Origin of the sequence: Anaeromassilibacillus sp. 1001302B_160321_C8, assembly GCF_015554745.1 — a bacterium.
GTDB classification, from domain to species: domain Bacteria; phylum Bacillota; class Clostridia; order Oscillospirales; family Acutalibacteraceae; genus Anaeromassilibacillus; species Anaeromassilibacillus stercoravium.
Genome location: NZ_JADNJD010000012.1, coordinates 1 through 57,671 on the forward strand (window position 1 = coordinate 1; position 57,671 = coordinate 57,671).

At 55.3% G+C, this 57,671-nt stretch carries 51 protein-coding genes (1 of these 51 running past the window's edge); 35 read left to right on the forward strand and 16 right to left on the reverse strand.

The window, feature by feature from the left end; all coding sequences use genetic code 11:
• Positions 1 to 325 precede the first annotated feature (325 nt).
• From I2E77_RS09130 to ispE, 4 genes are read left to right on the forward strand one after another with little or no spacing between them, the layout of a single operon-like run.
• Entirely contained in the window at positions 326 to 811 is a 486-nt protein-coding gene (locus I2E77_RS09130) for an Lrp/AsnC family transcriptional regulator (protein ID WP_087232807.1), read from the forward strand.
• Complete coding sequence (locus I2E77_RS09135; RefSeq protein WP_275532227.1) at positions 807 to 1,979, forward strand: aminotransferase class I/II-fold pyridoxal phosphate-dependent enzyme; 1,173 nt, start codon at positions 807 to 809, stop codon at positions 1,977 to 1,979. Before I2E77_RS09130 ends, I2E77_RS09135 begins: the two co-directional genes overlap by 5 nt.
• Entirely contained in the window at positions 1,976 to 3,139 is a 1,164-nt protein-coding gene (locus tag I2E77_RS09140; protein ID WP_195451080.1) for a DUF362 domain-containing protein, read from the forward strand. Before I2E77_RS09135 ends, I2E77_RS09140 begins: the two co-directional genes overlap by 4 nt.
• 23 nt (positions 3,140 to 3,162) lie before the next feature.
• Entirely contained in the window at positions 3,163 to 4,080 is a 918-nt protein-coding gene (gene ispE / locus I2E77_RS09145; RefSeq protein WP_195451081.1) for a 4-(cytidine 5'-diphospho)-2-C-methyl-D-erythritol kinase, read from the forward strand.
• 115 nt (positions 4,081 to 4,195) lie between these two features.
• Here the strand turns inward: ispE and I2E77_RS09150 are convergent, their stop codons facing one another.
• Complete coding sequence (locus tag I2E77_RS09150; RefSeq protein ID WP_195451082.1) at positions 4,196 to 4,849, reverse strand: DUF4190 domain-containing protein; 654 nt, start codon at positions 4,847 to 4,849, stop codon at positions 4,196 to 4,198.
• Between the two features lie 156 nt (positions 4,850 to 5,005).
• Between I2E77_RS09150 and spoIIR the strand changes: the two genes are divergently transcribed.
• From spoIIR to leuS, 22 genes are all read left to right on the forward strand, one after another.
• Positions 5,006 to 5,608 (forward strand): stage II sporulation protein R, encoded by a 603-nt coding sequence (spoIIR, locus tag I2E77_RS09155; RefSeq protein WP_195451083.1) that lies wholly within the window; start codon positions 5,006 to 5,008, stop codon positions 5,606 to 5,608.
• A gap of 114 nt (positions 5,609 to 5,722) precedes the next feature.
• A complete protein-coding gene (locus tag I2E77_RS09160; RefSeq protein ID WP_195451084.1) occupies positions 5,723 to 9,112 on the forward strand; it encodes a PD-(D/E)XK nuclease family protein in 3,390 nt (1,129 codons plus the stop codon).
• Positions 9,072 to 12,605 (forward strand): helicase-exonuclease AddAB subunit AddA, encoded by a 3,534-nt coding sequence (addA, locus tag I2E77_RS09165; RefSeq protein ID WP_195451085.1) that lies wholly within the window; start codon positions 9,072 to 9,074, stop codon positions 12,603 to 12,605. The genes I2E77_RS09160 and addA overlap by 41 nt, the downstream gene beginning before the upstream one ends.
• 206 nt (positions 12,606 to 12,811) lie before the next feature.
• A complete protein-coding gene (infC, locus tag I2E77_RS09170; protein WP_191362230.1) occupies positions 12,812 to 13,351 on the forward strand; it encodes a translation initiation factor IF-3 in 540 nt (179 codons plus the stop codon).
• A 23-nt stretch (positions 13,352 to 13,374) separates the two neighbouring features.
• Positions 13,375 to 13,572: a 50S ribosomal protein L35 gene (rpmI, locus tag I2E77_RS09175; protein WP_085531901.1), complete on the forward strand. Its 198-nt coding sequence runs from the start codon at positions 13,375 to 13,377 to the stop codon at positions 13,570 to 13,572.
• Between the two features lie 56 nt (positions 13,573 to 13,628).
• Positions 13,629 to 13,982, forward strand: coding sequence for a 50S ribosomal protein L20 (rplT, locus tag I2E77_RS09180; RefSeq protein WP_054323670.1), 354 nt, complete (start codon positions 13,629 to 13,631; stop codon positions 13,980 to 13,982).
• Positions 13,983 to 14,043: 61 nt separating this feature from the next.
• Entirely contained in the window at positions 14,044 to 14,838 is a 795-nt protein-coding gene (locus tag I2E77_RS09185) for a TrmH family RNA methyltransferase (RefSeq protein ID WP_237966602.1), read from the forward strand.
• Between the two features lie 15 nt (positions 14,839 to 14,853).
• Positions 14,854 to 16,017 carry a DNA-processing protein DprA gene (dprA, locus tag I2E77_RS09190; RefSeq protein WP_195451086.1) on the forward strand — a complete coding sequence of 388 codons (1,164 nt, stop codon included), beginning with the start codon at positions 14,854 to 14,856 and terminating at the stop codon, positions 16,015 to 16,017.
• Positions 16,018 to 16,205: 188 nt separating this feature from the next.
• Positions 16,206 to 18,311, forward strand: coding sequence for a type I DNA topoisomerase (topA, locus tag I2E77_RS09195; RefSeq protein WP_087232834.1), 2,106 nt, complete (start codon positions 16,206 to 16,208; stop codon positions 18,309 to 18,311).
• A 12-nt stretch (positions 18,312 to 18,323) separates the two neighbouring features.
• Positions 18,324 to 19,631, forward strand: coding sequence for a methylenetetrahydrofolate--tRNA-(uracil(54)-C(5))-methyltransferase (FADH(2)-oxidizing) TrmFO (gene trmFO, locus I2E77_RS09200; protein WP_195451087.1), 1,308 nt, complete (start codon positions 18,324 to 18,326; stop codon positions 19,629 to 19,631).
• A 47-nt stretch (positions 19,632 to 19,678) separates the two neighbouring features.
• Positions 19,679 to 20,701 carry a phosphate acyltransferase PlsX gene (gene plsX, locus I2E77_RS09205; RefSeq protein WP_191395263.1) on the forward strand — a complete coding sequence of 341 codons (1,023 nt, stop codon included), beginning with the start codon at positions 19,679 to 19,681 and terminating at the stop codon, positions 20,699 to 20,701.
• Positions 20,702 to 20,718: 17 nt separating this feature from the next.
• Positions 20,719 to 21,399, forward strand: a complete 681-nt coding sequence (gene rnc, locus I2E77_RS09210) for a ribonuclease III (RefSeq protein ID WP_191521039.1) — start codon at positions 20,719 to 20,721, stop codon at positions 21,397 to 21,399.
• Positions 21,396 to 22,421 carry an elongator complex protein 3 gene (locus I2E77_RS09215; RefSeq protein ID WP_195451088.1) on the forward strand — a complete coding sequence of 342 codons (1,026 nt, stop codon included), beginning with the start codon at positions 21,396 to 21,398 and terminating at the stop codon, positions 22,419 to 22,421. Before rnc ends, I2E77_RS09215 begins: the two co-directional genes overlap by 4 nt.
• Positions 22,412 to 25,990 carry a chromosome segregation protein SMC gene (gene smc, locus I2E77_RS09220; RefSeq protein ID WP_195451089.1) on the forward strand — a complete coding sequence of 1,193 codons (3,579 nt, stop codon included), beginning with the start codon at positions 22,412 to 22,414 and terminating at the stop codon, positions 25,988 to 25,990. The genes I2E77_RS09215 and smc overlap by 10 nt, the downstream gene beginning before the upstream one ends.
• Positions 25,991 to 26,036: 46 nt before the next feature.
• The gene (gene ftsY / locus I2E77_RS09225) at positions 26,037 to 26,945 is read left to right on the forward strand and encodes a signal recognition particle-docking protein FtsY (RefSeq protein WP_191362226.1); all 909 of its coding nucleotides are present in this window, start codon (positions 26,037 to 26,039) and stop codon (positions 26,943 to 26,945) included.
• 11 nt (positions 26,946 to 26,956) lie between these two features.
• On the forward strand, positions 26,957 to 27,535 hold the full coding sequence (locus I2E77_RS09230) for an XTP/dITP diphosphatase (RefSeq protein WP_195451090.1): 579 nt from the start codon (positions 26,957 to 26,959) through the stop codon (positions 27,533 to 27,535).
• Positions 27,525 to 28,079 carry a GNAT family N-acetyltransferase gene (locus I2E77_RS09235; RefSeq protein ID WP_195451091.1) on the forward strand — a complete coding sequence of 185 codons (555 nt, stop codon included), beginning with the start codon at positions 27,525 to 27,527 and terminating at the stop codon, positions 28,077 to 28,079. Before I2E77_RS09230 ends, I2E77_RS09235 begins: the two co-directional genes overlap by 11 nt.
• Positions 28,073 to 28,378: a YhbY family RNA-binding protein gene (locus I2E77_RS09240; RefSeq protein WP_087232860.1), complete on the forward strand. Its 306-nt coding sequence runs from the start codon at positions 28,073 to 28,075 to the stop codon at positions 28,376 to 28,378. Before I2E77_RS09235 ends, I2E77_RS09240 begins: the two co-directional genes overlap by 7 nt.
• Before the next feature lie 24 nt (positions 28,379 to 28,402).
• On the forward strand, positions 28,403 to 28,999 hold the full coding sequence (gene nadD / locus I2E77_RS09245) for a nicotinate (nicotinamide) nucleotide adenylyltransferase (RefSeq protein WP_191362225.1): 597 nt from the start codon (positions 28,403 to 28,405) through the stop codon (positions 28,997 to 28,999).
• A gap of 27 nt (positions 29,000 to 29,026) precedes the next feature.
• On the forward strand, positions 29,027 to 29,599 hold the full coding sequence (yqeK, locus tag I2E77_RS09250; RefSeq protein ID WP_087232866.1) for a bis(5'-nucleosyl)-tetraphosphatase (symmetrical) YqeK: 573 nt from the start codon (positions 29,027 to 29,029) through the stop codon (positions 29,597 to 29,599).
• A 24-nt stretch (positions 29,600 to 29,623) separates the two neighbouring features.
• Positions 29,624 to 29,992: a ribosome silencing factor gene (gene rsfS / locus I2E77_RS09255; protein WP_087232869.1), complete on the forward strand. Its 369-nt coding sequence runs from the start codon at positions 29,624 to 29,626 to the stop codon at positions 29,990 to 29,992.
• 21 nt (positions 29,993 to 30,013) lie between these two features.
• Positions 30,014 to 32,428 (forward strand): leucine--tRNA ligase, encoded by a 2,415-nt coding sequence (leuS, locus tag I2E77_RS09260; RefSeq protein ID WP_191362224.1) that lies wholly within the window; start codon positions 30,014 to 30,016, stop codon positions 32,426 to 32,428.
• Between the two features lie 613 nt (positions 32,429 to 33,041).
• On the opposite strand, the gene I2E77_RS09265 is transcribed toward leuS, so the two are convergent.
• Positions 33,042 to 33,338, reverse strand: coding sequence for a DUF1294 domain-containing protein (locus I2E77_RS09265; RefSeq protein ID WP_087232876.1), 297 nt, complete (start codon positions 33,336 to 33,338; stop codon positions 33,042 to 33,044).
• A complete protein-coding gene (locus I2E77_RS09270; RefSeq protein WP_087232879.1) occupies positions 33,335 to 33,703 on the reverse strand; it encodes a zinc ribbon domain-containing protein in 369 nt (122 codons plus the stop codon). Before I2E77_RS09270 ends, I2E77_RS09265 begins: the two co-directional genes overlap by 4 nt.
• A gap of 208 nt (positions 33,704 to 33,911) precedes the next feature.
• Between I2E77_RS09270 and I2E77_RS09275 the strand changes: the two genes are divergently transcribed.
• A complete protein-coding gene (locus I2E77_RS09275; protein WP_195451092.1) occupies positions 33,912 to 35,204 on the forward strand; it encodes a glycoside hydrolase family 10 protein in 1,293 nt (430 codons plus the stop codon).
• Here I2E77_RS09275 and mtaB read toward each other — a convergent pair.
• A complete protein-coding gene (gene mtaB, locus I2E77_RS09280; RefSeq protein ID WP_195451093.1) occupies positions 35,201 to 36,499 on the reverse strand; it encodes a tRNA (N(6)-L-threonylcarbamoyladenosine(37)-C(2))-methylthiotransferase MtaB in 1,299 nt (432 codons plus the stop codon). The genes I2E77_RS09275 and mtaB overlap by 4 nt on opposite strands.
• A 100-nt stretch (positions 36,500 to 36,599) precedes the next feature.
• On the opposite strand from mtaB, the gene I2E77_RS09285 reads away from it, so the two are divergent.
• A complete protein-coding gene (locus tag I2E77_RS09285; RefSeq protein WP_087232888.1) occupies positions 36,600 to 36,836 on the forward strand; it encodes an HPr family phosphocarrier protein in 237 nt (78 codons plus the stop codon).
• A 69-nt stretch (positions 36,837 to 36,905) separates the two neighbouring features.
• On the opposite strand, the gene abc-f is transcribed toward I2E77_RS09285, so the two are convergent.
• Both abc-f and I2E77_RS09295 read right to left on the reverse strand, forming a co-directional pair.
• Positions 36,906 to 38,798: a ribosomal protection-like ABC-F family protein gene (gene abc-f, locus I2E77_RS09290; protein ID WP_195451094.1), complete on the reverse strand. Its 1,893-nt coding sequence runs from the start codon at positions 38,796 to 38,798 to the stop codon at positions 36,906 to 36,908.
• 95 nt (positions 38,799 to 38,893) lie between these two features.
• The gene (locus tag I2E77_RS09295) at positions 38,894 to 39,331 is read right to left on the reverse strand and encodes a hypothetical protein (RefSeq protein WP_191362219.1); all 438 of its coding nucleotides are present in this window, start codon (positions 39,329 to 39,331) and stop codon (positions 38,894 to 38,896) included.
• Between the two features lie 302 nt (positions 39,332 to 39,633).
• Here I2E77_RS09295 and I2E77_RS09300 point away from each other — a divergent pair, with 302 nt between their 5' ends.
• From I2E77_RS09300 to I2E77_RS09310, 3 genes are all read left to right on the forward strand, one after another.
• Positions 39,634 to 40,419, forward strand: coding sequence for a sugar phosphate isomerase/epimerase family protein (locus I2E77_RS09300; protein WP_243252579.1), 786 nt, complete (start codon positions 39,634 to 39,636; stop codon positions 40,417 to 40,419).
• Between the two features lie 102 nt (positions 40,420 to 40,521).
• Positions 40,522 to 40,983 carry a transcriptional regulator NrdR gene (gene nrdR / locus I2E77_RS09305; RefSeq protein WP_087232897.1) on the forward strand — a complete coding sequence of 154 codons (462 nt, stop codon included), beginning with the start codon at positions 40,522 to 40,524 and terminating at the stop codon, positions 40,981 to 40,983.
• Between the two features lie 57 nt (positions 40,984 to 41,040).
• Complete coding sequence (locus tag I2E77_RS09310; RefSeq protein ID WP_195451095.1) at positions 41,041 to 41,835, forward strand: class I SAM-dependent methyltransferase; 795 nt, start codon at positions 41,041 to 41,043, stop codon at positions 41,833 to 41,835.
• Between the two features lie 191 nt (positions 41,836 to 42,026).
• On the opposite strand, the gene I2E77_RS09315 is transcribed toward I2E77_RS09310, so the two are convergent.
• From I2E77_RS09315 to pyrB, 3 genes are all read right to left on the reverse strand, one after another.
• Positions 42,027 to 43,766: a PASTA domain-containing protein gene (locus I2E77_RS09315; RefSeq protein WP_195451096.1), complete on the reverse strand. Its 1,740-nt coding sequence runs from the start codon at positions 43,764 to 43,766 to the stop codon at positions 42,027 to 42,029.
• Between the two features lie 176 nt (positions 43,767 to 43,942).
• Positions 43,943 to 44,689: a YebC/PmpR family DNA-binding transcriptional regulator gene (locus I2E77_RS09320; RefSeq protein WP_087232906.1), complete on the reverse strand. Its 747-nt coding sequence runs from the start codon at positions 44,687 to 44,689 to the stop codon at positions 43,943 to 43,945.
• 190 nt (positions 44,690 to 44,879) lie between these two features.
• A complete protein-coding gene (gene pyrB / locus I2E77_RS09325; protein WP_191362272.1) occupies positions 44,880 to 45,938 on the reverse strand; it encodes an aspartate carbamoyltransferase in 1,059 nt (352 codons plus the stop codon).
• Between the two features lie 318 nt (positions 45,939 to 46,256).
• Here pyrB and I2E77_RS09330 point away from each other — a divergent pair, with 318 nt between their 5' ends.
• Together I2E77_RS09330 and I2E77_RS09335 are read left to right on the forward strand one after the other, a co-directional pair.
• Entirely contained in the window at positions 46,257 to 49,151 is a 2,895-nt protein-coding gene (locus I2E77_RS09330) for an acyl-CoA dehydratase activase-related protein (RefSeq protein WP_195451097.1), read from the forward strand.
• 23 nt (positions 49,152 to 49,174) lie between these two features.
• Positions 49,175 to 50,464, forward strand: coding sequence for a 2-hydroxyacyl-CoA dehydratase (locus I2E77_RS09335; protein ID WP_191405540.1), 1,290 nt, complete (start codon positions 49,175 to 49,177; stop codon positions 50,462 to 50,464).
• Positions 50,465 to 50,610: 146 nt separating this feature from the next.
• On the opposite strand, the gene I2E77_RS09340 is transcribed toward I2E77_RS09335, so the two are convergent.
• The 3 genes from I2E77_RS09340 to I2E77_RS09350 are packed head-to-tail and all read right to left on the reverse strand — an operon-like array spanning position 50,611 to position 54,334.
• Positions 50,611 to 51,747 (reverse strand): Ger(x)C family spore germination protein, encoded by a 1,137-nt coding sequence (locus tag I2E77_RS09340; RefSeq protein ID WP_195451098.1) that lies wholly within the window; start codon positions 51,745 to 51,747, stop codon positions 50,611 to 50,613.
• Positions 51,744 to 52,859, reverse strand: a complete 1,116-nt coding sequence (locus tag I2E77_RS09345) for a GerAB/ArcD/ProY family transporter (protein ID WP_195451099.1) — start codon at positions 52,857 to 52,859, stop codon at positions 51,744 to 51,746. Before I2E77_RS09345 ends, I2E77_RS09340 begins: the two co-directional genes overlap by 4 nt.
• The gene (locus I2E77_RS09350; protein ID WP_195451100.1) at positions 52,859 to 54,334 is read right to left on the reverse strand and encodes a spore germination protein; all 1,476 of its coding nucleotides are present in this window, start codon (positions 54,332 to 54,334) and stop codon (positions 52,859 to 52,861) included. Before I2E77_RS09350 ends, I2E77_RS09345 begins: the two co-directional genes overlap by 1 nt.
• A gap of 144 nt (positions 54,335 to 54,478) precedes the next feature.
• On the opposite strand from I2E77_RS09350, the gene I2E77_RS09355 reads away from it, so the two are divergent.
• Positions 54,479 to 55,162 carry a DUF421 domain-containing protein gene (locus tag I2E77_RS09355; protein ID WP_087233080.1) on the forward strand — a complete coding sequence of 228 codons (684 nt, stop codon included), beginning with the start codon at positions 54,479 to 54,481 and terminating at the stop codon, positions 55,160 to 55,162.
• Positions 55,159 to 55,539: a DUF4363 family protein gene (locus I2E77_RS09360; protein WP_191362213.1), complete on the forward strand. Its 381-nt coding sequence runs from the start codon at positions 55,159 to 55,161 to the stop codon at positions 55,537 to 55,539. The genes I2E77_RS09355 and I2E77_RS09360 overlap by 4 nt, the downstream gene beginning before the upstream one ends.
• Before the next feature lie 132 nt (positions 55,540 to 55,671).
• Here the strand turns inward: I2E77_RS09360 and I2E77_RS09365 are convergent, their stop codons facing one another.
• The 4 genes from I2E77_RS09365 to rpsF form a co-directional block, all read right to left on the reverse strand.
• Positions 55,672 to 56,466 (reverse strand): amidohydrolase family protein, encoded by a 795-nt coding sequence (locus tag I2E77_RS09365; protein ID WP_243252581.1) that lies wholly within the window; start codon positions 56,464 to 56,466, stop codon positions 55,672 to 55,674.
• 160 nt (positions 56,467 to 56,626) lie between these two features.
• Entirely contained in the window at positions 56,627 to 56,887 is a 261-nt protein-coding gene (gene rpsR, locus I2E77_RS09370; protein WP_087232927.1) for a 30S ribosomal protein S18, read from the reverse strand.
• 41 nt (positions 56,888 to 56,928) lie between these two features.
• Entirely contained in the window at positions 56,929 to 57,420 is a 492-nt protein-coding gene (locus tag I2E77_RS09375; protein ID WP_191362212.1) for a single-stranded DNA-binding protein, read from the reverse strand.
• 5 nt (positions 57,421 to 57,425) lie between these two features.
• A protein-coding gene (gene rpsF / locus I2E77_RS09380) for a 30S ribosomal protein S6 (protein WP_087232933.1) crosses the window boundary here: on the reverse strand, positions 57,426 to 57,671 show its 3' portion. 69 nt of this gene lie beyond the right edge of the window; only the last 246 of its 315 coding nucleotides appear in the window; its start codon lies beyond the right edge, outside the window; the stop codon is at positions 57,426 to 57,428.

Sequence of the window (57,671 nt, forward strand, 5' to 3'; positions counted from 1 at the left end):
CTGGTGTATAGCGTTTGTTTGGTATTCCTTTCGGCATAATAATGCACCCCACTTGTTATTCAGTATATCATACTGTCTAACAAATGGGGTGCAGTTCAATTTTGGGGAGGGCCCCTTGTTGATAAATATGGTTTCGATCCCGTTCGTCGGTTTCATCACGATGAAAACGATATACAACGCAATTCCCATTTATGGCTTATTTTTGGATTGGATATTTTCATTGGTTGGCAATTGTTGTATACTATAATTTAATATCCAACTTTTGAAACACAGGAAGGTCTTATTCCTTAGCCCTTCCCAATAAATAACCGGAGGAGTGAATCTTATGGATCGTCTATTGGAATTGTTAAGCCAGAACGCCCGCTTGACCACCCGCCAGCTGGCCACGATGCTGGACCGCCCGGAGTCGGAAATCTGTAATCAGATCGACGCCTATGAGAAGGCGGGAATCATCCGCGGCTATCAGACGTTGATTAACTGGGAACGCGCAGATGCCAACAAGGCATTTGCCTTGATCGAGCTGCGCGTTACACCGAAGCGCGACCGCGGGTTCGATGAGATTGCGCAGAAAATTATGCAGTTTGAAGAGGTGGACAGCGTCTATCTGATGTCCGGCGGATTTGACCTGGCTGTGATGGTGCATGGGGACACGATGCAGCAGATCGCCATGTTTGTGGCCCGCCGCCTGTCCCTGCTTGATTCTGTGCTTTCCACTGCCACCCATTTTATCCTGACGCGTTATAAGGATGGTGGGGTCGTTCTCAAGACCGAGGACGAAAACGATGAGAGAAGGAGTGTGCTCTGTGATTGACTATAGCACCGTGCTCAACCAAAAGGTGCAGGCGATCAAGCCATCCGGTATCCGCCGTTTCTTCGATATTGCCAATGAAATGGACAATGTGATTTCCCTCTCGATTGGAGAACCGGATTTCACAACGCCGTGGCATGTCCGCGAAGAGGGAATCCGCTCTTTGGAGGACGGGAAAACGTGGTATTCTCCAAACCGTGGCTTTATCGAACTGCGCCAGGAAATTTCGCGCTGGCTGAAGCGCCACTATCATGTGAATTATAATGACAAAGAGGAAATTTTAGTGACAGTGGGTGGCTCGGAGGCGATTGACCTCTGCCTGCGCTCCCTCATCAGCCCGGGAGACGAGGTCTTGATTCCGGAGCCGTCCTTTGTGTGTTATGTGCCGCTGACAGAAATGGCGGGCGGCGTACCGGTTGTTTTGGAGACAAAGGCTGAGGATCGTTTCCGCATCACGCCGGAAGCCCTGCGTGCCAAGATCACCCCGAAGACAAAGCTGCTGATTCTGCCCTATCCGAATAACCCCACGGGCGCAGTCATGCGCCGTGAACATTTGGAGGCGATTGCGGAGGTTGTCCGGGAAAATGATCTGATGGTGCTTTCCGATGAGATCTACAGTGCATTGACCTACGGAGATACCAACCATGTCACCTTCAGCGCGATTGACGGTATGTGGGAGCGGACCATTGTGGTGAATGGGTTCTCCAAAGCGTTTGCCATGACGGGCTGGCGTTTGGGTTATGCGGTTGGCCCGGCGCAGATCATCAAGGCGATGACGAAACTGCATCAGTACGGCATCATGAGCGCGCCGACAACGGCACAGTATGCCGCCATTGAAGCGTTGAAAAATGGCGATGAGGACATCGTCTATATGCGCGAACAATACGACATGCGCCGCCGCCTGGTCGTGGACGGCTTCAACTCCATGGGCTTAACATGCTTCGAACCGGAAGGGGCATTCTATGTATTCCCATGCATCAAAAAGACAGGGCTTACTTCAGAGGAATTCTGCGAAAGATTGCTGTATGAGGAGCGCGTCGCGGTGGTCCCGGGGTCGGCGTTTGGAGACTGCGGCGAAGGCTTTGTGCGCGTCTCCTATTCCTATTCCATCAAACATATCACCGAAGCGCTTTCACGTATTGAGCACTTCATCAAACAGTTTGAGTCTTGAGTAGCGCTGTGGTTCCATTGAAGCAAAAGGGACAGGTTTGCCTTTCCGCTTGTAAGACCTATGCGTTTGAAGAGGTCCACGCAGCCCTGCGGGAGCAATTGGACGCGCTGCATGTGGAGGAGCTTTTGTTTCCCGGATGCCGCGTGGTCATAAAGCCCAACCTGGTGATCCGTTCCAAACCGGAAGAGGGTGTGATCACCCATCCGGCCGTGGTGGCAGCTGTGGCGGTGGAGCTTTTGGAGCGCGGCGCAGGGCATGTGACCGTGGCAGAAAGCCCCGGAGGGCCTTATACGCCGCCGCTTCTGCGAGCGATCTACGAGGCAGGCGGATATACGGAGCTGGCCCAAACATATGGATTTTCCTTGAATTTTGATTGTTCCTATGGATCGCTCGAGGCGCCGCAGGGCCAGCGCTGTAAGCGGTTTGACGTCATCCAGCCGGTTTTGGAGGCGGATCTCCTGGTGGACATCGCTAAGCTAAAAACACATGGAATGATGGGGTTGAGCGCGGCGGTCAAGAATTTGTTCGGCTGCGTCCCCGGTTTGATGAAACCGGAGCTGCACTGCCGTTTCCCGGAGCGTGAGGCGTTCGGGGAGATGGTAGCAGACCTGTGTTGCGCCTTGAAGCCCGCGCTCTGTGTGGTGGATGGCATCGTGGGGATGGAGGGTAACGGCCCCACCGGCGGGAAACCGCGGCTTGTGGGCGCATTGGCCGCTTCGCGGGATCCGTTTGCGCTGGATATGGTTTGCGCGTCGTTAGTCCATCAGAACCCCGTGCATGTGCCTTATCTCCGCGCGGGGATGAAGCGTGGCGTGTGCCCGGAGAGCTTGGACGAGCTTTCCCTTTGGGGCGTGCCGGTACAATCGTTGGCAGTTTCCGACTTTATTCAACCGGAATCGTGCAGTGTGAATTTTTTGGATTGGCTTCCGAAGTTTTTACGCCCTTTGGCGGAAAAGGTGGCCACGCCGGTTCCGAAGATCCAGACGAATCACTGTGTCGGATGCGGAAAATGTGCGGAAAGCTGCCCGCAGCACACAATCCGGATCGCCGGCGGCCACGCCGTGATTGACTACCGGAAATGCATCCGGTGCTACTGCTGCCATGAGATGTGCCCGAAGCACGTGATCGACATCAAGCGCTTCCGGCTGTTTCGCTTTTGACACAAATACAGAAGATACAAAACATGGGGATTGCTGTGCCGTGCACGGCGGTCCCGATTTTATTGTGGGGGATGATCATGCGGATCAAGGCATATGCAAAAATCAACCTGGCGTTAGACATCACAGGCAGGCGGGAAGACGGCTACCACCTCTTGGACATGGTGATGCACACGATTTCCCTATGCGACATCCTCACCCTGCGGCAGGGGGGCGATGGGCTTTCCGTGACCTGCGGGCGGACGGATGTACCGTGCGGAGAGGAAAACACGGTATACCGTGCCGCGGAGGCGTTCTTCCGGGAGATCGGGCAGCGGCCGAATCTTTCGATCGAGATCGAAAAGCGGATTCCCTCCCAGGCGGGTTTGGCCGGTGGAAGCGCAGATGCGGCCGCTGCTCTGCATGCGCTGAATCGGATGTACCGCGCAGAATTGCCGCTCGAAACGCTCTGTGAAATCGGCCTTACGGTTGGCGCAGATGTGCCTTTCTGCGTGTGGGGCGGTTCCGCGCGGGTCCAGGGGATTGGAGAGCGGCTGGAGCGCGCCCCATTGCTCCCGGGCGGCTGGTTGGTGGTCTGTAAGCCGCCGGTCGGGGTCAATACAAAGGAGGCGTACCGGTTGGCGGACGCCCAGGGGGGAAACTCCGCGTCGCGCCATGCGGTCAAGGTGATGGAAGCGCTTTCGCGGGGAAACCTTGCGGAGGTCGGCGCATCCTTGGGAAACGCCTTTGAAGATATTTTACAGCTGCCGGAGGTCGAAACCATCAAGGCCGGGATGCGCGGGTGCGGTGCGCAAGGGGCCTGCATGACCGGGAGCGGCTCGGCGGTCTATGGGCTGTTCGATCGGGAAGAACCGGCAGTAGCATGTAAGGAGCGGCTACAAGGCCGGTACCCCGAGACCTTTGTCTGCCTGCCAATATCTACGCCCGTGGATGTTTTGGAATAGGCCGGACTGCCAGGAAGCTTGCGTTTCCTATGGGACAACGCACAAAAATTTTGCTTGACATGAAAGAATCCCCCATACCAAAACATGGTATGGGGGATTCGATTTCATTTTCCGCTCAGGCAATCGCCAGAACAAAGGACAGCACAAAATTGAGAATCCAAATAGCAGCACCGATCACGAGGCCGATGATACCGGTGACGAAACCTGCCGAGGCCAGCCCTTTTGCGGTGCTCTGTTTGCCGACCCTGCCGGTGGAAATGGCAATGATGCCGAGAATCACGCCAATCAGGGGAATAAACAGGGACGTCAGGATGCTGAGGATGCCTGTTATGATGGAGATGGTCGCCTTGTTGGTGGGGTTATGTACCGCTACTGGGACGGGAGCGGGTGTGGGGGATTCCTTTGCGAAGGAATCTGCTGCGGTTGCCCCTGTGGGAATCGGTGCTTGCGTCGCAGGAATCTCTTGCGAGAGAAGCTGCACAAGGGTTTGCACCCGGCTGTTCAGTTCGCTTTTCGGCAGCGCGCCGTAAAAACCGGTTACGCCGTGCTCGCCAAAGGATTTGATCCAGGCTTCCAAATGCACGTTTCCCTGCCCGTACTGCAATTTGATGAACTGGGGAGCGGAGACTGCCCCCACCCCTTTTTTCCACACAGTTTCGCCCTTATAGACCGTCTGACGAAACCCTTCCTTCGTGAGAAAATCTTCCGCAATGAATTTGATCAGATCGTCCGGCTTGTTGATGGTGTAATCTGCAATATATCTGGACATGTTCTTCCTCCTTCATTTCTTTGTTTGCATCATAACGGAACATCGGGATTTTGTCAAACTGTTTAGGGGCATATTTCCCGTTTCTTTGGAAGGCGATGTATAATTTCAAAAATATGGGGCAATACTCCCGGCATCCAACAGAAAGAGGGACTTGCCATGAAAGTGTTCGAAAAGTCGATCTGCCTTGCAATGATATTGGCCGTGCTGTTTTCCTTCACCGGGTTTGCAGCGCAGTGCGAGGATATTCCGGAGCACGTCCTGCGCCTGCATGTCCTGGCAAACTCCGATTCGCAGGAGGACCAAACGTTAAAATTGCAGGTGCGCGACCGCATTTTGCAGGAGAGCGCGGGGATGCTCGACGGGGTGCGCAACAAGGAAGAGGCTGAACAGCGCATCCGGGGAACGCTCCCGGCGTTGCAGCGCGCCGCCGAAGACGAAATCGAACAGCGCGGCTATACTTATCCGGTTACTGTGGAGCTGGAACAAACCTACTTCCCCACCAGAGAATATGAGCAGGTGACCCTGCCTGCCGGCACCTATGAGGCCCTTCGGGTGTGCATCGGCGCGGCAGAGGGGCACAACTGGTGGTGTGTGATCTTCCCGCCGATGTGCCTTCCGGCGGCAGAAGAGCCGCAGGAGCTTGCAGATGTGCTGGACGCCCAACAGCTTCAGATTGTGGAGGGGCAGAACCGGTATGTGATTAAATTTAAAGCGTTGGAATATTATGAACAGATCAAAGCGTGGCTGGCTGGTTTGTGAGAGCCATATGAAGGAGAAGGAACTCGGTGATGGGTTCCTTTTTTCATATTTCAAATTATTTGCTGCCGGGAACACCGTATAATGGGAAGGAACGAACGATCGGAGGGGTTCATTTTGCTACATTTACTTCTTGGCCGTGCGGGAAGCGGAAAAACGGTACGCCTGCGCAATCTGCTCAAGGAAACGCCGGTGGAACAGCAGCCGGTTTTGCTGGTCCCAGAGCAGGGGTCCTTCCAAAATGAACGCGCGATGCTGCGCCTATTGGGGCCGAAGGAAGCCCAGCGGGTTTGGGTCTTTAGCTTTTCGCGCCTCGCGGATTTTGCTTTCCGCCGATTTGGAGGGGCGGCTGGCCGGCGCTTGGACGACGGCGGCCGCAGCATCTTTATGAGCCTGGCACTCGAGCAGGTGAAGGACCAGTTGGACTTCTACCGCAAGAGTGCGGAGGATGCGGAGCTGGTCCGGCTGCTGTTGGCACAGGAGGCGGAACTCAAGATGTGTGGCATCCGGCCGTCCGATCTTTTGGAGGCGGTGGAAACGCCGTCGGACCAGCCGTTGTCCAGCACTTTGCAGCAGAAAGCCCGGGAGCTTTCTTTGATTTTGGAGGCTTACGACGCTTTGGTAGCGCAGAGCTACGTGGACCCGCTGGACGACCTGACGCGGCTGAAAGCGCTTTTGGAGCAACATACCCTTTTTAAAGGCTGCGTGGTAGCGCTCGACTCCTTCCAAAGCTTTACGGTGCAGGAATACCAGATCATCGCCGCCATGCTGGAACAGGCGGACGAGGTGTATGTATCCCTCTGTACGGACCGGCTGGACGACCCCGAGCGCGGCATGGGATTGTTTTCCCTGGTACGCCATACGGGGAATACCCTCATCCGGATGGCCAAGGAGCGCGGGGTGCGTGTTGCTGCGCCGGAGGTGTTGGAGCCGGGGAAACGGTTTCACGCCAAGGGCCTTTCTGCTTTGGAGGCGGGCTCTTTTCGGACGGCCCACGGCGCCCCGCAGCCTGCGCAGGGGGTGACCCTCTATGAAGCGAAGGACCTATACGACGAGGCAGAGACCGCTGCGGCTGCAATCCGGCATCTGGTGATGGAAAATGGCTACCGCTACCGGGATTTTGCCGTGATCGCCCGCACGCCGGACCAATACCGGGGAATCTTGGATGTGGCTTTGGAGCATCGGGACATCCCCTACTTTATGGATAAGCCACAGGCGGTGGACGCGGAGCCCCTGATGCGGCTGGTGCTTTCTGCATTCCAGGTGGTGCGCTCTGGATTTGCCTCTGCGGACGTGTTTGCCTACTTGAAGACGGGTTTGGCCGGCTTTTCCACGGAACAGATTTCCGCGTTGGAAAATTATACCTACTTATGGAATCTGTCCGGCCGGAAGTGGAAAGAAGCATGGGCGGACCATCCACGTGGATTTGTGGAGGAATGGAAGGAGCGGGACCGCGAGCAGCTGGAAGCGCTGAATGAGAGCCGCAGTGCGGTGGTAGAGCCTTTATCCCGGTTTGCCCAGCGGGTGGCGGAGGCCGACGGCGAAGAGATGGCGTTGGCGGTGTACCGCCTGTTGGAGGACGTCCAGGCGGCGGAACATCTAAAAGAATTGGCGGCACGGCTGGCGGCGGACGGAAGGCCGGAGCTGGCGGAACGGCAGCTGCGCCTGTGGGATGTGCTGATGGCGATCCTCGACCAGAGCGCCCTGGTGCTCAAGGGATGCCGTCTGCGCCACACGCGGTATGCAGAGCTCCTGCGTCTGGTGATCTTGGCGAACGACATTGCCAGCATTCCGGAGGGCCTGGACGAAGTGACCGTCGGCGCTGCGGACCGTATCCGCGCGGAGGAACCGAAGGTGGTCTTCCTGCTGGGGGCGGCGCAGGGCGATTTCCCGCTCTCTCCGAGCTCCCATTGTGTGTTCAGCGATGGGGAACGCCGGGAGTTGATCGCGCTCGGCCTGCCGCTGAACGATACGCTGGAGGGCGTTGCCGTGCAGGAACGCTTCCTTGCCTATGCGGCAATGAGCGCTGCTTCGGAGCGATTGTACATCAGCTTTGCCGCGGCCGGGCCGGAGGGCGAGCCAAAGCGCGCCTCTGCGATTGTCACGGAGACACTGTCCATTTTGCAGGGAGTGCCTGTTTATACCCCGTACAGCCTGCCACAGACCTGGACGGCAAACGCCGCGCAGCCCGCCTTTGCATTGGCCGCACAGCAGTGGCAACGGAATACGCCGCTTTCCGCAACGATGAAGCAGCTCTTTGCGGAGCGTCCCGGCTATGCGGCGCGTACCGCTGCGGTGGACCGAGCGGCTCGGAAAGGTGCTGCCGGTTTCCAGGACGAGGAGAAAGCGCGGAAGCTCTTTGGCACAAATATGCATGTATCCGCAACGCAGATCGAAACGTTTTACCTCTGCCGGTTTCAATATTTTTGCCGTTATGGGCTACGTGCCAAGGAGCGCCGCACCGCGGAGATGGATGCGTTGGAATACGGGAGCCTGATGCACTACCTTTTGGAGCACCTCTTCCGCGAGACGGGCGCGCAGGAATTACACGCCATGGGCCAACAGGATCTCAAAGCGGAGATCGACCGCCTGTTGGAGCAATATATGGAGACGCATCTCGGCGGATCGCGCAATAAGTCGCCGCGTTTTGCCTATCTGTTTGCACGGCTGTCCGAGTCCGCGCTGGTGATCGTTGCGCACATAGCGGAGGAACTCTGCCAGAGCGAATTTGCGCCCGTGGACTTCGAACTGCCCGTTGGAGAGGACGGGGTGCCCGCTCTGTCGATCCCTCTGCCGGACGGCGGGCGGGTGTCCATCGACGGGAAGGTGGACCGCGTGGACCTGCTCCAACGGGACGGGGTCCAGTATTTACGCGTGGTGGATTACAAGACCGGCAAGAAGGAATTCAAGCTGTCGGATGTGATCTATGGCGTCAACATGCAAATGCTCATCTATTTGGCGACCTTGAGCGAAAACGCGGAAGCGCGCTATGGCGGCAATCTGGCGCCGGCGGGGATTCTTTATGTGCCCGCATCAAGGCCCACCCTTTCCGTGGCGCGCGGCACGTCAAAGGAAAAGGTGCGGCAGGAAGAAACCAAAAAACTGCGCATGAACGGCCTGTTGATCGACGATCCGGACGTCCTCCACGCGATGGAGCCCGATGGCGCGGGGACATACATCCCGGTGACCATCAAAAACGGCGCTCCCGCCCGGCGCGACAGCGTGGTGTCGCCGGGGGAGATGGACGCCATCTTGCGCCGGGTGAAGGATTTGGCCGCATCCATGGCAGAAGAGCTGCACCGGGGCCGCGTGGCGGCGGTCCCGCTCAAGGGCGATACGGACGCCTGCCAGTGGTGCCCGTATTTTGCGGTCTGCGGCAGGGAACAGGAGGACGCCGCGCGGCAGATGGGCAAATGGGACCGCGACGCGGCCCTAGCGGAATTGACAAGGAAGGGGGAGCATACAGATGGGACGGAATTGGACGCCAGGCCAACGGGACGCGATTGAAGCGCGCGGAGGGACGCTGCTGGTTTCCGCCGCTGCCGGTTCGGGCAAGACGGCGGTCCTGGTGCAGCGCGTGATCGAGCGCTTGACCGACGAGCACCATCCAACGGATGCGGACCGCCTTCTGGTGGTTACGTTTACAAAGGCCGCGGCTGCGGAAATGCGGGACCGGATCGCCGCTCAGATCGCCCTGCTGTTGGAGGAGGACCCGTATAATGTGCGCTTGCAGCGCCAGCAGATCCTGTTGGCGCGGGCGCAGATCAGCACCATCCACAGCTTTTGCAGCGAACTGGTGCGGGAGAATTTCTATAAGCTCGGCGTGTCGCCGGATTTTCGCATCTTGGACGACGCGGAAATGACGCTGCTTCGCAACGATGCGATGGCGCAGGTGCTGGATGAATATTACGCTCTTTCAGACCCGTCGTTTTTGGAGCTGGTGGACGCCTTTTCCGCTGGGCGCGACGATGCGCGGATTGTCTCAACGGTGGAGACCCTCTATGAATTTGTGCGTTCCCACCCATTCCCGGAGCGGTGGCTGCGCGAAAAGGCCGCCCTCTACCGGGAAGAGCTCCCCGCATCCCAGACCATCTGGGGGGAGACGGCGCTCCGCTATGCGGCGGACGCGGTGGCGTATGCCATCGCCTTGACACAGAACGCGCTGTCCCTGATGCGGCAGGATGAGGCGATCGAAAAGGCCTATCACGATGCGTATGCGTCGGACTTGGCCGGTTTGCTGGACTTGCAGGCGCGCATCGCACAAAAGGATTGGAATGGGCTTGCCTTTGCGTGCGGGGATTTTACCTATGAGAAGCTGAAGCCCCTGCGCGGCTATGGGGACGACCCTTTGAAAAATAAGCTGACGGCTTCCCGCAAAGAGGTCAAGGCCACGGTGGAAAAGCTGGCCGGCCTGTTTCAGGAGAGCGAGCTGGAATGTGCGGCGGACATTGCGCGCCTGGCCCCGCTGGTGGCCAAGCTCTTCGAGGTGACGGTCCGCTTTGGCGAGACGCTCGACCGCTTGAAGCAGGAACGCCGCGCCGCCGATTTTGGCGATTTGGAGCACTGGGCGCTGAAGCTTCTTGTCCGCGACACGCCGGAGGGGGCTGTCCGCACCCCGGAGGCGGAGGAGCTGGCCGCGCGGTTTGATGAGATCATGGTGGACGAGTACCAGGACACCAACGAGGCGCAGGACATGATTTTCCGCGCGGTATCGCGGGAGGAATCGAACCTGTTTTTTGTGGGGGATGTCAAGCAGAGCATCTACAGCTTCCGGCAGGCCATGCCGCAGATTTTCCTGCGCCGCCGCGCGGCCTATCCGCCCTACGACCGCACGCGGGATGTGTACCCGGCCAGCATTGCGCTGGACCGGAACTTCCGGAGCCGCGCAGGGGTCACCGGGGCGGTCAACTTTGTCTTTCGCCAGTTGATGAGCGTCCAGACGGGCGACCTCGATTACGGGGAGGGGGAGGAGCTGATTCCGGGCGCGTCCTATCCCCCCAGCGCGGAGCCCGACACCCAGCTCGACATCATCGACCTCTCCAAAGGGGACGAGGAAGAGATGGTCCGCGTCGAGAGCCGCCACATTGCGGAGCGCATCCACCGCATGATGGCGGAGGGCCTGCTGGTCACGGAGGATGGGGTGCAGCGCCCCGGCGGTTACCACGACTTCTGCATTTTGCTGCGCAGTGCAAACCGGTACGCAAAGGAGTATGCCAAGGAGCTGCAGCGCCTTGGCGTTCCCGCATGGGCGGATACGGGCGGGGGCTTTTTTGCCGCGCCGGAGGTGGCTGTGGCGGTGTCGTTGCTGCGGGTGATCGACAACCCGATGCAGGACATCCCGCTGTTGTCCGTATTGATGAGCCCAATCTATGGGTTTACCCCGGACGATCTGGCGGACATCCGCATCCGGGAGCGCAAAGAGCCGCTCTACATCGCCCTGGTGCGGGCGGCGCAGGAGGGCGATGGGCGGGCAACGCAGGTTTTGCGGGACATCGAGGAGTACCGTGCTCTGGCCGCCACCCTTCCTTCAGACCGGCTGATCAATCTGGTGTACGAGAAAAGCGGGTATCCGGATCTGGTGCAGGCGATGGCAAACGGCGAACTCCGGCTGGCGAATTTGCGCCTGCTGTTGGAGTACGCAAAAAAATACGAGGGTTCCGGCTTCAACGGGCTGTCCGGCTTTGTGCGGATGTTGGACCGCTTGGAACAGCAGGATGCCGACCTCGCCTCAGCCTCCACAGTGGGCGGGGCCGAAGTGGTGCAGATTATGAGCATCCATCGCAGCAAGGGGCTGGAATTCCCGGTCTGTATCTTGGCGGGCTGCTCCCGGCGGTTTAACAAGGAGCGCGGGGACGTTCTGCTGCATCCGGAACTGGGATTCGGCGTGAAACTGCGCGACCCGGAGACCGGCGCGCGGGTGACAACCTTGCCCAGGGAGGCCGCCGCATTGGAGATCGACCGCGGGGAGATGAGCGAGGAATTGCGCGTCCTGTATGTGGCGATGACGCGCGCAAAAGAAAAGCTGCTGCTTGTGACCACGGTGAAAGATGCGGAGAAGACGCTGGGAAAGCTGGCCTCCCGTCTGACCGAAGAGCCGCGCCTACAGCCCTATGTGGTGCGGAGCGCTTCCTGTATCTCCGACTGGCTGCTCCTGTGTGCGATGCGCCATCCGGATGGAGGAACGCTGCGCGAGATGGCGGCGGCGCTGCCGGGCGTCACCGTTTCCTGCGATACCCCCTGGGCGATTCGGATCGTTTCTCCCCCCGCCGCGGAAGAGCAGGGGCAGCCAGAAGCGGAGGACCCGGCAATGCCCGACCAGGCGCTGCTCCTCCAATTGAGAAGCGAACTGGATTTTGTATATCCCTACGCCGGTTTACGTGGCGTGCCGACCAAGGTGGCGGCCAGCGATCTGGCGGCGGAACCGTTTTCTTTCCAGTATGCCGCCACAGCGCGCCCCGCTTTTCTGAGCAAGCAGGGGTTGACTCCTGCAGAGCGCGGCACAGCGCTGCACCAGTACATGCAGTTCTGCGACTATGAGACGGCGCGCACGCAGCCAGAGCGCGAGTGTGAGCGCTTGGTGAAGCAGGGGTTCCTTTCCCGCGAGGAGGGCGACGCGGTGGAGATGAACCGGGTACAGGCGTTTTTTGCCTCACCCCTGGCGCAAAGGATCCTGCATGCGAAGCAAGTCCTCCGCGAGTACCGCTTTACCGTGGAGATTCCCTCCGGAGAAGTGCAGCCCGGCCTGCCGGAAACGCTCGCAGGGGAGCCGGTGGTGATGCAGGGCGCGGTGGACTGTGCATTTGAGGAGGACGGTAGCCTGGTTATCGTGGATTTTAAAACCGACCACACTAAGGACGAAGCCGCCCTGTGGGAGCGCTACCGGGCACAGTTGGCCCTTTATCGCCGGGCGCTCGCGGTCTGCACCGGCCTGCCGGTCAAGGAATGCCTGCTGTACTCGTTTTATCTGAACCGCGAAATCCGTGGGGAAGGGATGGGTTGATGTGCGTCCATCTTTTGAAAAATTGTCCTTGACAAACGCTGGGCTAGATGGTAAAGTTAGTAGGTAAAACAAAGCGGGGCTTTGCCCACACCTGTGTGGTTCCGTCCGTCATGGGTCAATACGTACACAGAGCAATCTGTGAAATGGGGTATTGATGCGCGAGCGGAAGGATTCTGCCCGCGCTTTTTGTTGCATTCATAAATAACGTGATTTGGAGGTGCTTAACCATTAGCAACAAGGAACTACAGATCAACGAAGAAATTCGTGACAGAGAAGTGCGTGTCATCGGTTCGGACGGCAACCAGCTTGGGATTATGCCCACCGCGAAGGCGTTGGAGATGGCGTTCGGACAAAATTTGGACCTTGTAAAAATTGCGCCGCAGGCGACGCCTCCGGTTTGCAAAATTATCGACTACGGAAAGTACCGTTTTGAACAGACGAAGCGCGAGAAGGAAGCAAGAAAGAACCAGCGTGTCGTCGAGATCAAGGAAATCCGCCTGTCCCTCAATATCGACACCCACGACTTTGAGACGAAGGTTGGCCATGCCACCCGATTCTTGAAGGAAGGCAATAAGGTCAAGGTTTCCATCCGCTTCCGCGGCCGTGAGATGGGGCATCCTGAGCAGGGCCACGAGATCATGCGGCGCTTTGCAGAGGCGCTCAGCGAGCTTGCCAATGTGGAGAAACCGGCGAAGCTGGAAGGACGCAACATGCTGATGTTCCTTGCATCCAAACCCGCTAAATAATCATTATTAAGGAGGAGCATATCATGCCCAAGATTAAAACACACAGCGGCGCGAAAAAGCGCTTCAAGCTTTCTAAGAATGGAAAGGTCATCCGCGCCCACGCCAATAAATCCCACATCCTGAACAAGAAGACCACCAAGCGCAAGAGAGGCCTGCGTCAGACCACTGTGGCGGACAAGACGAATGTACGCCAGGTGAAGCGCCTGGTGCCTTATAAATAATCGAGGCAGCGTTTCGTTTCCGATCAAAACTATAACCATTACTGGAGGTATATAAAATGGCACGTGTAAAAGGCGCGTTGATGACACGCAAGAGAAGAAAAAAGACTTTGAAGCTGGCGAAGGGCTATTTTGGTGCAAAGAGCAAGCACTTTAAGATGGCGAAACAGGCCGTCATGAAATCCGGCAACTATGCATACATCGGCCGCAAGCAGAGAAAGAGAGATTTCCGCCGCCTGTGGATCACCCGGATTTCCGCCGCCTGCCGCATGAACGACATCAGCTACTCGGTGTTCATGAACGGGCTGAAGAAGGCAAATATCGCGCTCAACCGCAAGATGCTCGCTGAGATCGCTGTGAGCGATGAGGCTGCATTCAAGGCGCTGGTTGAGAAGGCAAAAGCCGCAAGATAAAAAAGCTGGAATTGCGCCCGGAAGAGATGCCGGGCGCAACTTTTCGTTATGGGTGAAAATGATGCCGGAAGTGATTACAAGCCGAAAAAATGAATGGGTGCGCCATGCCGCAAAGCTCGCCTCCTCCGCGGAATTCCGGCGGAGCGAGGGCCTTTTTATAATCGAGGGGGCCCGTTTGTGTGCGGACGCTGCGGACAGCGGCATCGCGGTCCGGACGCTGTTCTATACCGAACAGGCAGCGCAGCGGTATGCCTCGTATTTGGAGCGGGTGGTCCCCCGGGCCGCGCGTGCGTATCTGCTGGCGCCGCATGTGGCGGAATTGCTGGCGGAGACCAAGACGACGCAGGGGGTTTTCTGTATCTGTGAAAAGCGCCCTGGGACGGTGGGGCTGGAGGGGCTTTCGCCCCAAGGACACCTCTTGGCGGTCGAGAATTTGCAGGACCCCGGCAATTTGGGGGCGGTCCTGCGCACGGCGGAGGCATTGGGGCTTTCCGGCGTGCTGCTGGCGGGAAACTGCTGCGATGTGTATAGTCCGAAGGTGCTCCGCGCCAGTATGGGGGCAGTGTTCCGCCTTCCGTTCCGCTCGGTGGAGCGCCTGGCGGATGCGGCGCCAACGCTCCGGCAGATCGGTTTTGCGCTCTATGCCGCTGTGCCGGATCGGACGGCAAAGCGGGTTACGGAGCTCTCCTTTGAAAAGCCTTCCATCATTGCGGTGGGCAACGAAGGGAACGGGTTGGAAGCGGAGACAGTGGCCGCGTGCGGCCAAGCGGTGACGATCCCCATGCGGGGGCGCGCGGAGTCGCTCAATGCGGCGGCCTCCGCAGCCATTCTGATGTGGGAACTGATGCGGGATTGAGAGGAGGAGAACAGGATGGAGTTGGACCGGCGTGCCTATTGGATCTGGCTGCAACATGCCCTGCAAGTGGGCAGCAGCAAGCCGCGCCACATTCTGGAATCTTTTGGCAGCATCGAGGATTTTTACCGCGCGGGTCCACGGGAGTGGGGCCTGCTGGGAATTTTCACACAGCGCGAGCTTTCCGCAATGCGGGAATATCCCCTACAGGAGGCGCAGGCCCAACTCGCCCATTGTGCGCAGATGGGGCAGACGGTTCTCACGCCGGAGGACGGGGAATATCCCTTCCTTCTGCGGCAGATTCATAACCCTCCGGCTGTATTGTATGTACAGGGAGAACTTCCGGATTTTGCGGAAGTCCCCGCCATCTCCATTGTGGGGACGCGGAAAGCGACGCTGGTGGGGAAGCGGGTTGCACACAGCTTGGGGTATGGGCTTGCCAAGGGCGGCGCCGTGGTCGTCAGCGGCGGTGCGCTGGGCATCGACACAGCTGCCCACAAGGGCGCGCTGCTTGCGGGAGGAAAGACGGTCTGCGTGCTCGGCTGCGGGATCGATTATCCGTATTTAGCCGCGAATACCTCTTTGCGGGAGGCGATTTCACATAGCGGCGCCCTGCTTTCGGAGTATCCGCCGGGGACACCGGCGCTTCGCAATCATTTCCCCATCCGCAACCGGCTGATTTCCGGACTGTCCGTCGGGACGGTGGTGGTGGAGGCTGCGGAAAAGAGCGGGTCTTTGCTCACCGCGAACAATGCGATCCATCAAAACCGCGACGTCTTTGCCGTGCCCGGCTTGGTCGGGAGCCGTATGTCCCAAGGTCCCAACAACCTTTTGCGCGAGGGAATGAAGGCGGTCAGCTGTGCAAATGACATTTTGGAGGAATATCTTTTCCGCTTTCCAGGAAAAATCCACTTGGAGGAATCGGCGGAAAGTGTTATGCTGATAAAGGCCGCACCGCAGGAGCAGAAACCCACACCGGCCTGCCGAAAAGTGCCGGAGGGCCTTTCAGACGACGCCTCTGCGCTGTTCCAGGCGCTTTCCAGAGAGCCGCGTGCCTTGGCTGAGCTTTGCTCGGAGGCAGGGGTTCCGGCGGCACGCGCCCTTCCAGCGCTTACGGAACTGGAGCTGATGGGTTGCATCCAGGGGTATTCGGGGAGAAGATACGCCTTAAAACATTCTTAGGCTTTATGAAAGCCCGTCCAAATGTCTTGTGGACAGGTTTTCACAAAGTCTAAAGGACTTTGCCATTTTTGGAGATCAACATTGATTTGTAAAACATAGATATATAGGAACGTTGTTGTGCGGGAAGATGGAGTTCCCGCAGCGGTACGGCGGCTGTGCCGTACGAGATGAAAGAGGTGGATAGATAGATGTCGAAATTGGTAATTGTGGAGTCGCCCGCAAAGGCGAAGACCATTAAGAAATATTTGGGCCCTGGATACGATGTGATTGCCTCGATGGGGCATGTGCGCGATTTGCCGGAAAACCGGTTGAGCGTGGATATCAAGAAGGATTTTAAACCGAAGTACGAGATCATCAAAGGCAAAGAAAAATTGGTGGAGGAACTGAAGGAAAAGGCAGAAAAGAGCGATTATGTATTCCTGGCAACGGACCCGGACCGCGAAGGGGAGGCCATCTCCTGGCATTTGGCCTATTTGCTGGACCTCAATACGGAGGACGACAACCGGGTGACATTCAATGAGATTACGAAAACCGGCGTGACAAACGGGATGGAGCATCCCCGCAGCATTGATATGGATTTGGTCAATGCGCAGCAGGCGCGGCGGATTCTCGACCGGCTGGTGGGCTATAAGCTCAGTCCGTTCCTGTCCCAGAAGATCCGCCGTGGGCTTTCGGGCGGCCGCGTGCAGTCCGTGGCGGTCCGCCTGGTGGTGGACCGTGAGGAAGAGATCCGCAAGTTTGTCCCAAAAGAATATTGGACGATCGATGCGAAGATGATCCCCAAGGGGTCCCGCAAAGCGTTCCCCGCAACATTCTATGGCGACGAGAATGGGAAAATCGAGATTGAGAACAAGGAACAGGCGGATCAAATCCTTGCGGAACTGGAGGGCGCCGAATATAAGATCTCGAAGCTCAAAAAGGGCACGCGCCGCAAATCCCCTGCGCCGCCGTTTATCACCTCCACCCTGCAGCAGGAGGCCTCGCGCCGCCTGGGGTTCCAGGCGCGCCGGACGATGAAGGCTGCGCAGGAGCTGTACGAGGGCGTTGAAATCGAGGGGATGGGCGCGGTCGGTCTCATTACTTACATGAGAACGGACTCCTTGCGCCTGTCGGAGGATGCGCTCAAAGACGCCGCCGACTACATTTTGGAGCGCTGGGGGAAGAAGTATTTGCCGGATACCCCCCGCCACTTTAAGACAAAGAAAAACGCCCAGGACGGGCACGAGGCCATCCGGCCGACGATGCCCAGCCTTTCGCCCGATCAGGTGAAAGACAGCCTGAGTTCGGACCAATATAAACTCTATAAGCTGATCTGGGAGCGTTTCATCGCCTGCCAGATGGCAAACTGCCTCCAGAGCACGACGCAGGCGGAGATTTCGGCCAAGAATTATATCTTCAAGGCGTCCGGCTATACTGTCACCTTCGACGGATTTACCGTGCTTTACGAAGAGAAGAAGGACGAAGACTCCGAGAGCGGCGGGGCGCTGCCGCCCCTCGAGAAGGATATGCCGCTGCGCTGCAAGGAGATCGCAGGCAACCAGCATTTCACGCAGCCGCCCGCCCGCTATACGGAGGCGTCGCTCATCAAGGCGTTGGAGGAAAACGGCATCGGCCGTCCGTCCACCTATGCCACCACGATTTCAACCATCACGGGGCGCGAATATGTGGTCCGCGATGGCAAGGCGCTCAAGCCGACCGAGCTGGGGGAAGTGATCACCAAGCTGATGAAAGAGCGGTTCCCGAAGATCGTCAATGTCAAATTCACCGCACAGGTGGAAGAGGAGCTGGACGAGGTACAGAGCGGGAAGGTCGATTGGGTGGAGACGCTGCACGACTTCTATGGCGATTTCGAGAAGACTTTGAAAAAGGCCAAGGAGGAGATGCAGGGGGTCAAGATCCAACTGAAAGAGGATGAGACCGACATCATCTGCGAAAAGTGCGGCCGCAAGATGGTCGTCAAAATGGGCCGCTACGGGAAATTCATTGCCTGCCCCGGATACCCGGAGTGCAAGAATGTGAAAAAGCTGGTGCAGGAGACCGGGGCGGAGTGCCCCAAATGCGGCGGCAAGGTGATTGTGAAGAAGTCCAAGAAGGGGCGCATCTTCTATGGATGCGCGGAATATCCCAACTGCGACTTCATCTCCTGGGATGAGCCCAGCATGGAGAAATGCCCGCGCTGCGGGAAGACCCTCTTAAAGAAGAAGGGGAAACATCCCAAGTACTATTGCGTTACGCCGGACTGCGGTTATGAGCGCGTGGAAAACCCGGATGAGGAAAATAAAGACGAAGTATAAAAGGAGACGCCGATGAAGATACGAGTGATCGGGGCTGGATTGGCCGGCTGTGAAGCGGCATGGCAGATTGCACAGGCCGGTGTGCAGGTGGAGCTCTGGGAGATGAAACCGCAGAAGTATTCCCCCGCGCACCACAGCCCGGACTTTGCAGAGCTGATTTGTTCCAACTCCCTCAAGGCGGCGCGTGTGGACAGCGCGGCCGGCCTGCTCAAAGAGGAAATGTGGCGGCTCGGTTCCCTGCTGATGCAATGCGCGGATCAATGCCGTGTCCCCGCGGGCGGAGCGCTCGCCGTAGACCGGCACGCCTTTTCCGCGGCGGTGACCAAGGCAATTCGGGAGCATCCGCAGATCGAAGTGCACAGCGGGGAGATTACGGAAATCCCTACGGACGGCGTCAACGTGATCGCTACCGGCCCGCTGACCTCCGACGCACTGGCGGAGAAGATCGCCGCCCTTTGCGGCGGGAGTTTGAGCTTCTTCGATGCAGCTGCCCCGATTGTCACAGCGGAGAGCCTCGGACGGGACCGCATTTTTGCCGCGTCCCGCTATGGAAAGGGAGAGGACGACGCGTACTTAAATTGCCCGATGAACAAAGAGGAGTACGAGCGGTTCTATGAGGCGCTAATCCACGCCGAGCGCGCGCCGGTCCACGACTTTGATGTGGCGGACCCGAAGGTCTACGAGGGCTGTATGCCCATAGAGGTGATGGCGCAGCGCGGGCCGGACACCATCCGCTTTGGCCCGCTCAAGCCGGTCGGCCTGCGCGACCCGGCGACCGGGCACCGGCCCTGGGCGGTCGTGCAGCTCCGGCGCGAAGACCGGGAGGGGACGCTCTACAATCTCGTCGGGTTCCAGACGAACCTCAAATTTGGCGAGCAGAAGCGCGTTTTTGGCCTGATCCCGGGCTTGGAGCAGGCGGATTTTGTGCGCTACGGGGTGATGCACCGCAACACTTTTTTGAATTCGCCAAAGGTGCTGAACAGCGATTTCAGCTTGCGCGCGCGTCCGGATTTGTTTTTTGCGGGCCAGATCACGGGCGTGGAGGGCTATATGGAGTCCGCCGCGAGTGGAATCCTGGCGGGGAAGAACGCCCTTCGCAGGTTGCAGGGAAAGGAGACCCTTACGCTGCCGCCAGAGACGATGATTGGCGCGCTGAGCCGCTATGTACAAAACGGCGGCGAGGGCGATTTCCAGCCCATGGGCGCAAACTTTGGCGTTATGCCGCCCGTGGTTCCGCATATCCGGGACAAGCGTTCCCGTTATGCGGCCTTTTCCGAACGCTCTTTACAAATGTTAGACGAGTTTCTTAAAAATACATAGAAGATCAGAAATCCAAAGTAGCCGCACTGCGGCGGGGAGGTATCGCGATGAAAATTATTGTGGACGCTTTTGGCGGGGACAATGCGCCCCTGGAAATTTTGAAAGGATGTGCCGAGGCGGTAAAGGAGCTGGACCTCGACATCCTGCTGACCGGCAGCGAGGCGGAGATCCGGCGTGTGGCAAAGGAGAATGACATCTCCCTGGATCGCATGGAGATTGCGGACACACCGGATGTCCTCACGATGGAGGATCATGCGGGGGCTGTTTTGAAGGAGAAGTCCAACAGCTCCATGGCCCTGGGCCTGAAGTTGCTTGCAGAGGGCAAGGGCGACGGCTTCCTCTCCGGCGGCAATTCCGGCGCACTGGTGGTCGGTACAACGATGATCGTCAAGCGCATCAAAAACATCAAGCGCGTGGCGTTTGCCCCGATTCTACCGAAGAAAAAGGGCTTTTTTATGCTCATTGACAGCGGCGCAAACGTCGACTGTAAGCCCGAAATGCTGCGCCAGTTCGGTGTGATGGGGTCGATCTATATGGAAAAGGTGATGAATGTTTCCAGGCCGCGCGTGGGATTGGCCAATATCGGCACGGAAGAGCACAAGGGCGGCGAGCTGCAGCAAGAAGCCTATGTTTTGTTAAAAGAATCGGGGCTACATTTTGTCGGAAATGTAGAGGCGCGGGAGATCCCCGAAGATGCGGCCGATGTGGTCGTGGCAGATGGCTTTACCGGTAACATGCTGCTCAAGATGTATGAAGGCGTGTCGATCGCCATGATGCAGATGTTTAAAGAGGTTTTCTTTAAAAATTGGAAGAACAAGCTGGCAGCGTCCATGCTTTTGAAAGATATCAAGGAGCTCAAGAAGACGATGGACTACAACGAATACGGCGGGGCGCCGATCATGGGCGCGGCAAAGCCGGTGTTCAAGACCCACGGAAGCGCGAAGGCGAAAACGGTAAAAAATGCACTCCGCTTGACCAAGTCCTATATCGCCGGAAATGTTGTGGATGAAATCGCCGCTGCTGTGGCAGTCTATAAGGAGAGCCAGGCAAAGGAGAAGCAGGCGGATTAATGGCAGGAGGCCGAAAGATGGACTATCGAGAATTTGAAGAAAAGCTAGGGCACCATTTTCACAACAAAAAATACCTCATCACCGCATTGACCCATTCCTCCTATGCAAACGAAGCAAAGGGCAAGGAAGAGAGCAACGAGCGCCTGGAGTTTTTGGGCGATTCGGTGCTCGGGTTTGTGGTTGCGGATTATCTGTTTAAAAATTACACGCAATTTCCCGAGGGGGATCTCACCAAAAACCGCGCTGCCCTGGTGTGCGAAAAGGCATGCTGCGGCTTTGCGAAGCAGATCGACCTGGGGAATTATCTGCGGTTGAGCCACGGCGAGCAGAATTCCGGCGGGCGCACCCGCTCGTCCATTTTGGCGGATGCGTTTGAGGCGGTGATCGCCGCCATTTACCTGGACGCCGGTATGGAGGAAGCGCGCAAGTTTATCCTTCGCTTTGTCCTGCCCATGCTGAAGGCACACAAGCCAAAGGCGTTTAAGGACTACAAGACCGCCCTGCAGGAGATCATCCAGCAAAACCCGGAGGAGCATTTGGAGTATGTGCTTACGGGCGAGAGCGGGCCGGACCACGACAAGCATTTTACCGTGGAGGTCCACCTCAACAGCAATGTGATCGGCAAGGGAGGCGGCCGCAGCAAGAAGGAAGCGGAGCAGCAGGCGGCGCGCGAGGCGTTGGAGCTGATGGGCTATTGAGACACGCCAATGTTGCCCTGTTTGTGCCCCACAACGGCTGCCCGCACCAATGCAGCTTTTGCAACCAGAGAAGCATCACCGGGCAGCAGACCCAGCCGGCGCCGGACGATGTGCGTGCAGCGGCCCTTACAGCTATGCAGAGTATCCCCTGTGCAGGACAGGCGGAGATCGCCTTCTTTGGCGGGAGCTTTACGGCGATTGAGCGTGGCTATATGGTTTCCCTTTTGGATGCGGCGGCGCCGTTTGTCCAAGAAGGCCGCTTTTCCGGGATTCGGATTTCTACCCGGCCCGATGCGGTCGGTGACGACGTCCTTGCACTGCTCAAGAAATACGGCGTGACCTCGATCGAGCTGGGCGCACAGAGCATGGACGACCGCGTCCTCGCCATAAACGGGCGGGGGCATACGGCGGCGCAGGTGGAGGATGCGGCTAGGCGCATCCATGCACAGGGCTTTTCCCTGGGCTTGCAGATGATGACCGGTCTTTACGGCGACACGCCCGCAGGCGCGGAATATACCGCGCGCAGGCTTGCGGCCTTAGAGCCCGATACGGTGCGCATCTATCCGACCATCGTGATGCGTGGCACCGAACTGGAGGAAAAATATCGCTCGGGGGCCTATCGCCCGATGGCCTTGGAGGACGCCGTGGAGCTTTGCTCCCGCTTGTTGGCGTTTTTTGAGAACCGCGGCATCCGCGTGATCCGTTTGGGGCTGCACAGCACGCCGGAGTTGGAGCGCGGCCGTGTAGCAGGGCCCTGGCACCCGGCGTTTCGGGAACTCTGCGAGAGTAAGCGGATGTTCCTCCGTTTGATGGAAATATTGGAAGGCAATCAAGTTTCAAAAGGAACGATTGAAATCAAAGTAAATCCCAAAATACAATCAAAAATGGTTGGGCAAAAGCGGGCGAATCTTGATCGCCTGCGGGAGAGAGGGTATTCGGCCCGCGTGACGGCGAACGCGACGCTGCCGGAGCATACAGTTACCATTGCCGCTTTGGAGAAGGATGTGACAGCTTGCTTTTAAAATCGTTGGAAATACAGGGGTTTAAAACGTTCCCGGATAAGACGACCCTCAAATTTGACCGCGGGATTACAGCCGTGGTGGGGCCGAACGGAAGCGGCAAGAGCAATATCAGCGACGCGGTGCGTTGGGTGCTGGGGGAGCAGTCTACCCGGACGCTGCGCTGTACCCGCATGGAGGATGTCATCTTCAACGGCACGCCGGCCCGCAAGCCCCAGGGATATGCAGAGGTCACCCTTACCATCGACAATTCCGACCGGCGGCTGGATTTTGACGGCGATACGGTGGCGATCACGCGCCGGTATTACCGTTCCGGAGACAGCGAATACCTCATCAACAAAGTGGCGGTCCGCCTGCGGGACATCAACGAGCTGTTCATGGATACCGGCCTGGGCCGCGACGGATATTCGATCATCGGGCAGGGCAAGATCGACAGCATTGTCGGCGCGCGCAGCGAGGACCGGCGGGAGATCTTTGAGGAAGCGGCGGGGATTTCCCGCTTCCGCTACCGGAAAGAGGAGTCCGAGCGCCGCCTAAGCCAGGCGGAGGAGAATCTGCTGCGCCTGCGGGACATCCTTTCCGAACTGGAAGACCGCGTCGGCCCCCTGAAGGAGCAGGCGGAGAAGGCGCAGCAATATTTGGAGTTTGCCTCCGAAAAGCGCACCTTGGAAATCGGCCTGTGGCTGAACACCCTCGAGCGCTCCGGCCATGTCCTGCGGGAGCACGATGATCGCATCGTCATAGCAAAGAACCACTACGACGAGTTGGAAGAGCAGCTGGCGGCGATTGAACAGCAGATTGAGGACAATTTTGCGCAGGCGAACGCATGCACGGCAAAGGTGGACGAGGCGCGCCAGGAAGCAGCCCGCATGGAGGAAGCTGCTGTGGCCAAAGATGGCGAAGGGTCCGTCCTTGCGAACGACATCCTACATAATCGGGAGAACATCGCCCGCATTGAGCGGGAAATCGAGCAGTCCAACCAATCCGGAAAGGATATGGACGAAGAAATCGCGCAGAAGAAGGCGGAAATCGAGGAAAAAGCGGCGTTTATTGCGGAGAAGGAAGCGGAAAGCGCCGCGTGCACCAAGCGCCTGGAGGAACTGCGCCAGGGCATGGGGGAGACGGCGGCGCAAATCGACCGTTATTCCCGCCAGATTGACGAATTGTCTACGGAATCCACCCAGGAAAAGCTGGCCTCCATGACCGCCGCATCGACCATCTCGGAAATCCAACTGCGGATGCAGACAGTGGAACAGACGTTGGCGGAAAAGCGGGAGCGCGCAGAAACGTTAAAACAGAGCGATGCGGACTTTGCCAAGATGCTGGCCGATACGGAAAGCCGCATCCAGGCGCTTTCCAACACGGTCAAAGGATATGAGATGCGGCTGAATTCCCGCCGCCAGCGCGCGGAAGCCGCCAAGAAGCAGAGTGAAAAACTGCATCTGGACGCCAACGAATGCGCCCGCCGCGCCCGCCTGTTGGAGGATCTGGAGCGCAATCTGGAGGGCTTTTCCCAAAGCGTCAAGCTGGTGATGAAAGAGGCCAAGCACGGCACCCTTCCGGGAATCCATGGACCGGTTTCCCGCCTGATCAAGGTCCCGCGCGAATATGCGGTGGCGATTGAGACGGCCTTGGGCCCGGCCATGCAGAACATCGTGGTCGGCAGCGAGCAGGATGCGAAGCGCGCCATTGGCTTTTTGAAGCAGCGCGACGGCGGCCGGGCGACGTTCCTGCCGTTGTCGAATATCCGGGGGAATGTGTTGAACGAGCCGGGATTGGAGGAATGCCCGGGCGTGGTCGGCATCGCCGGGAAGCTCTGCACCTGTGACGAGCAGTACAACGGGATCCTGCATTCCCTTTTGGGGCGCATCGTTGTGGCGGAGGATCTGGACGCCGCGACAGCGGTCGCCCGGCGGTACCGCTACCGGTTCCGCATCGTCACCTTGGACGGCCAGGTGGTCAATGCGGGCGGTTCGTTGACGGGCGGTTCCCTGGCGCGCAATTCCGGGTTGCTGAGTCGCGCTTCGGAGATCGAGCGCATCAGGGCGCAGGCGGATCAGCTCCGCGAACAGGCGGAACAGGCGGCCGCAGCCCTGCGCGCTGCCAACGAAGAGGCCAGTGCAGCGGAGGCCGCTCTAACCGGTGCGAAGGGCGAATTGGCGACGGCGCAGGAGGAACGCATCCGGATCGAAGCGGAGCACAACCGCGCCAAAGCGGACCGGCAGACCATCGCGGCAGACATCGCCGCCCTGGAGCAGGAGAGCACCGTTGCGGCCGGGCGTTTGGAGGAACAGCGCGCTATCCAGAAGCAGGCCGAGCAGAAGCTAGGGGAGGCAACGCTTCAGATCTCCGTTTTGCAGGGAAAGATGAACGAGATCCGTTCCGGCCGCAGCGAGCAGAATCAGCTCTCGGACACGCTGTCCAATCAATTGCAGGAACTGCGCATCGAGAGTCTCTCCGCACAGAAGGATATTGAATCCCTGCGGGCAACAATTGCGGACATCGAGCGCCGGAAAGAGGACCGCGCCGGGCATGTTGCAGGGCTGCGCCAGGAGATGGAGCGCGTACAGGATTCCATCGTGTCGTTGCAAACGCGCATCGAAGAACTCAAGAAAGAGGCGGCGTCCCTGCGGGAACAGGCCAAGGCGTCCACCGCGCGGATCGAGGAGCTCAATGCCCAGCGGATGGCCTTTGAAAAGAAGTCCGCGGAATTGCGGGCCAAGGAGCGGGAGCAATCCAGTGCGCGGGAAAATGTGGGCCATGAGCTGGCGCGCCTGGAAGAGCGCAAAGCCAGCCTGCAAAAGGAATACGATGAAATTATCAGCCGCTTGTGGGAAGAATACGAACTGACCCGGCGCGAGGCCGAGGAGGTCGCCGCCCCCATCGAGGACGTGGGGCAGTCCCAGAAGCGCTTAAACGAACTAAAGGGCAAGATCAAGGCATTGGGAACGGTCAATGTGGCGGCCGTAGAGGAATACAAAGAGGTCAGCGAACGGTATGCATTTATGAACGCACAGGTGGCCGATGTTGAGCAGAGCCGCGACGAGCTGAAGCGCTTGATCGGCGACCTCACCCGCCAGATGCGCGAGCTCTTTATTGAGCGTTTTAAGCAGATCAATACGAATTTTCTACAGACCTTTCAGGAACTGTTTGGGGGTGGGACGGCAAACCTCTCCCTGACCGACCCGGAGGATATTCTCCATTCGGGCATCGAGATTTCGGTCCAGCCGCCGGGCAAGATCGTCACCCATTTGGAATTGCTTTCCGGTGGCGAAAAGGCATTGGTGGCCATTGCGTTGTATTTTGCCATTATGAAGGTCAGTCCGCCGCCGTTCTGCATGTTGGATGAGATCGAGGCCGCCCTGGACGACGTCAACGTCGACCGCTTTGCGGCGTACCTGCGGCGCATGACCAGCAACACACAATTTATTGTCATCACCCATCGCCGCGGCAGCATGGAAGAGGCGGACGTTCTGTACGGCGTCACCATGCAGGATGAGGGCGTTTCCAAGCTTTTGGAGCTGCGGGCAAGTGAAATCGAACAAAAACTAGGGATGGATGCCGCAAAATAGGCGGCTTCGATCTTTGGAATATTTCAAATAGGCAGGTGTCAACCACATGGGTTTGTTTTCGAAAATTAAAGAAGGATTGAAAAAGACCAGGGAGAGCTTCAGCGCTTCACTGGACAATATGCTCGGTTCCTATACGGAAATCGATGAATCCCTCTTTGAGCAGTTGGAAGAGCTGCTCGTCATGGCGGATACGGGCGTCCCGACCGCCGAGCGCATTTGCGAAGAGGTGAAAAAGCGCGTAAAGGCACAGCGGGTTACCGACCCGACCCAGATCTTTGAGATGCTGCGGGAGACGGTGGCGGAGATGATCGCCGGCGATGAGGAGCTGCATGTCCGCACAAAGCCCTCGATCATCCTGGTGATCGGCGTGAACGGCGTGGGAAAGACCACCACCATCGGAAAGATCGCTTCCCGCCTGCGCCAGGAGAGAAAGAAAGTCCTGCTGGCCGCGGCGGATACCTTCCGTGCAGCGGCGATTGAGCAGTTGGAGGTCTGGGCGGAACGCAGCGGCAGTGAGATCGTGAAACATCCCGAGGGCTCCGACCCCGCCTCCGTTGTATACGATGCGATTGCGGCGGCCAAGTCGCGCGGCACCGATGTGGTGATCTGCGATACGGCGGGACGCCTCCACAATAAGAAAAACCTGATGGATGAGTTGGCGAAAATCAACCGCATCATCGACCGCGAGTTGCCCGATGCGGACAAGGAAGTCCTGCTGGTGCTGGACGCCACAACTGGGCAGAACGCCGTCAACCAGGCGCGCGAGTTCCAGAACGTTGCAAATCTGACTGGCATCGTGCTCACAAAGCTGGACGGCACAGCGCGTGGCGGCGTCGTTTTGGCAATCCGCGAAGAATTGAAACTGCCGGTGAAGTTCATTGGCGTGGGCGAACAGGTGGACGATTTGCAGCCCTTTGATGCGAAGGCATTTTCGGAGGCGCTGTTTACGCGATAAGGAGGACGCTTGTGAAATATGTGATGGCAACGCACAATCCCAACAAACTGTTGGAATTGCAGCGCATTTTGGAGCCGCTGCACATAGAAGTGACAACGGCGGATCTACAGGAAGTCGAGGAGACTGGCACGACCTTTGCGGAGAATGCCTATCTCAAGGCCAAGGCCGCCTGCGAGCAGACCGGCCTGCCGGCTGTGGCGGACGATTCCGGCTTGGTGGTGGATGCCCTGAACGGGGCCCCCGGCGTCTACTCTGCGCGCTATGCGGGGCCGGACGCAACAGATGCGCAGCGGATGGACAAGCTGCTGCACGAGCTGGACGGCGTCCCGGCGGAACAGCGCACCGCGCGGTTTGTCAGCGCCATCTGTGTGGTTTATCCCGATGGGGAGCGCATGGATGTGGAAGGCGTCTGTGAAGGGAGCGTGGCGTTTGCGCCGCGCGGCCATGATGGATTCGGATATGACCCGATCTTTTTGGTGGGCGAAAAAACATATGCGGAGCTGACCCCGGCGGAAAAGGATGTGGTCAGCCACCGCGGAAAGGCGCTGCGGGAGCTCGCGGCCCGCTTGGAGGAACGGCATGGGAACTGAGGTGCAGATCCGTAAAGCGACCCAGTGGGATTTGGATCGGGTCGTGGAATTATACGACGCGATCTGCGACTATCTGGACGCAACGTTCAACTATCCCGGCTGGACGCGCGGGGAATATCCTGCGCGTTGGACGGCAGAGCAGGCGTTGGCCAACGGGGAGCTCTATGTCTGTGCCGATGGGAAAGCGTTGCTGGGAACTTGCATCCTCAACGGGGTACAACCGGAGGGCTACCGGGACATTCCCTGGCAGGAGGGGATTTCCCCGGCGGAGGTTTTGGTGGTGCACACGCTTGCTGTGCATCCTGACCACCTGCGGGAGGGCGTTTCCGGGCATCTGCTGCGGTTCGCCGAACAATATGCCCAAGGACATGGAAAGCGCAGCATCCGCTTGGACGTCTATGAACGGAATGTCCCTGGTGTACGTCTCTATGAACGGCATGGCTACCATGTTGCGGGAAAAACCGATCTGCATTTGGGTGACAACGGCCCACAAATTTCCCGTTGTTACGAAAAGATCATCGATAAAGGAGAAAGACTATGCTGACCAGTAAACAACGCGCATATCTGCGCTCGCTTGCCGTGGATTTGGATACGATCGTCATGGTGGGGAAATCCGGCATGAGCCCGGAACTGACCAAACAGGCGGACGACGCGCTGACGGCGCGGGAACTCATCAAGGGGAAGGTCTTGGAAACCGCGCCGCTCTCTTCCCGTGAGGCGGCGGAACAGATTGCGGCGGACGTACAGGCCGATGTGGTGCAAGTGATCGGCTCCAAATTCGTTTTGTACCGTAAAAATGAAAAGGAACCGAAAATCACTCTTCCCAAACCGGCAAAAAAGTAATAAAATAGTGAGGAATAGAGCAGCATGAACCGGATTGCGATCTTTGGCGGCACGTTTAATCCCATCCACAATGGCCATCTGCACATTGCACAGCAGTTTCAAAAGCAGCTGCGTGCGCAGCGCGTGCTGTTTATTCCCACGTTTGTGCCTCCGCATAAGCGGGCCCCGGACCTGGCGCCCGCGGAAGACCGGCTGGAAATGTGCCGTCTGGCGTGCGAAGGAACCCCGTTTGAGGTGAGCGATCTGGAGATCCGCAGGGGCGGCCCGAGCTACACGGCGGAGACGCTCCTGGCTTTAAAGCGCGAATACCCGGACGCGGAGCTCTGCTTTCTCACCGGGGAGGACATGTTTCTGACGCTGGAAACATGGTACAAGCCGGATGTAATCTATTCGTTGGCAACCATCTGTGCGGCGCCGCGCAGCACGGACGGGTTGGAGAAGCTTCGCGCATATGCGGAGAAACTTGCGCGGCATGGAGCGAAGGTCATTTTGCAAAACATCGACTATTTGCCGGTTTCCTCCACCATGGTGCGCGAGGCGGTGCGCCAGAACCGGGCGATTGATGCGCTGGTGCCTGCAGAGGTGGCGCGTTATATCAGGGAAAACGGCCTGTACCATTGAAACTGAATCAAAGAAGGAAGCGGTAAAATGAGCCATAAGGATTATAAAGCGGTCATCAAACCGTTTTTGAGCGAGAAGCGTTACCGTCATTCTCTGGCTGTGGCAGAGGAGGCCGTGCATCTGGCCAAAAAATATGGGGCGGATGAGGAGAAAGCCTACACAGCGGGAATCCTGCACGACATCATGAAGGATATGCCGCCGGAGGAACAGCTGAAGCGGATGACGCGGTACGACATCGTGCTCACAGAGGTGGAGCGCAGCGGCCAGAAATTGTGGCATGCGATGCTGGGGGCCGCCTATGTGGAACAGGAACTGCACATCGAGGACCAGGACATTTTAAACGCCATCCGCTACCACACGACCGGGCGCGCCCACATGACGCTTCTGGAGAAGGTGCTGTTTGTGGCTGATTTTACCTCTTCCGACCGGGACTATCCCGGCGTGGAGGAGATTCGCAAGGCTGCTCGAAAGAGCCTTTTGGCGGCCATGCTTTCCGGCATGACCTACACCATCCAGGACCTGGCTGAGCGCCGCTTAGCGATTCATCCGGATACCATCGCCGCGTACAACGAAGCGGTGTTGGAGGACCGGGCCATTTAATTTCCAAACAAAGGGGAGAAGACAATGACATCATTGGAACTGGCCAAGGAAGCCGTTCAGATACTGGATAAGAAAAAAGGAATGGATCTCAAGCTCATCGGAATCCGCGATATTTCCGTGCTGGCGGACTATTTTGTCATTGCCACCGGTACAAGCAGTACGCACGTCAAGGCGCTGGCGGATGAAGTGGAATTCCAGCTCAAAGAGCGGCATTCGATTGCAACGGAGCACACCGAGGGTTACCGTTCCAATTCCTGGATTCTATTAGACTACGGCAATGTGATTGTACATGTCTTTACGGAGGAATCCCGCGCATTCTACGATTTGGACCGCCTGTGGCAGGACGGCGAAACCGTGGACATCACAGAAATCCTGAAGGCAAACGAAGAATAATTTTTGGGAGCGAAACAGATCATGAACAAATATGACCATAAGCCAATTGAAAAGAAGTGGCAGGATAAGTGGGAAGAAGCGGGTGTTTTTCACGCCTCCAACACGGACATGCACAAGCCGAAGTATTACGCGCTGGTCGAATTCCCGTATCCGTCCGGCCAGGGGCTCCACGTGGGGCATCCCCGTTCCTATACGGCGCTGGACATCGTGGCGCGGAAACGCCGCTTGCAGGGCTATAATGTCCTGTATCCGATCGGCTGGGACGCGTTTGGCCTGCCGACCGAAAACTATGCTATCAAGAACCATGTACACCCGGCCATCGTAACGGAGAAGAACATCGCGCGCTTTAAGCAACAGCTCCAGTCGCTGGGTATTTCGTTTGACTGGTCCCGCGAGATCAATACGACGGACCCGGACTATTACAAATGGACGCAGTGGATTTTCCTTCAGCTCTTTAAACACGGGCTGGCTTATAAAAAGGAGATGTCCGTCAACTGGTGCACCTCCTGTAAATGCGTGCTTGCCAACGAAGAGGTCGTGGAGGGCGTCTGCGAACGCTGCGGCAGCGAAGTGGTGCACAAGGTCAAGTCCCAGTGGATGCTGAAGATTACCGAATACGCCCAGCGCCTGATCGACGATCTGGAGCTGGTGGATTACCCGGAGCGCGTCAAGGCGCAGCAGCGCAATTGGATCGGCCGCTCTACGGGCGCGGAGGTGGATTTCTCCACCACAACGGGGGACAAGCTCACCATCTATACCACCCGCCCGGACACGCTCTATGGCGCAACGTATATGGTCATTTCTCCGGAGCACCCGATGATTGAGAAGTGGGCGGACCGGATTCAGAATATGGATGAGGTGCGCGCCTACCAGGCAGAGGCGGCGAAGAAGTCCGACTTTGAGCGCACCGAGGTTGCCAAAGAGAAGACCGGCGTCCGTTTGGACGGCGTTATGGCGATCAACCCGGTCAACGAAAAGGAGATCCCGATCTTTATCTCCGACTATGTGCTCGTTTCCTATGGCACGGGCGCGATCATGGCTGTGCCGGGACACGATACCCGCGACTGGGATTTTGCCAAAAAATTTGGCCTGCCGATCATCGAGGTGGTCAAGGGCGGCGACGTGGAAAAGGAAGCCTTCACGGACTGCGCCACCGGCATCATGGTCAATTCCGGCATCCTGGACGGCCTGACCGTCGAAGAGGCCAAGAAAAAGATCATTGCGTTTTTGGAGGAAAAGGGCATTGGCCATGCAAAGGTCAACTTCAAGTTGCGCGACTGGGTCTTCTCCCGCCAGCGCTATTGGGGCGAGCCCATCCCGATTGTATATTGTGAGAAGTGCGGCTATGTGCCGCTGCCGGAGAGCGAGCTCCCGCTGCGCCTGCCGGATGTAAAATCCTATGAGCCGACGGACAACGGCGAATCCCCGCTGGCCCATATGACGGACTGGGTGAACACAACCTGTCCGCATTGCGGCGGTCCAGCAAAGCGCGAGACGGACACCATGCCGCAGTGGGCGGGTTCTTCCTGGTACTTCCTGCGCTATATGGACCCGCATAACGACCAGGCGCTGGCCAGCCCGGAGGCGCTGAAGTATTGGTCGCCGGTGGATTGGTACAACGGCGGCATGGAACATACGACGCTGCACCTGCTGTACAGCCGGTTCTGGCATAAGTTCCTCTATGACATCCACGTGGTCCCGACGCCGGAGCCGTACGCAAAGCGCACCAGCCACGGAATGATCCTCGGCGAAAACGGCGAGAAGATGAGCAAGAGCCGCGGCAACGTGGTCAACCCGGACGACATTGTCAACGAATACGGCGCGGACACCATGCGCCTGTATGAGATGTTCATCGGCGACTTTGAGAAGGCAGCGCCGTGGAGCACCTCCAGCATCAAGGGATGCCGCCGGTTTGTCGAGCGCTATTGGAATTTGCAGGGGATCGTCTGTGAGGATGAGGGCATCCGCGCAAAGCTGGAGACGCCCTTCCACAAGACCATCAAGAAGGTTACCGAGGACATCGAAAACCTGAAATTCAACACGGCGATTGCGGCGTTGATGACCTTACTCAATGACATTACTGCGGAAGGGTCCATCACTCGCGAGGAGCTGCGCATCTTTACGCTGTTGTTGAACCCGTTCGCACCGCATGTGACAGAAGAGGTCTGGAACGTGATGAACTTCGGCGGTATGGTTTGCGAGCAGGAATGGCCGTCCTACGATGAAGCGAAATGCACGGAAGACACGGTGGAAATTGCCGTACAGATCAACGGCAAGGTGCGTGCGCGCCTGCGCATTGCGGCGAACCTGGCAAAGGACGACGTGTTTGCAGCGGTCAAGGCGGATGAGAAGGTCGCGGCGGAGATTGCCGGAAAGAACATCGTCAAGGAAATCTATGTGCCGGGCAAGTTGGTCAACATCGTGGCAAAGGGTTAAGGTTTCAAATTTTCTATAAGTAATGTAAAAGGGGCTATTCTATGGACAACATAGAATAGCCCCTTTTATAGTTTAATAAATTTTATATAAAATATTGAATTTTTATGTTGTCATATTGTTATATAAGTGATATTCTTGAAATAGAATTTTAATAATTTATATGGAAAAAAGTGATATTAATGCGATAATTTTGGTTCTGAATAAATATGGGAGCTAATTATGAAGTATAAAAAATTTCTACTGTTTATAGGTATTATTTTGATGGCGGCCCTTTTAATCATTTTAGCATCTCTTTTTGTTGGCAATCATGGCTATGATGGAAATTTTCCGGGATCGTCTTCTGGTCCGACGGTAATAGATAACTAATAAAATTGCATTTCTATTGGACAATGCTTTGTGAGAATTGCTGTTGCTTAAATGACGGGAGGGCTTTTTATGTTACAGAATATATTAAACTTGGTGATCTCGGTAGAAGCAGTTGTTTTATTAGGCGCCGCGATTGTACTTTTAATCAAGCTCATTGATAAGGTAAAATAGATAAATTGGGCGTCGGGTATTTCCCCGACGCCCAATTTATCTATACGGATGATTGAAATGCTATAGGATTGCTTTTTCAAAAATGAAAAATTTTATCCCAAGAAAAAGGGACATATTGTAAGATTAAGATCCATAACGCCACCTGCGCTGCAAAGATTGCCGGGATGCCCCACATAAATTTCCGATGCTGGGTTTTGTGGTGGATCAGCCGCATGGCGGCATACATGCCCACGGAACCGCCCAGGGCGGAAACCCAAAGGAGCGTGGCCTCCGGCACGCGCCAGCGATGCCGCTGCGCCGCACGTTTGTCGTGGATGGTGAGTGCAATGCCAATCAAATTGATGGCGAGCAGATAGATCAAAAGGATTTTCATGGATTTCCTCCTAAAAAAGCGCCGCACTGGGGGCAGTACCGGCTGTTTGCTTCCACATTGCAGCCGCAGTGCGGACAGCAACGCCGGCCGCTTTGCCGCAGGAAGGATAACGCGGTTGGGTCCGCCTGTGCGTGGGGATCGCGCTCCAGACGGCGGCCTTCCTCCTTTGAGAGTGCATAGATCGAACCACAGCGCGGACATGTGAGAAAATATCGTTTTTGGAAGCGGAACAGCGGGACAAAAAAGAGCGTGAACTGGTGAAAGCTACAGGTGAGGACCGCTCGTACCATGCCGCAACAGGGCAGCATGCAGCTCCGTTCACCAAGGTCGCGCATACCACTGACAACGCCAAATAGAAAAAACATCTGCTGCACCTCTTTCCAACCAAGCAAAATGCTATAGCTGTATCCTACATGATTTGCGCCTTTCTGTCAAACGCTTTGCAGTACAATGGGAGGCAGAGATGATGTGCTTTAGATGCGCTGTGCCGGCTTCTCCTTCTATCGTTCTATGCTCACATCTTCCTGTTGCCGTTCACAGTTCCGAACCTTTAAGAGAAAGGATGAACAACTTATGGTAATCAAGCTTTTCCACCGCCACAGCCTGCTGGTCTGCATTGGCCTTCTGGCAGGGGTTGTGGCGCTCTGTATGGCGGTTAACTTCTTTGGAAATCAGGAGGATGTTCCAGCACAGGCGCCCATATTGCCGTCAAGCAGCTTTTCGGACGGGCAGGCGGATTCCTCTGTGCCGGAGATTCCCGTAGAACCCGCCTCAGAGGACGAGATGCGCGCGGTATGGGTGCCCTATATGAGCCTCGACATGAGCCAGGAAAGCGACCGGAGCGAAGCGGCCTTTCAACAGAAATTTGACGCCATTGTGGAAGAAGCAAAGCAGTGCGGGATGAACGCATTGGTGGTACATGTGCGCCCGTTTGGGGATGCGCTCTATCCATCCAACTATTTCCCGTGGTCGCACATCGTAGGGGGGACACAGGGGACGGACCCCGGCTATGACCCGTTGGAATATATGGTGGATGCTACGCACAAGGCCGGGATGGAGTTCCATGCATGGATCAATCCCCTGCGCATCCAGTCCGGCGGCGATACTCCTTCTACTTTGGCGGCGGACAACAATTATACCGTCTGGCATCAGGATGCCAGCAGGGATGGCTGGACCGTCCAGACCGCGACCGGGAAGTATTATAACCCTGCCTACAGCGGCGTCCGGAAACTCATCGCGGATGGCGTGAAGGAAATTGTGGAAAACTATGCGGTGGACGGCATCCAGTTTGACGATTACTTTTATCCCTCCGAGGATCCCGCGTTTGACGAGGGCGCGTATAATGCCTATGTGGAGTCCGTTTCACGGAGTGGGAAACCGCTGGAATTGCTGGAATGGCGGCAAGCCAACATCAATGCGATGGTGTCGCTCACCTATAGCGAGATCAAAAGCGTGAATCCCGACGTCCAGTTTGGCATTTCTCCACAGGTCAATGTCTCCAACGATCTGAAAATGGGTGCGGATGTCGAATCTTGGTGCTCGGTGCGCGGCTATGTGGACTATATCTGCCCCCAGTTGTATGTCAATTTTGAAAACCCGGTGCTTCCCTATGACGTTGCCGCGGAGCAATGGCGTGAGATGACCACCGACCCCAATGTCAAGTTGTACTTTGGATTGGCCGTCTATAAGGCCGGTTCAGATGCCGACGGCGGCACGTGGAAAAAAGCGGACAATATCCTGGCGCAGCAGGTTGCCCTTGGGCGCCAGGTCAAATGCGACGGGTTTATGTTTTACAGCTGCGAATACTTGGATCACGACCAGACAAGGAAGGAAATGGAAAACGTAATGAAGCAATTCGCCGGTTAAATATTTTCCTGAACCGTACCATAGCAGTTGTTGCCATCCGTTTCACGCAGCAGAACGGGGAGGATTTTCCCGCGCAGGTCCTTAGCGCTGGAGACTTTGACCGGCGTATAATTGGCCGTATAGCCGTCATAGACATGGGGAGCCACTTCCTGTTCAAAGAGAACCGTCTCTACGCGTCCCAATTGTGCTTGGAAGAAGTCCGCTTTGGTCTGTTGGGTGGCGGCGATCATCCGGCGGCTGCGTTCCTCTTTGACCCGCTGTGTGATCTGATCGGGCGCGTCGTTTGCCTTGGTCCCCGGGCGGCGCGAATAAGCAAATACATGCGCCTTTGCAAACCTGATTTCCTTGGCGAATGCGAGGGACTCTGCAAACTCTTCCTCGGTTTCCCCGGGAAAACCAACCATAATATCCGTGGTGATGGCGCAGTTTGCAAAAGAGGCGCGCAAGTTTCGGACAATCGTGCGGTATTCATCGGCGGTATAATGCCGGTTCATCCGCCGCAGGGTGGCGTTGCAGCCGCTTTGCAGGGACAGATGGAACTGCGGGCAGAGCTTTTCCTGTTTTGCAAGGCGTGCGATCACATCCACGCTGAGCTGCTCCGGCTCCAGGGAGCCGAGGCGCACGCGGGCGATCCCCTCCGGCATACAGGCGGCTTCCACGGCATCGCAGAGGTGCAGGCCAAGCTCCTGCCCATAGGCGGAGAGATTGATGCCGGTCAGCACGATTTCGCGGTAGCCGTTGGCAGCGAGGTGGGCGACCTCTTCCCGCAGCTCGTCCAAGGGCTTGGAGCGCACGCGGCCGCGTGCATAAGGGATGATGCAATACGAACAGAAACGGTTGCATCCGTCTTCGATTTTGATAAATGCGCGGGTGCGCTCAAAAAAGCGCTCGACCTGCATCGATTCGAACTCCGCCGCCTTTTCGTGCGGGACGATGTCCACGATACGCTGGCGGGAGGAGAGGTATTGCAGAATATCCGGGACAAGGGAGTGGCGGTTGGAGTTGCCCAGCACGATGTCGGCGTCGGTCAATTGCTCCGCCAGTTCCGGGAAGGCCTGCGGCATGCAACCGGTCAGCACAATGACAGCGCTGGGATTTCCGCGCCGTGCACGATGCAGGGTCTGGCGGACCTTGTGATCGCTGGTGGAGGTGACCGTACAGGAATTGATCAGCACAATGTCGCTTTCCGCCGCGCTTTCACATGCTGAAAAGCCCGCGCGGACGAGCTGATCGAGCATGGCCTGCGATTCGTATTGGTTGACTTTACAGCCCAGAGTGATGACGCTTACTTTCATTTTATCGCTCCTAATAATTTACAAATTTTGTATTGACCGATTACAGCAGGTGCGTTATTATGAGAAAACAAAGAATGACATCAAAGTGGAGGTTTTTAAAATGAGTCAGATACAAGTGATGCTTACCAGCATCGAGGAGGTCAAGAACTTCGTTTCGCTTACGAACAAATATGCATTCCCGATCCAGATGACAACGGAGAAATATAAGATCGATGCGAAGTCCATCATGGGAGTATTCAGCCTGGATCTGTCGAAGCCGATCAACGTCGTAGTCGAAAGCGACGCGCCGGAGGTACAGGATTTTCTTGCACAAGTAGCGCAGTTTCAAGTGCATTGATAAATAGGTTGAAAAGCTCAGCCATCCGGCTGAGCTTTTTCTTTTGATGTTTGATAAGAAAGGACGGCCCTATTCGCCCAATTTTTCACTCAAAGTACTCCACTCGAGAAACAATTCCTCGTTTTTCGCTTTCAATTCCTCCAATTTCTTGGAAAGCTCCAGCATGGCCTGGTAGTCGCTTACAATCTCCGGGTTTTCCAGCTCTGCCTCCGCCTCCGCAATGGCCTGCTCGGTCTCTTCGATCTGCGCTTCCAAGCGGCGGACAGCGGCGCGGTCCTTGCGGATGGCGGCCTCGCGCTCCTTGCGGAGCTTGTATTCGTTGACCTTCGGAGCGGCCTTCTGCGTCTCCTGGACGGCGACCGCTTTGGCCTTTTCCAAATAGCTGTCGTAATTGCCAATGTATTCCTTCACGCCGGTTTCGTCCAGATAGTAGACGCGGTCGGCGATTTTATTGATTAAATAACGGTCGTGCGAGACGATCAGCAACGTCCCCTCATAGCTCTGTAAGGCCGTCTCTAACGCCTCACAGGAGCCGATGTCCAGGTGGTTGGTGGGCTCGTCCAACAGGAGGAAATTGTCGCGGGAGAGCATCAGGCGCAATAGTAGAACGCGCGCCCGCTCTCCACCGGAGAGGGCGGAAACGCTCTTGAACACGTCCTCCCCCTTGAACAGGAATACCGCCAGTGCGTTGCGGATTTCCGTCTGCGTCATCTGGGGATAGCTGTCCCAAATCTCGTCCAATACCGTTTTTTCCGGATGCAATCCCTCCTGGATCTGGTCGTAATAACCCGTTTCGATCCCCGTGCCAAAGCGGACCTCGCCCTTTGTAGGGGAATGGATGCCCAGGAGCGTCTTGAGAAGCGACGTCTTCCCGCAGCCGTTGGGACCGATCAAAAAGACGCGCTCCCCACGGCGGATGTGCATATTCACATGTTGGAACAGCTGTTTGTTGTCAAAGGAGAGAGCTAGATCGTCCACCATCAGCACGTCGTTGCCACCGCGCTGCCGGATTCCAAAATCAAAGTGGATGGATTCAACCTCTTCGTCCGGCCGTTCCAGCGTGCTCTCCAGGCGTTCAATCATCTTCAGCTTGCTTTCCGCGGTCTTGATGTTCTTTTCGCGGTTCCATTGCCGTTGTTGGGCGACAACGCCCTCCAACCGGTGGATTTCCTTGGTAGTGTTTTCGTACTTGCGCTGAACGGCCAGGTTGTCCTCTTCCTTTTGCCGGAGATAATTGGTATAGTTTCCCTTATAAAGCGTGAGTTTGTGATTTTCCATCTCAAAGGTGCGGTTGGTGATGCGGTCGAGGAAGTAACGGTCATGGGAAATCACGATGAACGCGCCGGAATAGGCCCGCAGGAAATCCTCCAACCATTCCACGGACGTGATGTCCAGATGGTTTGTCGGTTCGTCCAGGAGCAAAAGATTGGCGCCACAGAGCAGCATTTTGGCGAGCTGAAGCTTCGCCTTCTGGCCGCCGCTCAACACGCCGATCGGCATTCCCATCTGCGCGTCGTCAAACCCCAGCCCCAGAAGGGTGGAACGCGCCCGCGCCCGGCAGGTGAGCCCGCCCAACCGGACGAACTGGTCGTTGAGGAGCGCTTGGCGCTCGATCAGCGCGTCGGAGGGATGCGCCTGCAATGCCAGGTTGATTTCCTCCAATTCCTTCTCCATTGCGAGCAGGTCGGAAAAGACGGTGAGCACCTCGCTGTAGGCGCTGCGTTCCAAATCGCGGCAGACGTGCTGTTCCATATATCCCAGCACAGTGGCATTGGCCTTATAGATATTGCCGCTGTCGGCGTCGAGTTCCCCGGTTAAAATCTTAAAGAGGGTGGTTTTCCCGGAGCCATTGACCCCAACCAAGCCGACGCGGTCGTTTTCCTGAATCTCAAAGGAAGCATTGCGAAATACAAGGTCGGTGCCAAAGGATTTATTCAAATTGCTTGCACTCAGCAAAGCCATGGAAATTCTCCTTTTGTGGGCAAAGATGCCCGGTCATAAAAATAGGGAACGCCCAAAGACGTTCCCTTCCATTATAAAGAATTCCCAGCATGAAATCAAGATAGATGCTGCTTTAATACCTCGATGGATTTTTGCTGCCCCCGGATGAATTCCTCTGCGAGCTTTTTGGCCCCGGCATCGGCTTCATCCAGCTGGTTCAGCTTTTTGGTCATATCCACGATGCCCATGGTGGTGCCGTTGATCATCATCTCCGCGATATGCGTGGGGGAGGAATCCATCAGCGTGTTCATTTGTACTGAGCCCCACAGCATGGCTTTCTTCATGGCGGATTCTGCATCCGGGGTTTCGCCGGCCTCTGCAAGCATACGCTCGGTTTTGACAGCAAGCCCTTTGTAGGTTTGGCGCTGGCGTTCGATTTCCTCGCGCAGGCTTTCGTCTTTGACTTTTGGGGTGACCAGGTTGGTCGCTTCAATCCCCATATGGGAGGCCTCATAGAGTTCCTTTAACAGCTGGACATTTTGATTTTGGACCATACTTTTGCCGCCTTTCTGTTTTTGGTTAGTATGTGCGCCGGCATGCCCGTTTAATCTGGCTTTTTTTCGGGGAGGATGGTATAATACAGTTCAGTGTAAGCGGCAGCGAACTTCAAATGATTTTTCCCAAGAGGCTTTGATGCAGCAATCAGCTGCAAATTCCCGGCTGCGATCGAAACACATGGGACAGACCGCCTGATGCAATGGCCTTATCCCTTCAAACGACGGGATTCAAACGTCAAAAGATGTGAAACGTGTTATAATAAAAAGAACGGTATCTAGCAAGAAAATGAGGTGTATGAATGATGCGAACAGGTATTTCCACAGCCTGTCTTTATCCTTTGGAGTTGGAGCGCTCCTTTCAAACGCTTCTCTCCCTGGATTTTCGTTTGTTTGAGGTGTTCTTAAATACTTTTTCAGAGTTTACGCCGGATTATCTGCGGCAACTGCGCAATGTGGCGGATGCATACGGTGCGGAGATTAAATCGGTACATCCGTTTACCTCCGGCTATGAAGGGTTCCTATTGTTTTCTGAATACGAACGCCGGTTTGAGGATAGTTTGGAGTTTTATAAACAGTATTTTGATGCGGCAAACTGTCTGGGTGCTTCCATTGTGGTGCTGCACGGGCAAAGGGACTATGCCAATGCTGGCATTTCCGAAGAGACCTATTTTGAACGGTATGCGGCGCTCTATGCGTTGGGGCAGCGCTACGGCGTGACCGTTGCACAGGAAAATGTCAATAAATTTCGCAGTGAGTCCCCTGGGTTTCTCCGGCGGATGCGCGCGTATCTGGGGGATACGTGCGCATTTGTGATCGACTTAAAGCAGGCAGTCCGCGCAGGGCAGGACCCCTTTGCGGTCTGTGAAGCCATGGGGGAGAGGATTGTCCATGTGCATATCAACGACAACGCCCCCGGCTACGATTGCCTGCTGCCTGGCCGCGGGACCGTGGATTTTCAGCGGTTCCGGGAGATGCTGCTCGGTTTTCATTACCAAGGAGATTTGATGATTGAGGTTTACCGCAAGAACTTTTCGGCCCTTTCGGAATTGCAGGAGGCAAGGGACGTTGTACAACAGCTCGTATAAAGGAAAAAGCGACCCTTTTCGGACAAAACATCTTGCATTTTTTCTCATAAATATGTTACAATTTGATAAAATCATACAATTTCTTGTGGAGGGGTAATAGCTGTGAAATGTCCGTATTGTGGTTATGATGAAAGTAAAGTGATCGATTCGCGCCCAACGGACGAAGGGGAACGTATTCGGCGGCGTAGGGAATGCTTAAAATGTGGGAAACGTTTCACAACTTATGAGGTCATCGAGACAGTTCCGATCATTGTCATTAAAAAGGATAAATCCCGCGAGAGCTTCGACCGCAATAAGTTGTTGAATGGCCTTTTGCGCGCCTGTGAGAAACGCCCGGTTTCCATTGATACCTTAGAGCGTGTTGTGGATGAAATCGAGGGAAGCTTGCAGAATTCCTTGGATCGCGAGGTCCCATCAAGCTTGATTGGAAAATATGCGATGGAGAAATTGAAAACCATCGATGAGGTTGCATATGTGCGCTTTGCCTCTGTGTATCGTGAATTCAAGGATATTGCAACCTTTAAAGAAGAATTGGACCGGATGATGAAAGCCCGCAGGGATTGATTGTATACGAGAGAAGATGGCGCAGTTTTGTGCCATCTTTTTTATGGAGGGATTGCCATGGCGGTTGTAAATCCAAAGGTGGACGGTGGGAAGCCGTTTGATTGGGGAAAGGCATCCGCAGATTATGCAAAATACCGGGACATCTATCCCGAAATGTTTTACCGGCAGATTTTAGACGCCGGCCTATGTGTACATGGGCAAACCGTTTTGGACTTGGGGACGGGCACGGGGGTTTTGCCGCGCAACCTGTACCGCTATGGCGCGCAGTTTGTGGGGATCGATCTTTCACCGGAACAGATTGAACAGGCCCGGCGGCTCGCAAAACAGGCGGGTATGCAGATCGATTTTTTTGCTTGCCCGGCGGAATCCGTGGATTTTCCGGATCATACTTTTGATGTGGTCACAGCGTGCCAGTGCTTTTTCTATTTTGATGCAAAGAAGCTTTTGCCAAACTTGCGGCGGATGCTCCGGCCCGGGGGACGGCTTGCGATCCTCTATATGGCATGGCTGCCGGGGGAGGACCCGATTGCACGTGCAAGCGAGCAATTGGTACTCCGCTATAATCCGTCGTGGAGCGGCGGGGGAGAGACCAGGCATCCCATCGAACTGCCTCCTGAAACCGAGATGTATTTTACGGTCGAACAGGAATACCTGTTCGATTTAAAGATTCCGTTCACCCGGGAAAGCTGGAACGGCAGAATGAAGGCATGCAGAGGGATCGGGGCGTCCCGCTCTGAAAAGGAAGTAGCGGCGTTTGAAGAAGCACATATGCAGCTTTTGCAGCAAATTGCGCCGGAACATTTTTTCATTGAACACTATGCGGCGATGACCGTTTTGCGCGTTAAAAAATAGGCCGGCCAGTGAAGCATTTTGGCCGTTTGCGAGGTTTATATATCGGAAGCCATGGTGCGCCTGTTCAGACAGAAGTGTGTTAGATGTTGTGCTGGATCGCCCACAATGGTTACAAAGGGATATAAACATATAAAAAAGACAAGCTGGGAAATCTTTTCCCAGCTTGTCTTTTTTATATAACCCATTGCCAATTATTCCACCAAGGGAATAGACGATTGCTCTTCTGTAGACGGTTCCGCAGGTTCGGAAAGCAACGCATCCGGATTTTCCGGACCCTTGCTGATGACGATGACCACCTGAGACCCATAGGGAAGTTCGCTCCCTTCCTCCAAGCCTTGGTAGCCGATCGCATAACCGGATGGAATCGTATCGCTGAATGCTTCGGCCTTTGTAGGGACAAAGCCTGCCGCGGTAACCGTTGTGGAAGCATCCGCGAGTGTTTTCCCAGCGATGGGCGGCAAGGTGCGGATCTCCGGACCCTTGCTTACCACCACAACGATGGAGCCGCCGCGTTCCATTTCTTCCCCAGGGGCAGGCGATTGCGAGATGACTTCGCCCTCCGGAACCGCATCGTTGAATTCTTCGGAGGAGCGGAGCACTTGATAGTCTGCCCCGGAGGAAGTGACCTCAATTAAAGAATCGTAGTTCTGCCCGATTAGGTTCGGAGCTTCGATCTTATCGTTTGGAATGGCCGACTCGCCAGGGGTTAACTGTAGCATAGCCGCTTCTTCGCCGCCGGATGCGTCGGAAGAGGATAAACTGGTTTCGGCTCCAGACTCCAGCCCTTCAGAGGTCTGTGTTTGGATAAAAGGCCCTCCATAAGAAAGCCAAATAACGCCGACGGCTGTAAACAAGACCAGCGCCACCAAGCAAGGAATTAACATCCAGGCCGCCGTGTGTTCTTTCTTTTGGGGAGGTTCCCGATTTTCGAGCCCTTGCGAAAGTTCCGGCCCCTCGATTGTAGCTGTAATCGTTGGTGCAGCGGAAAGCTCGGCACGCAACCGCTCAAATGTAGTTGTGCGTTTGTCCGGCATAACCTGCAGTGCATTCGCCAATGCTGTCACCACATGGGGCGGAATGGTGCGCAAAATATTGGTCGGAATCAAAAGCCGCGGGTCTTCCCGCCGCTTGAGGGCGTCCTGTGGCAATTCCCCGGTCAATGCAAAAAACAGGGAAGCTGCAAACCCATATACGTCCGTTGATTCATCGGGCACATACCCCATCACATACTGCTCGATGGCGGCACACCCCGGCGTCAGATCGGCCGGAAGATCGGCATCCGCACGGCGGACCGGCGCAATGCAAAAGCTTCCCAGGACCATCCTTCCATCCTTCATGATGCGCAGCGTATCAGGGGAAATCCCCAAATGGCTGATTTTTGCCGTATGCATAGTGCTCAGAGCGGAAAGGACCGGCATAAAAAGCTGCCGGGCGGCGTTCCAGTTGAGGTTGCCGCCGCTGCGTTCGACATAATAGCGCAGCGGAATGCTGTCGTGCCATTCGGATACGGTGTAAGCAGTGTGATTCTCCTCGAAGATATCGTAAATCTGGACAATTGTGGAGAGTTCCCGCAAATGGGCAATATCACGTGCATAGCTGAGAAAATCCGCAAGGTATTCGTTGAATGCCACTTCGTTGTCCGGCAGAATACGAATATCGGCCTCGCCGTCCGTACGTTCGCATAGGCTCTGCGGGAAGAATTCCCGCACCTCTACAGGCAGGCGGAGCACCGTATCGTATCCAATATAGGTCATGCCTTCGCTGTTGTTGGATTTCATACGTCCAACAATGTACCGGTTCTGTAACATAACCCGCAGAGGCAAGGCATGCGGCGCCTGTGGCTCGCCGGACTGGCAGCCGCAATTGGGACATTCACTTTTTCCGGCTGTATCCGACATACAGTTCATGCACAGGTTTTCATAACCAGCCATGTCGTTTCCTCCACTTCTGTGGAACCGCATGGTGGGGCGGCTGCTCTTTGCCGCCCGGTCCTTCATCCCCTTTGGTTGTTTGATGGGAAAGACCTTTCCAGGAAGCGCCCGCTTCCCGGTTCCTTCGACGGTTCCTAAACTTTATACATTACTATTGTTGCAGAAAGGAACCGTTTTTATTCCTCGTCGTCTTCGTCTGCGTTCTCCCAGTTGTGCCATACGTTCTGCACGTCGTCGTTGTCTTCCAAAGCGTCCAACAGGCGGCGCATCTTAGTGATGGCGTCCTCATCGGTCAGGGTGGTGTAGGTACTCGGCACCATTTCCACTTCCGCAGAGACGAATTCGTATCCCTTTTGCGTCAGGTCGTCCAGCACGCCGCTGAAATCATCCGGCTCTGTATAGATCTCGAAGACATCCTCGTCCGCCTGGAAATCAGATGCGCCCGCTTCGAGGCAGTCCTCCATGACCTTGTCCTCTTCCAATCCCTCACGCTCGATGACGAGTACACCCTTCTGCGAGAACATGAAGGAAACGCATCCGGAGGTCCCGAGGTTTCCGCCAAATTTATCAAAGTAATGGCGCACATCGCCGGCCGTGCGGTTGCGGTTATCGGTCAAGGTTTCGACAATCACCGCGATGCCGCTGGGACCATACCCCTCGTATGTAATGTTTTCATACTTGGCGTCGTCCCCTTCGCCCGCTGCCTTTTTAATGATGCGTTCAATATTTTCATTCGGCACATTAGCCGCCTTTGCTTTGGCAATACAATCCTTCAATTTGGAGTTGGAAGCCGGGTCCGGGCCGCCGCCCTCTTTTACCGCCACCGCCAATTCGCGTCCGATCTTTGTAAAGATCTTGGCTTTTGCGCCGTCTGTTTTTTCCTTCTTCCGCTTAATATTATTCCACTTCGAATGGCCTGACATAGAAAAATCCTCCTGCCTGTTCCAGATGGCTGGCGATCAAACCGTCTTCCAAGGAACCCCCAGCCTACTGTGTTTTTATACGTTTACAATACGTTTTATCATATCACAATTTTTTGTACCTGACAAGATAATAACAACCCATCGGGAGACATTCCTCTTAGAAAATCCTCTCGAAAGGGAAGAGACACCCTCAAATCAGTGTCCGGCCGTCGCAGTATTTGCATTCGAGCATATCGCCCGTTTCGAAATAAAGCCGCGGCAGATAGGACTCCGTCTTGGTAATGCACTTGGGATTGGAGCATTCCACCGGGTGGGAAGACTGCGTCGGCGGCTTTTTGCGCTTGTACTGGGGGTTCATCAGCATGCTGAAGATCAACGCCATGCGCGCATACATCCCATAGACCGTCTGTTTAAAATAAGCGGCGCGCGGGTCCTCATCCACGTCCGGCGTAATTTCGTCTACGCGCGGCAGAGGATGCAGCACCTTCAAGTCCCGTTTGCCCATGTTCAATTTTTCCCGGTCGAGTACGTAGACGCCCTTTTGCGCTTCGTATTGTTCGCGGGTCGCGAAACGTTCCTGTTGGATGCGCGTCATATAGAGCACGTCCAGCATGGGCATTGCTTCACTCAGGCTGGAAACTTCCACATATTTGCACCCGGCGGCGTTCATGATGTCCTTGACATAATTGGGCAGGGCCAATTCCGGCGTGGAAATCAAAACAAAGGAGTTGTTATGGTACCGTGTCATGGTCTTAATCAGCGAATGCACGGTGCGCCCGTACTTGAGGTCGCCGCATAGACCGATGCACAGGTTGTCCAACCGTCCCTTTTCATTATATAAGGTAACGAGATCCGTCAATGTCTGCGTCGGATGCAGGTGCCCGCCGTCGCCCGCGTTGATGACCGGGACACGCGAGTACATCGCTGCGGCTTCCGCCGCGCCTTCCAGCGGATGGCGGACCACCAAAATGTCCGCGTAGCCGCTTACAACCGTCACCGTATCCTTCAAGCTCTCGCCCTTGCTGACCGAGGAGCTCTGCGGATTGTCAAAACCGATGATCTCGCCTCCCAAACGGAGCATTGCCGTTTGGAACGACATCTTTGTGCGGGTTGACGGTTCATAAAACAAGGTTGCCATGATCTTGCCGCGGCAGGACTCGCAGTATTCCTTTGGATAATTCCGAATCTGATTGGCCAGCGCGATCATCTCACCGATCTCTGCCAAGCTGGATTGATCCAAATCGATCATGTTGCTGATCTGCACAATGCCTCCCAGCTTGCTGAGCTTTACCTCGCCGCGCAATTTACTGATATCCAAGCATACCACCCCATTCTTATTTTTTCCATTCTATCACCCTTTCCTGCATTTTACAAGCGCATTCCCGTCAAAGCGCACAGTACGGCCAGATATTGACAGGCTGAAATTAACAGAACGACTCTTGACAATTCTCCGGCTTTTTCGTAAAATGTGTTATCAGATATTTAATGTAGTTAACTTTTTTAAATTGGGATGGCCGCATCGTATGTGCGGCCATATAGCGGCTAAAAGGCCAGAAGAGGGTGTCATATGAAAGTCGGTTTAGACGTCGGCTCCACGACCATCAAATGCGTGGTTCTCGACGACCAGAACAACATTGTTTATAAGTCCTATGAACGCCATCTTTCACAGATTACGGAGAAGATGAGCGAGTTGCTCACCAAAGTGCGCGATGAGGTCATCCACGGCACGGACGCACAGATTACGGTTTCCGGCTCTGCTGGGATGGGCGTGGCGGAAACCTGTAACCTGCCCTTTATGCAGGAAGTCTACGCGACGCGCATCGCCATCGGCAAATTGATCCCGGATGCGGACGTTATTATTGAGCTGGGCGGCGAGGACGCCAAGATCCTGTTTTTGTCCGGCGGCATGGAAGTCCGCATGAACGGCACATGCGCCGGTGGAACGGGGGCGTTCATCGATCAGATGGCGACCCTGCTGAACGTATCGCTCGATGAGATGAACGAGCTGGCGGCGGAGTATGAAAAAATTTATACCATCGCATCCCGGTGCGGCGTTTTCGCCAAATCGGACATCCAGCCGCTTTTGAACCAGGGCGCGCGGAAGAGCGATATATCCGCCAGCATCTTTGCCGCTGTTGCCAACCAGACCATCGCCGGGCTTGCACAGGGACGGCAGATCAAGGGAAACGTGGTTTACCTTGGCGGACCGCTTACGTTTCTTTCGGGGTTGCGCGATGCGTTTGACACGGCGTTAAAGGTGAAGGGGCTTTGCCCGGAGAATTCCCTCTATTATGTGGCGCTCGGCGCTGCATTCAGCAGTGCGACTTCCATTGACCTAGAAACGGCTTTAAAGAATATTGCCAACTATGGAACAAAAGCGGCGTTCCTTTCCATTGAACCGCTGTTCAACAACGAAGAGGAATATGAGGTATTCCGTAAGCGCCACGAGGCGTGCAAAGCGCCGCGGGGCGATATCGCCTCCTATCAGGGGGAGGCCTATCTGGGCGTCGATGCGGGTTCCACCACCGTCAAAACCGTGTTGCTCGGCAAGGACGGGGAGATCCTCGATTCGATGTATCAGAGCAACTCCGGCAACCCGGTCCCGATCATCCGGGAATATTTGTTGGGGCTGTATCACGATCATCCCAATATTCAGATCCGCTCCTCCGCCGTCACCGGATACGGGGAAGAGCTCCTGAAAAACGCATTTGGCATTGACTGGGGCATTGTGGAGACCGTCGCGCATTTTACGGCGGCCAAGCATTTCCTGCCGGATGTGGATTTTGTCATCGATATCGGCGGCCAGGATATGAAATGCTTCAAGATCCGCAAGGGCGCCATCGATAATATCTTTTTGAACGAGGCTTGTTCTTCTGGATGCGGGTCCTTCTTGCAGACCTTTGCCAACACATTGGGATACAGCATCCAGGACTTTGCAAAGCTCGGTTTGTTTGCCAAGCATCCAGTCGATTTGGGTTCCCGCTGCACCGTGTTTATGAACTCTTCGGTCAAACAGGCGCAGAAAGACGGCGCGACAACCGAAGATATTTCCGCCGGCCTGTCGGTCAGCGTTGTAAAGAATGCGATTTATAAGGTCATCCGTGCTTCTTCCGCGGAGGAACTGGGGAAAAATATTGTTGTCCAGGGCGGCACGTTCCTGAACGACGCGGTCCTGCGCGTCTTTGAAAAGGAACTCGGCGTAAACGTCGTGCGCCCGGATATCTCCGGGCTGATGGGTGCCTATGGGGCGGCGCTCTATGCGATGAATAAGGCTGGCAAGGCCAGCACGTTGTTGTCTTTGGAAGAGCTGGAGAACTTTACGCACGAAGTCCGCGTGACCTCCTGCGGCTTGTGCAACAACCATTGCCGCCTGACCATCAACGTCTTTGGCGGAAACCGCCGGTTCATCGGCGGAAACCGCTGTGAAAAACCCGTAACAAAGCGTTCCAATCAGAGCGAACAGAACATGTATGCCTTTAAACTTGAAACGCTCCGTTCATATCTTCCGGTGGAGGGGCCGCGCGGCAAGCTGGGCCTTCCCATGGGATTGAATATGTATGAACTGCTGCCGTTCTGGTATACGTTTTTCACCAAGCTTGGGTTTGAGGTGGTTACGTCCCCGCTCTCCTCGCGTGAATTGTATATCAAGGGACAGAGCACCATTCCGAGCGACACGGTCTGCTTCCCTGCAAAGCTCATGCATGGGCATGTGGATGCGCTGATTGAGCAAGGCATCCAGAATATCTTCTATCCGTGTATGTCCTATAACTTTGACGAGAAGTTGGGGGACAATCACTACAACTGCCCGGTGGTGGCCTATTACCCGGAGGTCATTTCTGCGAATATGGCCAACCTCAGAGGATTGACGTTTATCCACGATTATGTCGGCATTCACCGCAAGCGCGACTTTCCCAAGAAAATGCACGCCATTTTAGCGCAGTATTTTGACGGCATTTCCCTGCCGGAGGTGAAGCAGGCCGCGAAAGACGCTTACGCCGAATACGACGCCTATATGCAGAAGATCCGCGAGAAGGGCGACGAGATGATCGCGCAGGCCCGTGCGGAGGGGAAGCCGATTATCATTTTGAGTGGCCGCCCGTACCACCTCGATCCGGAAATCAACCACGGAATCGACAAGCTGATCACCAGCTTGGGCGCGGCCGTTATTTCGGAGGATGTCATCAGCGCCAAAGAAAAGAAATTTTCGGTCGGCGTCTTGAACCAGTGGACCTATCATGCGCGCCTGTATGCAGCCGCTGAATATGTGGGCAGCCAGAAGGATATGAATCTGGTGCAGCTCGTCTCCTTTGGCTGCGGTGTGGATGCCATTACGACGGACGAGGTGCGCAGCATTTTGGAATCCCATAACAAAATCTATACACAGATCAAAATAGACGAAATTACGAACCTTGGCGCAGTCAAGATCCGCCTGCGCAGCCTGTTCGCCGCTCTGGAGGGCTGAGCCCCATCCGAAAGGAGAATACTATGGCAGAATTGAAATTCGATAAAACGGGCCGTCTCCTGTTTACCAAGGAGATGAAAAAGGAATACACCATCTTATGCCCGATGATGTTGCCCATCCATTTTGAGCTGTTTGTGGACGTGTTCCGCAGCTATGGCTATAAAGCGGAGTTGTTGACCACCAGCGGACCGAGCATCGTGCAGGAAGGGCTCAAATATGTGCACAACGATACGTGCTATCCCGCCCTGCTGGTGATCGGCCAGTTTATTGACGCCCTCAAAAGCGGCAAATACGACCTGGACCGTACAGCATTGATTATCACACAGACGGGTGGCGGCTGCCGTGCGAGCAATTATATCCACTTGTTGCGCAAAGCGCTGCATAAGGCGGGCTTTGATCAGATCCCTGTCATCTCGCTGAACCTTTCCGGCCTGGAGCACAACCCCGGTTTTTCGATCACCTTACCGATGATCCGCAAGATGGTAGCGGCTGTCATCTACGGCGACGCACTGATGCTGCTGAATAACCAAGTAAAGCCCTATGAGGTTGAACCCGGCGCCAGCAAGCGCATGGTCCAGAAGTGGACGGCCGAACTGTGCAAGCAGTTCCGTCACAGCGAGGGCATGGGCCTGAAAAAAGAAGAGGCGAACCTCCAACGCATCGTGAAGGATTTTGCCTCGATCCCGATCAAGAAGACGCCAAAGATCAAAGTGGGCATTGTGGGCGAAATTTATGTCAAATACGCGGCGTTCGCTAACAACCATTTGGAGGATTTCCTGGCGGAGCAGGGCTGCGAGGTCAACGTGCCTGGTTTGATGTCGTTTGTTCAGTTTAAAATTGACAATCGCCTTGAGGACATCAAGCTCTATGGGGGCAGCAAAGCGAAGTATGCGGTGGTGAATGTCCTGATGGAATATGCTACCAAAATGCAGGATGCCCTGATCCGGGCGGTCAAGACCGAACCGAAGTTTTATGCACCGGCATCTTATGAGCATATTAAGAGCCTTGTCAAAGGCGTCATTGGATATGGCGACAAGATGGGGGAGGGCTGGCTTCTCACGGCCGAGATGCTGGAGCTCACCGAAGCGGGATATGAAAACATTGTCTGCGCGCAGCCGTTTGGCTGCCTGCCGAATCATATCTGCGGCAAAGGGATGATCCATCGGCTCCGCGAAGTTGCCCCAAATTCGAATATTGTCCCGATCGACTACGACCCGAGCGCTACCCGCGTCAACCAGGAAAACCGCATCAAGTTGATGCTGGCGGTTGCCCGCGAAAAAATGGCTGCTGCCGGGGAAGGAAAATCCGAGTGACGGTTAGGCATATAGATCGTCCATCGTATCATAAAAATAGCAGAAGGCACCAAACGAAAGACCGTTTGGTGCCTTTTTAACGTAGAATCGTTTTTCTATTTATTTGCTTGCCCCATAGGAAACAGGGATTCCAAGAGAGTGGCTTGTCATGCATTGACGTCGCTTTGCAGGCCCGTGATTTCCTGGCCTCCACGCCGAAGCTGTACTTCTACTTGTACGTCGTATTCCGCTTGGTCCATCTCTTCCCTCCAGTTTGCCTCATGCTGTTTCCAGTACGTCGGCTGGGATTGATAGAGCCGGCGGCCAAAATTGAAAATGTCGCTGTGGTTGTCTTCGATGCATATGGAGATGGCTTCCATGCAATTCTGCGTTAGCTGTTCCTCTAACAGTTCGCCGATTTTCTCATACATCTTGCTGTCCAGGGATTTTCCGCTTGGCATATCCGCCGCGCCAATGGTAGCGCCGCATTCGACCTCAATGGAAAAGCGTGGTTTTTCCCCAATAATTTGCGGGGAAATCTTTGTAGAGGCTTCCTCTAATTCCAATGTCACTTTTCCGATTTCCGGAGATTGGACGACTGCCGTCCCATTGTGGAGCTTTCCAGTGATCAACAAAAGCCCTCTTGTCTCCTGTGCATCGAGGTCGGACACCAGCTGATCGCCGGAAAAGACCGCCGTGCCACTGGATACGATCGATTCTCCATCCTGCATCACAATGGGAAGATAGGGGGAAGACCCCTCTCCGCGCAGCTGGTTGATCACATCCAACATCTCTGTCTGGACAGTCTCCCCATTATACTTTCCACCCTTGGCCAGCTCCGCGATATCGCGCGCCTGGATATATTTGCCGTCCTCCTGCTCCGTGCTGAGGATGTCTTCGGCGGAGGAATCGGCCATGAGGACGTTCACAGTGGGATGGGATTCCGGATAGCGGATAAAAAAATCCATTACATTGCTAAGCCCCTCTTCGGCACAGCCGCGTCCCAGAACCAAAACCAGGCTATGGCTATAAAGAGGTTTCTTCCCGTTGGCGAGCGTGATGGCATTCAGGGCGTCCATGGCGGAATCCCCTTCGCCGTTCATGAGGGACACGGTATTTTCCTCCTGATCGCTCACCTTTGTGACCTGCACGGTTGCCCGGTAGACGCCATCCTCGTAGTCTATGCCAATCCCCTGAATCAATAGCCGTTGGCTCAACTGCACCTGATAGCTGCATCCTTGCAGGGAAAGGCAGGAAATGAGTGCAAATGCCACGGCAAGGCCTTGAATCACAACCTTTTTCACGCTGGTCCCTCCCCTTTTTGCGTTTTCTCAGGGACGCGCTTTTTCTTGCGAATCAGATCTACAATCAGCAGGACGAGCGGAATCCCGACTGCCGCCGTGATGGTGATTGTAAACAGGAGAGGAACGCCATAGAAGACCTTTTGCAGGGGCAAGGAATACGTCACCGCTACGGCTAGGGCCGCCACCAACAAGGAGGCCACGGGCAAAGCAATACGGCTTGTCTTTTTGTTGGCGACTTTGCGCAGGCAGGTCATAAATAGATAGGCGTCGGTGGACATTTGGATAAAGGGCCCGGCGACCCAGATCGTAATAAAGACCACGTCGAGGCGTTCCAAAACGCCCGCATCCGCTAGCGAAGCAGCTGTATAGACAGGAAACAGTTGATTTTTCAGATAACTGCCGCCCACACCCACCATACCTAACAATAGGAAGATCATCAGGCAGTAAATGCCGGTATTCCAGATGCAAAATTTGAGCTTCTTTTTTCCGCTGACCCGGGGGAGAAGCAGCGCCATAGTGGAAAATCCAGTGCTTCGTGCCAAGAAAAGGGCCGTACCGGTGAAAAGCTGTTTGGGACCATTGTAGAGAAATGGATCATAGTTGATCCACTGGATTTTTGGCAGAAGCGCCACGCCAATCCATACCATGCCGATGAGGATGATCGCCAGGGCAAATCCAGCGGTGCGGGCAATGGCCTCGATCCCCAGATAGGCGGCATAACAGACCACGGCGACAAAAGCCAATGCGACCAACCAGACGGGCATCAGTGGCTCCATGATGTTATTGAGGAAAATTTGGAAAAAGGAGAGGTAGTAGCTGTCAATCGCCATAAAATACAGTCCATAAAACACGGCGAGCAGGATGGCGCCGGGCTTTCCGACAAGACGCTCCCCGGTCTCTAGCACGTTTTCCTGTGGATTGCGGCGATGCAAAAAATAGAGCGGCAGAATTAAGACAAAATTTAAGACCAATGCCAACAGTGCAGAAAGAATATTGTCCACCATATTTTCCCCGCCGCCCAACAGGGTGTTATGCGTGAGCATAATCACGCTTCGATTGACAAATAGAATGGAAAAGAGCTGCCCTGCGCTGATACGATATTGCTTTTGCATCATACTTGCTTCCCTTTTTGATCTGGATTTTTGATTTCGGAGCCGGGCATATTTTGCACCATTTCAATATTCTTGGAGAGGATCTTCCAGCTTGCGCGCACGAGAACGTCGCGCATACTGTGAAGCTTAAACGGAGAGAGGGGAGCGCTGAAGGGGATCTGATAGACCATCTCGGCGCAGATATTGACCAGCATCACCATTAGACAGAGCGCCAGACCCCAGAATCCCAGTGTGCCGCCAACCACAATAAAGATAAAGCGCATGATGGTGACTGGACCATATAGGGTGGGCGTTACATAGGAGGCGGTTGCGGTTAAGGCAATCACCATAAGCGTAGGCGCGCCGACTAACCCCGAGGATACGGCTGTTTCGCCGATTACCAGAGCGCCCACAATGCTGACAGCATTGCTCAGAGGCTGCGGGACGCGGAGTCCCGCCTCACGCATGATCTCATAGAGAAAATGGATCACAATGGCTTCCAACATGACGGGAAACGGCGTGGTCGCCTCCGCCTGCGCAATTTTAAGCATCAGTTCCTCCGGGAGCAGTTCGGGGTGGAAGGTCGTTGCAGAGACATAGAAGCCCGGTAAGAATACCGCTAGGAAGAAGGCGAAGAATTTGAGCCAGCGCGTAAAGGTGGCATAGAACGGCCGGAATGCATAATCGTCAAAGCTCTGAAAATTTTCAACAAATAGGTGGGGAACAATCAGAACATTCGGCGTGCCGTCGATGATGATCGCAACACGGCCTTCGTTGATTTTTCCACACACAGTGTCCGGGCGTTCCGAGAGGCCGACCCCGCTAAATATGAAATGGCTATGTTTCCGCACAATCTGCGGGGAGACATAACCAGCGGCCAAAACGGTGTTGAGCTGTAGATCCTTAATCCTCTTTTTTACCCGTGAAAGGACTTTTGGGGAAACGGTATCCCGCAGATAGCAGACGCAAATATTTGTTTTGCTCTCCTTTCCCACAGTAAAGATTTCAAATTTTAGTTTTGGGGTGTGCATCCTTCTGCGGATCATGGACATGTTGATTAAGAACGGTTCGACAAAGCCTTCCCGGGACCCACGCTGCGTCATCTCATTTTGGGGCTCGGAAATGCCGCGGAACGAGAACCCCTGCACGCTGAAGGCCATCATGCGGATGCAGCCGTCGATGGCGATGAGAGCAAACCCATTCATCAATTTTTGTATCGCCGCGTCGTATGTGTCCACTTCTGCCTGATCGACTGTGGCCAGTGTATTGTCTCGAATGTATTCAAATTTTTTGACAGGGTCCTGTTCCAGAATGGTCGCATGTAGGATGGGGTTCATGATGCCTTGTACAATCACCTGTTTATTGACCAAGCCCTCCAAGGTCAGCAAGGCGGCGTCCGTCCCTGTAATCTGAAATTTACGCACGATAAAGTCAGCGCTTCCATCAAACTGCTGATTGAAATACGCCAGATTTTCTTTTAAAGATGCCGTCATCATCGCAATCACCTCATCGAGGTTAACTTTGCCAAATTCCGTTGGTTTTATGCATATCCCGTCCATTGTAAAACGTTTCGCATAATTCTGACGGCTTGGGTTCATACTGAAATAGGAAAACAAAACGATTTGGATGGTGACATGGCAATGACGATTTCTCTTATCCGTACCCTGCTGCTATACATAGTGATTATTGTAGCAGTCAGGCTCATGGGCAAGCGCCAGATCAGCGAATTACAGACCAGCGAGCTGGTGGTCACGCTCCTAATCTCTGACATTGCGGCGATCCCCATGCAGGATACGGGACAGCCGTTGGTGAGTGGGTTTATCCCGATCGCAGTCCTGGTGATGTGCGAGATTGTTGTCTCGGTTTTAATGCTCAAGATCCCGAAATTCCGCCGCGTGGTGTGCGGCCGCCCAATTGTTGTCATCAGCGATGGGAAGCTGATTCAATCTGAGATGAAGCGCCTGCGCATGTCTACGGAGGACTTGGGGGAACAATTGCGGCAACGGAATGTCTTCAGCCTGGATGACGTCGCTTATGCGATTATCGAGACGAACGGCAAGTTAAGCGTCATCAAAAAGCCGGATAAGGAAACCCCGACGGCCGGGATGATGGGGGTCGCTTTGCCGAATACGGGCATTGAAACGGTGGTCATCAGCGACGGTATCCTTTCCGAATTTGCCATGAAGCTATGCAATAAAAGCCCGGAATGGATTCGTGGGATTTTGCATGCCAAAAATATCCGCCAGGAAGATGTGTTTATTATGACCGCGAACACAAAGGGCGATTACAATATCATTCCAAAGGAAAGGGGGACATCGTTGTGAAGCGGCTTTGGGCGGCAGTGGCAATTCTGGTTGTAGTGACTGGATTGTGTTGGTGGGGTGTACACACCACCATCGAACTTTCCAATGAACTGAGCGGCACGCTGCAAGAAGCACGCAATGCTGCAGAGCAAGGAGATTTTGAGCGTGCTGCCGGTTTAAGCAACCAAGCGGAGGAAAATTGGCGGAAATTCCATAAGACGCTGTCCACATTTATTCAGCACACACGCTTGGAAGCGATTGACCTCTCTCTTGCATCTCTCTCCCCGTTGATTGAACATGGGGCAGTTGATGAATTCAGCTCGGAATGTGCGCGCGCAGCCGCACAAATTGCCAGCTTGCAGGAGGCGGAGCTGCCCATCTTGGAGAATATCCTTTAGCCGCATGGATTTATTGCAACAGAAAAGGAGCTGTCTGGCTGTAAAAACGCAGCCGGATAGCTCCTTTTTATGTTCCGCTTTATATTAAAGAATGGAAGAACGTGCGGGTACAACAAAAGGCCCAGTAGCTATTCAGTGGGACAACCCTAATACCCGCTGGGCATTCTTATAATAAATATTTTCTTTTTCGCGATCGGTCAAGTGCGTGCGCTCAATGAATGCAAATTCGTCGCAGGAACGGCTCCACGGGCAGTCGCTGGCGAACAGGACGCGCTCAGACCCATGCTTAGAGACCAGGCGCTCAAACTGCTCCGGGGAGCACAGGCGGGCGGACATCGCGGTGTCGATGTAAAGCGGTAAGCCGGCGACATACTCTTCCGCCTCCTGATAGCGTGCCATCCCGCCCATATGCGCGGCAATCACCGTCATGTGCGGGAAGAGCTTGACCACTTTGGCCACTGCCTGCGGCGTGGCGTGAATCAAATCAGGGGAGAGGGGGTCCCAGCCCGTGTGGAACGTTACAGGCAACCCCAGGGAGGAGATGGCATCATAGATCGGGAACATTTTGGGATCGTCAATGAGAAAGCCCTGGTAATCCGGATGTAGCTTTACCCCATATAGGCCGAGGTCCTTAATCCGTTGCAGCTCGTCGAGTGCGTCCGGCGCGTCGGGATGGATGGAGCCGAAGCTGTAAATGTTGGGATCATCGATTGAAGCGGCCCAATTGTTGACTACGGTCTGTTGGGATGGTTTGGTAGCAATGTTCATCGCCATGGCCGCATCGACGCCCCAGCTTTTCAGTTTTTCCTTTGTATCAGATAGGGTGCCGTTTGTAAAATAGGGGCTTTTGCAGATGTTGGCGAGATTGGTCAACGCTTTTTGGGCGATTTTTTCGGAAAACATGTGAACATGTGCATCAATCAGCATGACAAAACTCCTGTTCTGAAAGGACAGCGGCCTGTATTCCAAAAGGTTTTCAGAGGGAAGAAGGAAACAGACCTGTCCGGGATTACAAAAAAAGATGCGGGCGCAACGCACCCGCATCTTCCATATGCAAAGCTAATATAGCTTGCCATATTTTGTTTTATCAGTCGCTGCTGAACGGGAGCAGCGCAAGATGACGGGCGCGCTTAATCGCAACCGTCAGCTGACGCTGATGGCGCGCGCAAGTGCCGGTTACTCTGCGGGGCAGAATCTTTGCTCTCTCAGAGATAAAACGGCGCAGTTTTGCGACATCCTTGTAATCGATGGTTTCAATTTTGTCTACGCAGAAGCTGCAAACCTTTTTGCGGCCTTTGCGTCCACCCGGACGGCGGTTATCGCGCTCGGGTCTATCACCGTATGCCATAACGGAAACCTCCTTTTTTCAGTCTTTTCAGTCAAATGGAATTAGAACGGCAGATCATCGTCGGAGGGGATCTCCTCAAAATCACCCGTATTGCCGCTTGTGTAAGCGGGAGCGGGCTGTTCCGGAATCGGCTCCGTCCTAGAGTGATAATTGTTCTCGTAGTTGCCACCGCCATAATTTCCCCCTGCGTAACCGCCTCCAGCGGAGGAATCACGCTTTGGCTCGGCAAAATGGACATTGTCCGCAACGATTTCAAAGGCTTTGCGCTTATTGCCCTGGCTATCTGTATAGGTGCGGGTTTGAATCGAACCCTGCACAGCCACCAACTGCCCTTTGCGGAAGTATTTGCATACAAAATCCGCAGTGCTTCGCCAAGCGACAATGTCAATGAAATCAGTCTGCCGGTCAGAACCGGATTTAACATACGAACGATCCACAGCGAGTGTGAAACTTGTCACAGAAATATCGTTGGCCGTATGGCGCAACTCTGGGTCAGCCACAAGGCGGCCCATTAAAACAGCAACATTGAGCATTCAGATCACTCTTTCTTTGCCTTTTCCGGCTCTTTCTTGATGATCAAGGAACGAAGAACACCGTCGGTGATCTTGTAGATACGGTCCAGTTCTGCGGTGAAGGCAGGCACGCTCGTGAAATCGATCAGAACATAATAGCCCTCCGCCTCTTTGTTGATGAGGTATGCAAGTCTGCGCTTGCCCCACTCATCCACGCCGTCGACCGTACCGTTTGCAGCGATCAGATCCTTGAACTTCTGGACCAAGGATGC

Coding starts and splice junctions, on each gene's coding strand:
- rpsR (WP_087232927.1), bottom strand. CDS start 56,887: ATGGCATACGGTGATAGACCCGAGCGCGATAACCGCCGTCCGGGTGGA.
- yqeK (WP_087232866.1), top strand. CDS start 29,027: ATGAGCCATAAGGATTATAAAGCGGTCATCAAACCGTTTTTGAGCGAG.
- I2E77_RS09275 (WP_195451092.1), top strand. CDS start 33,912: ATGGTAATCAAGCTTTTCCACCGCCACAGCCTGCTGGTCTGCATTGGC.
- I2E77_RS09130 (WP_087232807.1), top strand. CDS start 326: ATGGATCGTCTATTGGAATTGTTAAGCCAGAACGCCCGCTTGACCACC.
- I2E77_RS09345 (WP_195451099.1), bottom strand. CDS start 52,859: ATGCAAAAGCAATATCGTATCAGCGCAGGGCAGCTCTTTTCCATTCTA.
- I2E77_RS09295 (WP_191362219.1), bottom strand. CDS start 39,331: ATGGTCCAAAATCAAAATGTCCAGCTGTTAAAGGAACTCTATGAGGCC.
- I2E77_RS09335 (WP_191405540.1), top strand. CDS start 49,175: ATGGCAGAATTGAAATTCGATAAAACGGGCCGTCTCCTGTTTACCAAG.
- I2E77_RS09350 (WP_195451100.1), bottom strand. CDS start 54,334: ATGATGACGGCATCTTTAAAAGAAAATCTGGCGTATTTCAATCAGCAG.
- dprA (WP_195451086.1), top strand. CDS start 14,854: ATGGAGTTGGACCGGCGTGCCTATTGGATCTGGCTGCAACATGCCCTG.
- abc-f (WP_195451094.1), bottom strand. CDS start 38,798: ATGGCTTTGCTGAGTGCAAGCAATTTGAATAAATCCTTTGGCACCGAC.
- I2E77_RS09365 (WP_243252581.1), bottom strand. CDS start 56,466: ATGCTGATTGATGCACATGTTCACATGTTTTCCGAAAAAATCGCCCAA.
- I2E77_RS09320 (WP_087232906.1), bottom strand. CDS start 44,689: ATGTCAGGCCATTCGAAGTGGAATAATATTAAGCGGAAGAAGGAAAAA.
- I2E77_RS09240 (WP_087232860.1), top strand. CDS start 28,073: ATGCTGACCAGTAAACAACGCGCATATCTGCGCTCGCTTGCCGTGGAT.
- topA (WP_087232834.1), top strand. CDS start 16,206: ATGTCGAAATTGGTAATTGTGGAGTCGCCCGCAAAGGCGAAGACCATT.
- I2E77_RS09185 (WP_237966602.1), top strand. CDS start 14,044: ATGCCGGAAGTGATTACAAGCCGAAAAAATGAATGGGTGCGCCATGCC.
- I2E77_RS09270 (WP_087232879.1), bottom strand. CDS start 33,703: ATGTTTTTTCTATTTGGCGTTGTCAGTGGTATGCGCGACCTTGGTGAA.
- rpmI (WP_085531901.1), top strand. CDS start 13,375: ATGCCCAAGATTAAAACACACAGCGGCGCGAAAAAGCGCTTCAAGCTT.
- mtaB (WP_195451093.1), bottom strand. CDS start 36,499: ATGAAAGTAAGCGTCATCACTCTGGGCTGTAAAGTCAACCAATACGAA.
- leuS (WP_191362224.1), top strand. CDS start 30,014: ATGAACAAATATGACCATAAGCCAATTGAAAAGAAGTGGCAGGATAAG.
- addA (WP_195451085.1), top strand. CDS start 9,072: ATGGGACGGAATTGGACGCCAGGCCAACGGGACGCGATTGAAGCGCGC.
- spoIIR (WP_195451083.1), top strand. CDS start 5,006: ATGAAAGTGTTCGAAAAGTCGATCTGCCTTGCAATGATATTGGCCGTG.
- I2E77_RS09265 (WP_087232876.1), bottom strand. CDS start 33,338: ATGAAAATCCTTTTGATCTATCTGCTCGCCATCAATTTGATTGGCATT.
- I2E77_RS09375 (WP_191362212.1), bottom strand. CDS start 57,420: ATGCTCAATGTTGCTGTTTTAATGGGCCGCCTTGTGGCTGACCCAGAG.
- I2E77_RS09235 (WP_195451091.1), top strand. CDS start 27,525: ATGGGAACTGAGGTGCAGATCCGTAAAGCGACCCAGTGGGATTTGGAT.
- plsX (WP_191395263.1), top strand. CDS start 19,679: ATGAAAATTATTGTGGACGCTTTTGGCGGGGACAATGCGCCCCTGGAA.
- ftsY (WP_191362226.1), top strand. CDS start 26,037: ATGGGTTTGTTTTCGAAAATTAAAGAAGGATTGAAAAAGACCAGGGAG.
- trmFO (WP_195451087.1), top strand. CDS start 18,324: ATGAAGATACGAGTGATCGGGGCTGGATTGGCCGGCTGTGAAGCGGCA.
- I2E77_RS09315 (WP_195451096.1), bottom strand. CDS start 43,766: ATGGCTGGTTATGAAAACCTGTGCATGAACTGTATGTCGGATACAGCC.
- I2E77_RS09310 (WP_195451095.1), top strand. CDS start 41,041: ATGGCGGTTGTAAATCCAAAGGTGGACGGTGGGAAGCCGTTTGATTGG.
- rplT (WP_054323670.1), top strand. CDS start 13,629: ATGGCACGTGTAAAAGGCGCGTTGATGACACGCAAGAGAAGAAAAAAG.
- I2E77_RS09300 (WP_243252579.1), top strand. CDS start 39,634: ATGATGCGAACAGGTATTTCCACAGCCTGTCTTTATCCTTTGGAGTTG.
- I2E77_RS09285 (WP_087232888.1), top strand. CDS start 36,600: ATGAGTCAGATACAAGTGATGCTTACCAGCATCGAGGAGGTCAAGAAC.
- rnc (WP_191521039.1), top strand. CDS start 20,719: ATGGACTATCGAGAATTTGAAGAAAAGCTAGGGCACCATTTTCACAAC.
- I2E77_RS09150 (WP_195451082.1), bottom strand. CDS start 4,849: ATGTCCAGATATATTGCAGATTACACCATCAACAAGCCGGACGATCTG.
- I2E77_RS09330 (WP_195451097.1), top strand. CDS start 46,257: ATGAAAGTCGGTTTAGACGTCGGCTCCACGACCATCAAATGCGTGGTT.
- I2E77_RS09355 (WP_087233080.1), top strand. CDS start 54,479: ATGACGATTTCTCTTATCCGTACCCTGCTGCTATACATAGTGATTATT.
- rsfS (WP_087232869.1), top strand. CDS start 29,624: ATGACATCATTGGAACTGGCCAAGGAAGCCGTTCAGATACTGGATAAG.
- pyrB (WP_191362272.1), bottom strand. CDS start 45,938: ATGATCGATTTGGATCAATCCAGCTTGGCAGAGATCGGTGAGATGATC.
- nadD (WP_191362225.1), top strand. CDS start 28,403: ATGAACCGGATTGCGATCTTTGGCGGCACGTTTAATCCCATCCACAAT.
- ispE (WP_195451081.1), top strand. CDS start 3,163: ATGGGGATTGCTGTGCCGTGCACGGCGGTCCCGATTTTATTGTGGGGG.